Origin of the sequence: Belliella marina (assembly GCF_042682445.1) — a bacterium.
In the GTDB taxonomy this organism is placed as follows: Bacteria; Bacteroidota; Bacteroidia; order Cytophagales; family Cyclobacteriaceae; genus Belliella; species Belliella marina.
The window spans coordinates 1-57671 of sequence record NZ_JBHUHR010000006.1; the positions used below are offsets into that span (position 1 = coordinate 1).

44 protein-coding genes, 1 tRNA gene and 1 pseudogene (1 of these 46 running past the window's edge) are annotated in these 57671 nt (G+C 40.3%); 30 read left to right on the forward strand and 16 right to left on the reverse strand.

The features are described from left to right. The 14 genes and pseudogenes from ACFSKL_RS02760 to ACFSKL_RS02825 form a co-directional block, all read left to right on the forward strand. Positions 1-651: pseudogene (locus tag ACFSKL_RS02760) on the forward strand (hypothetical protein); the annotation flags it as partial. Positions 652-705: 54 nt separating this feature from the next. Beyond that, the gene (locus ACFSKL_RS02765) at positions 706-2016 is read left to right on the forward strand and encodes a hypothetical protein (RefSeq protein ID WP_376883332.1); all 1311 of its coding nucleotides are present in this window, start codon (positions 706-708) and stop codon (positions 2014-2016) included. A gap of 114 nt (positions 2017-2130) precedes the next feature. Beyond that, positions 2131-5844, forward strand: coding sequence for a hypothetical protein (locus tag ACFSKL_RS02770; protein ID WP_376883334.1), 3714 nt, complete (start codon positions 2131-2133; stop codon positions 5842-5844). Between the two features lie 18 nt (positions 5845-5862). After that, positions 5863-10044 carry a DUF6443 domain-containing protein gene (locus ACFSKL_RS02775; RefSeq protein WP_376883336.1) on the forward strand — a complete coding sequence of 1394 codons (4182 nt, stop codon included), beginning with the start codon at positions 5863-5865 and terminating at the stop codon, positions 10042-10044. Next, positions 10044-10541: a tetratricopeptide repeat protein gene (locus ACFSKL_RS02780; protein WP_376883338.1), complete on the forward strand. Its 498-nt coding sequence runs from the start codon at positions 10044-10046 to the stop codon at positions 10539-10541. Before ACFSKL_RS02775 ends, ACFSKL_RS02780 begins: the two co-directional genes overlap by 1 nt. A gap of 647 nt (positions 10542-11188) precedes the next feature. After that, the gene (locus ACFSKL_RS02785; protein WP_376883341.1) at positions 11189-11488 is read left to right on the forward strand and encodes a transposase; all 300 of its coding nucleotides are present in this window, start codon (positions 11189-11191) and stop codon (positions 11486-11488) included. Between the two features lie 87 nt (positions 11489-11575). Next, positions 11576-12310 carry a hypothetical protein gene (locus tag ACFSKL_RS02790; RefSeq protein ID WP_376883343.1) on the forward strand — a complete coding sequence of 245 codons (735 nt, stop codon included), beginning with the start codon at positions 11576-11578 and terminating at the stop codon, positions 12308-12310. 107 nt (positions 12311-12417) lie between these two features. Next, the gene (locus ACFSKL_RS02795; protein WP_376883345.1) at positions 12418-13263 is read left to right on the forward strand and encodes an RHS repeat domain-containing protein; all 846 of its coding nucleotides are present in this window, start codon (positions 12418-12420) and stop codon (positions 13261-13263) included. Further along, the gene (locus ACFSKL_RS02800) at positions 13260-13886 is read left to right on the forward strand and encodes a hypothetical protein (RefSeq protein ID WP_376883347.1); all 627 of its coding nucleotides are present in this window, start codon (positions 13260-13262) and stop codon (positions 13884-13886) included. The genes ACFSKL_RS02795 and ACFSKL_RS02800 overlap by 4 nt, the downstream gene beginning before the upstream one ends. Before the next feature lie 432 nt (positions 13887-14318). Next, positions 14319-14708 (forward strand): hypothetical protein, encoded by a 390-nt coding sequence (locus ACFSKL_RS02805; RefSeq protein WP_376883349.1) that lies wholly within the window; start codon positions 14319-14321, stop codon positions 14706-14708. A 136-nt stretch (positions 14709-14844) separates the two neighbouring features. Beyond that, positions 14845-16233 (forward strand): glycoside hydrolase family protein, encoded by a 1389-nt coding sequence (locus ACFSKL_RS02810; RefSeq protein ID WP_376883351.1) that lies wholly within the window; start codon positions 14845-14847, stop codon positions 16231-16233. Continuing rightward, positions 16223-16744, forward strand: coding sequence for a hypothetical protein (locus ACFSKL_RS02815; RefSeq protein WP_376883353.1), 522 nt, complete (start codon positions 16223-16225; stop codon positions 16742-16744). The genes ACFSKL_RS02810 and ACFSKL_RS02815 overlap by 11 nt, the downstream gene beginning before the upstream one ends. A 101-nt stretch (positions 16745-16845) precedes the next feature. Continuing rightward, positions 16846-17061, forward strand: coding sequence for a hypothetical protein (locus ACFSKL_RS02820; protein WP_376883355.1), 216 nt, complete (start codon positions 16846-16848; stop codon positions 17059-17061). 518 nt (positions 17062-17579) lie between these two features. Next, a complete protein-coding gene (locus tag ACFSKL_RS02825; protein WP_376883357.1) occupies positions 17580-18362 on the forward strand; it encodes an RHS repeat-associated core domain-containing protein in 783 nt (260 codons plus the stop codon). A gap of 342 nt (positions 18363-18704) precedes the next feature. Here the strand turns inward: ACFSKL_RS02825 and ACFSKL_RS02830 are convergent, their stop codons facing one another. The 5 genes from ACFSKL_RS02830 to sucC all read right to left on the reverse strand — a co-directional run bounded on the left by ACFSKL_RS02830 (position 18705) and on the right by sucC (position 22103). After that, positions 18705-18863, reverse strand: a complete 159-nt coding sequence (locus ACFSKL_RS02830; RefSeq protein ID WP_376883359.1) for a hypothetical protein — start codon at positions 18861-18863, stop codon at positions 18705-18707. Between the two features lie 118 nt (positions 18864-18981). Then, positions 18982-19122 carry an IS66 family insertion sequence element accessory protein TnpA gene (tnpA, locus tag ACFSKL_RS02835; protein WP_376883361.1) on the reverse strand — a complete coding sequence of 47 codons (141 nt, stop codon included), beginning with the start codon at positions 19120-19122 and terminating at the stop codon, positions 18982-18984. A gap of 62 nt (positions 19123-19184) precedes the next feature. Beyond that, complete coding sequence (locus ACFSKL_RS02840; RefSeq protein WP_376883363.1) at positions 19185-20405, reverse strand: site-specific integrase; 1221 nt, start codon at positions 20403-20405, stop codon at positions 19185-19187. 367 nt (positions 20406-20772) lie between these two features. Beyond that, positions 20773-20846, reverse strand: a tRNA-Arg gene (locus ACFSKL_RS02845). A gap of 45 nt (positions 20847-20891) precedes the next feature. Then, positions 20892-22103, reverse strand: a complete 1212-nt coding sequence (gene sucC, locus ACFSKL_RS02850) for an ADP-forming succinate--CoA ligase subunit beta (protein ID WP_376883365.1) — start codon at positions 22101-22103, stop codon at positions 20892-20894. Between the two features lie 138 nt (positions 22104-22241). On the opposite strand from sucC, the gene ACFSKL_RS02855 reads away from it, so the two are divergent. Continuing rightward, the gene (locus ACFSKL_RS02855; protein ID WP_376883367.1) at positions 22242-22898 is read left to right on the forward strand and encodes an ABC transporter ATP-binding protein; all 657 of its coding nucleotides are present in this window, start codon (positions 22242-22244) and stop codon (positions 22896-22898) included. Between the two features lie 199 nt (positions 22899-23097). Here the strand turns inward: ACFSKL_RS02855 and ACFSKL_RS02860 are convergent, their stop codons facing one another. After that, positions 23098-23550 carry a peroxiredoxin gene (locus ACFSKL_RS02860; RefSeq protein ID WP_376883455.1) on the reverse strand — a complete coding sequence of 151 codons (453 nt, stop codon included), beginning with the start codon at positions 23548-23550 and terminating at the stop codon, positions 23098-23100. 151 nt (positions 23551-23701) lie between these two features. Here ACFSKL_RS02860 and ACFSKL_RS02865 point away from each other — a divergent pair, with 151 nt between their 5' ends. After that, positions 23702-24508 carry a DMT family transporter gene (locus tag ACFSKL_RS02865; RefSeq protein ID WP_376883456.1) on the forward strand — a complete coding sequence of 269 codons (807 nt, stop codon included), beginning with the start codon at positions 23702-23704 and terminating at the stop codon, positions 24506-24508. Between the two features lie 87 nt (positions 24509-24595). Here ACFSKL_RS02865 and ACFSKL_RS02870 read toward each other — a convergent pair whose 3' ends face one another. After that, positions 24596-25363 carry a hypothetical protein gene (locus ACFSKL_RS02870; protein WP_376883369.1) on the reverse strand — a complete coding sequence of 256 codons (768 nt, stop codon included), beginning with the start codon at positions 25361-25363 and terminating at the stop codon, positions 24596-24598. Positions 25364-25768: 405 nt separating this feature from the next. Here ACFSKL_RS02870 and ACFSKL_RS02875 point away from each other — a divergent pair, with 405 nt between their 5' ends. The 4 genes from ACFSKL_RS02875 to ACFSKL_RS02890 all read left to right on the forward strand — a co-directional run bounded on the left by ACFSKL_RS02875 (position 25769) and on the right by ACFSKL_RS02890 (position 30181). Beyond that, positions 25769-27250 (forward strand): nicotinate phosphoribosyltransferase, encoded by a 1482-nt coding sequence (locus tag ACFSKL_RS02875; RefSeq protein WP_376883371.1) that lies wholly within the window; start codon positions 25769-25771, stop codon positions 27248-27250. Next, positions 27243-28154, forward strand: coding sequence for a ribose-phosphate diphosphokinase (prs, locus tag ACFSKL_RS02880; RefSeq protein ID WP_376883373.1), 912 nt, complete (start codon positions 27243-27245; stop codon positions 28152-28154). The genes ACFSKL_RS02875 and prs overlap by 8 nt, the downstream gene beginning before the upstream one ends. A gap of 515 nt (positions 28155-28669) precedes the next feature. After that, on the forward strand, positions 28670-29284 hold the full coding sequence (pncA, locus tag ACFSKL_RS02885; RefSeq protein ID WP_376883375.1) for a bifunctional nicotinamidase/pyrazinamidase: 615 nt from the start codon (positions 28670-28672) through the stop codon (positions 29282-29284). 135 nt (positions 29285-29419) lie between these two features. Continuing rightward, positions 29420-30181, forward strand: a complete 762-nt coding sequence (locus tag ACFSKL_RS02890; RefSeq protein WP_376883377.1) for a DUF2490 domain-containing protein — start codon at positions 29420-29422, stop codon at positions 30179-30181. A 361-nt stretch (positions 30182-30542) separates the two neighbouring features. On the opposite strand, the gene ACFSKL_RS02895 is transcribed toward ACFSKL_RS02890, so the two are convergent. From ACFSKL_RS02895 to kduI, 9 genes are all read right to left on the reverse strand, one after another. Continuing rightward, positions 30543-31034 carry a hypothetical protein gene (locus ACFSKL_RS02895; protein WP_376883379.1) on the reverse strand — a complete coding sequence of 164 codons (492 nt, stop codon included), beginning with the start codon at positions 31032-31034 and terminating at the stop codon, positions 30543-30545. 35 nt (positions 31035-31069) lie between these two features. Further along, entirely contained in the window at positions 31070-32707 is a 1638-nt protein-coding gene (locus tag ACFSKL_RS02900; protein ID WP_376883381.1) for a hypothetical protein, read from the reverse strand. Beyond that, a complete protein-coding gene (locus tag ACFSKL_RS02905) occupies positions 32694-33719 on the reverse strand; it encodes a caspase family protein (protein ID WP_376883383.1) in 1026 nt (341 codons plus the stop codon). Before ACFSKL_RS02905 ends, ACFSKL_RS02900 begins: the two co-directional genes overlap by 14 nt. Beyond that, a complete protein-coding gene (locus ACFSKL_RS02910; protein WP_376883385.1) occupies positions 33716-35149 on the reverse strand; it encodes an alpha/beta fold hydrolase in 1434 nt (477 codons plus the stop codon). Before ACFSKL_RS02910 ends, ACFSKL_RS02905 begins: the two co-directional genes overlap by 4 nt. Positions 35150-35704: 555 nt before the next feature. Then, positions 35705-37111: a tagaturonate reductase gene (locus tag ACFSKL_RS02915; protein WP_376883387.1), complete on the reverse strand. Its 1407-nt coding sequence runs from the start codon at positions 37109-37111 to the stop codon at positions 35705-35707. A gap of 16 nt (positions 37112-37127) precedes the next feature. Continuing rightward, positions 37128-38549 carry a glucuronate isomerase gene (gene uxaC / locus ACFSKL_RS02920; RefSeq protein ID WP_376883389.1) on the reverse strand — a complete coding sequence of 474 codons (1422 nt, stop codon included), beginning with the start codon at positions 38547-38549 and terminating at the stop codon, positions 37128-37130. 27 nt (positions 38550-38576) lie between these two features. After that, entirely contained in the window at positions 38577-39602 is a 1026-nt protein-coding gene (locus ACFSKL_RS02925) for a LacI family DNA-binding transcriptional regulator (protein ID WP_376883391.1), read from the reverse strand. Between the two features lie 5 nt (positions 39603-39607). Beyond that, complete coding sequence (locus tag ACFSKL_RS02930; RefSeq protein WP_376883393.1) at positions 39608-40390, reverse strand: gluconate 5-dehydrogenase; 783 nt, start codon at positions 40388-40390, stop codon at positions 39608-39610. Further along, positions 40387-41226 carry a 5-dehydro-4-deoxy-D-glucuronate isomerase gene (gene kduI / locus ACFSKL_RS02935; RefSeq protein ID WP_376883395.1) on the reverse strand — a complete coding sequence of 280 codons (840 nt, stop codon included), beginning with the start codon at positions 41224-41226 and terminating at the stop codon, positions 40387-40389. Before kduI ends, ACFSKL_RS02930 begins: the two co-directional genes overlap by 4 nt. Before the next feature lie 306 nt (positions 41227-41532). On the opposite strand from kduI, the gene ACFSKL_RS02940 reads away from it, so the two are divergent. The 10 genes from ACFSKL_RS02940 to ACFSKL_RS02985 all read left to right on the forward strand — a co-directional run. Continuing rightward, positions 41533-42786, forward strand: a complete 1254-nt coding sequence (locus ACFSKL_RS02940) for a DUF4861 domain-containing protein (RefSeq protein WP_376883397.1) — start codon at positions 41533-41535, stop codon at positions 42784-42786. Positions 42787-42888: 102 nt separating this feature from the next. Further along, a complete protein-coding gene (locus ACFSKL_RS02945) occupies positions 42889-44094 on the forward strand; it encodes a glycoside hydrolase family 88/105 protein (protein ID WP_376883399.1) in 1206 nt (401 codons plus the stop codon). Then, entirely contained in the window at positions 44091-45104 is a 1014-nt protein-coding gene (locus ACFSKL_RS02950) for a pectinesterase family protein (RefSeq protein WP_376883401.1), read from the forward strand. The genes ACFSKL_RS02945 and ACFSKL_RS02950 overlap by 4 nt, the downstream gene beginning before the upstream one ends. Before the next feature lie 7 nt (positions 45105-45111). After that, positions 45112-46752 (forward strand): glycoside hydrolase family 43 protein, encoded by a 1641-nt coding sequence (locus ACFSKL_RS02955; RefSeq protein WP_376883403.1) that lies wholly within the window; start codon positions 45112-45114, stop codon positions 46750-46752. 413 nt (positions 46753-47165) lie between these two features. Next, on the forward strand, positions 47166-48872 hold the full coding sequence (locus ACFSKL_RS02960) for a glycoside hydrolase family 28 protein (RefSeq protein WP_376883405.1): 1707 nt from the start codon (positions 47166-47168) through the stop codon (positions 48870-48872). 6 nt (positions 48873-48878) lie between these two features. After that, positions 48879-49637, forward strand: a complete 759-nt coding sequence (locus ACFSKL_RS02965) for a rhamnogalacturonan acetylesterase (protein WP_376883407.1) — start codon at positions 48879-48881, stop codon at positions 49635-49637. A gap of 21 nt (positions 49638-49658) precedes the next feature. Beyond that, on the forward strand, positions 49659-50456 hold the full coding sequence (locus ACFSKL_RS02970; protein WP_376883409.1) for a rhamnogalacturonan acetylesterase: 798 nt from the start codon (positions 49659-49661) through the stop codon (positions 50454-50456). Then, the gene (locus tag ACFSKL_RS02975; RefSeq protein ID WP_376883411.1) at positions 50453-52360 is read left to right on the forward strand and encodes a pectinesterase family protein; all 1908 of its coding nucleotides are present in this window, start codon (positions 50453-50455) and stop codon (positions 52358-52360) included. The genes ACFSKL_RS02970 and ACFSKL_RS02975 overlap by 4 nt, the downstream gene beginning before the upstream one ends. A gap of 717 nt (positions 52361-53077) precedes the next feature. Further along, entirely contained in the window at positions 53078-56296 is a 3219-nt protein-coding gene (locus ACFSKL_RS02980; RefSeq protein WP_376883413.1) for a SusC/RagA family TonB-linked outer membrane protein, read from the forward strand. Between the two features lie 19 nt (positions 56297-56315). Continuing rightward, positions 56316-57671 carry the 5' portion of a RagB/SusD family nutrient uptake outer membrane protein gene (locus ACFSKL_RS02985; protein ID WP_376883415.1) on the forward strand. The gene runs 402 nt beyond the window's last position, so the window shows 1356 of its 1758 coding nt (coding positions 1-1356); its start codon is at positions 56316-56318; its stop codon lies beyond the right edge, outside the window.

Consider the following 57671-nt stretch of genomic DNA (forward strand, 5'->3'; position numbering starts at 1 on the left):
GGGATTGGTACAACTTCTCCCAGTTCCAAGTTGGATGTGAAAGGAGGGATTTCAGTGGAAGGGGGAAATCCAATTGCCTCTGTCAATGGTTTCAGAAATTCTTTGCAATTTATTTCAACTGGTCATTCTGCCATTGTATTCAACCCCGGTGAAACCACTGAGTTGATGTTTGGCTTTCATACAAACGGGAATTTTTATTGGGGTACAGGACAGAATGCCGGAAACAGATATTCGATGCGTTTGGGCAAAAATGGTGATTTGCAAGTCTATGGCAATATGGGGATTGGAATTAGTCCAAGCCAAAATTATAAGTTTCAAGTCAACGGCACCATCCGTGCCAAGGAAGTAAAGCTGGAAGCCACCAACTGGCCGGATTATGTCTTTGAAAAAGACTATGAATTGATGCCATTGGAAGCCGTGGATTCCTTTATAGGGGAAAACGGTCACCTGCCTGGCTTGAAACCAGCCAAGGTGTACGAAAAAGAAGGTGTCAACATGATGGAGCTGAACCAGAAGCTTTTGGAGAAGGTGGAGGAGGTAACCCTTTACCTGATCCAACAACAGAAACTGATCGAATCACAATCGGTGCTTATCAGTAAGCAACAGCTGGAACTAGACCGCTTGACTGGAAAGTCCACCAAACCAGACTGAAAAACATAACATAAGCCATCGAACAAAATACAAACAATTGTAAACCAACAAGCATTGAAAAAGGCCATCCTCTTGATATCGTTTTTGATCAGCTGCCTCAGTGTCCAGGCCCAGCGCTTCGATGCGAAGCTGTTTGATGGGCGGATCAAGCAGCTGGGACAACAGGTGGACGAAAGGAAACAGGGATACAAAAAGATCAAGAAGGAAAATGCCGATTATATCAAACAGAGGAAAAAGCAATATCAGGCACTGAAAGACAGCGTGGATAGCTTGGACAGTCTGGACCATTCCATCCATGCCGATTCCCTGAAGCAACTGGCCAAATCACGGGAGGAATACTATATCTATACCGATTCCCTCTATAGCCTCAAGCAGATAGCTGGCATGGATAAGTCAAGGCTGGAGGCAGACAGACAAACCATATCAAGAGCCAGGGAAGAACTCGAAGGCAATGAATACCTATCGAGATACAGGGAGCTGAGAAGCCAGATAAGTGGTTACCGCCAAACCCTGAGGGTCTACAAAGACAGTCTCTCCAGCATCGATTCCCTAGACAGGGAAGAGAAAAAGTACCTGGTGGAACAGAGAAAGCAGGAGCTTTCCAGGGAGTTCCAACAGAAGATGGATTCCATCACGGGGGATATAGTAAACAGGAACAGCCCCGAGCTTCCGGGAGGCTTCCAAAACAAGGAACTGGAAAAATTCCAGAAAGCCCACCAAAACCTCAAGGTGGATGGGAATGGTTTGGTCCAGCTTTCCAAGGCGCAGAAGGTAGACCATTTTGCGGGAAGGCAACATGTACTTGAGGAAGCGCAGGAAAAAATAGCCCAACTGAAGAAAAAATACAGTGAGGTGCCTGATCCCGGTGACCTTTCGACGGCTACCAAAGCCAGCTCATTGGAGGGGAAGCGCTTGAAGGAAAGACTTGTGTTTGGCGGGACTTTCCAGCTGCATGTGGATAAGAGCACGAGCCTTGACCTGAATCCAGAAATTGGCTATAGGTTGAACAGGAAATTTGAATTGGGTTTTGGGGGGACTTACCGGCTAAGGGTGGCGACCAAAGACCTCCCTCAATCAGTTAAGGAGCCTACAATAATGGGCTTCAGGGGTTTTGCACGCCATAGGCTGGTCAAAAGCTTCTATGTGCATGGGGAGTATGAAGGGCTGAGGAGCAGTTTGACAGACGACAGGCAGACAGTGCAAGACTGGCATTACAGCCTGTTGGCGGGAATCCAAAGGCGCTTTAGGCTCAGGGGAAAGACCGAAGGCCAGGCCCTGATCCTATACAACTTCAACAGCCGCGAAAACCCCTTGTACAACAGCCCCTGGGTATTTCGGGTGGGGTTTTGGGTGAGTGGAAAATGAATAATCTTTAATTATAATTAAAGATTATTATTTAAAGGTTAATTAGAATTTGTTTCAAGTGATACTTTAAGGTGAAATCCTAAAAATTTTGAATATCAATAAAATTAGAAAAAAATGAAAAAATTTTTACCATTCATTCTGTTCTTCTCTATTGTGGTAAATGGTTACAGTCAAGGAGGTATAAGTCATTATATTCCAGTACCACCATCTCCTACATCTTCTCAACTAGGACTTTATGGCGATATTCCAGTAAGTAATTATACTGGTGTTCCTTCAATTTCAATACCTTTATATACCATAGAATCTGGTGTCATAAAATTACCAATAGAATTGAATTATCATCCATCTGGCATTAAAGTATCACAAGATGCTGGATGGGTTGGATTGGGGTGGTCTCTGTCAGGAGCAAATGGAGTAATTACAAGGCAAGTAAACGGGATAGATGATTTTGATTTATATCGAGGGTATATTAAGACTCCTGAAATCCCAAATGAATATTTACTTAAAGTCAATTTGACAAGGACAGTTGTTGATCCATTTATAGCTCCAAAAGACAAGTTTTCGTATGTTCCAAATTTTCCTGATGAATTTTCGAAATTAGAATTGGCTGAAAAAAATTTATACGATCTACAACCTGATGATTTTTACTTTAATTTTTTTGGATATTCAGGAAAGTTGATTTTTGAAAAGCAAGGAGGTACTAAGGTGGTAGGATTAGCTGTTGATCAAAATAACCTAAAATTTACTTTTGACTTAATTAGCAAAGAATGGGAAATAATAGATGCAAGTGGTTTGAAATATTATTTTAAAACAGCAGAAACATCAAGGTCTGTATCTAATGAAAACATTTCATATTCCATTAATGTAACACCAAATGGAACCCAAACACCAGACTTGGTAACAGCTTGGTATATAGATAAAGTAGTGGCTCCCAATGGGGATCAAATGATATTCCATTATCAAGAAACTGGGAGGTGGATAAAAAGTCCAGTATTTATTGGTGAAAGTTCCAATAGACCAAGCAGCTTATTTGTTAACACTGGACATGGTATAGCAGTAACAGATCATGACGGTTTTAGCACATATACCGCAACCCAAACTTTAGTAAATGAACCCTACCTCACAAAAATCGAATTCTCTGACGGTTATATAAATTTTAATTCTAACACAACAAGTAGATTAGATAGAGAAAGATGGTCAGTATCTAGTACCAGTATAAAAGTTCCTTACCTAGATAATTTTTCAGTATATTCCAAAGAAGGTGCGTTGTTTAAAAAGGTTAGCTTTTCTTATGACTATTTCCGTTCTGATAAAATAAATGCATCAGATAAGGCAGAGTTTTTAAGATTAAAACTAAATAGTGTAAAAGAATCTTATAATGAAGCCGGAGTATTAATCGATAAAACACCTTATATCTTTGGATATAATAGTACTGAACTACCAAAGAAAAATTCTTTCTCAATTGATCATTGGGGGTATTATAATGGCGCAAATAATCAAGCGATTAAAGGATATAAATTTTTAAACAGATCAAATGAGTCTGTTCAATATGTAGTGAATCAAGTGATTACTTCAAATAAAGCACGTTTTACACCTAAGTTTAATTATACTAACAATGGTTTGAATATTTATATGGTTGGGGCTGATAGAAATCCCCACCCACAAAACTCTCAAGCAGCTGTTTTAGAATCAATCAAATACCCTACAGGGGGAAGCACAAAGTTTATTTATGAATCGAATGATTATTACAATTATATTGATCCTATAGATAATGAAATTCCAATAAGCCATTTGGCTCATACTGGAACTCCAGAAAAATCATTTACTATATATAAAGACACCTTTGTTTTTTTAAGCTTTAATTTAGTGAATCACTACTACCAACATGATCCAAACAATTTGAATGTCATGAATAATATGACTGCTGTGTTAGAAAAATTAGATGGTTCAAGGATAATTAGATTTTTACCTTCAGATTTTCAAATGGATGGTATACCTGGAGGTAACAACAATGTAGACCAAATGGTTGCAGATGTTTGTGTATTATTACCAACTGGTACTTACAAAATAAAAGTTGACAATGGAGGGCAGTTTTTCCTGTCTTTAAGTTTAGAAGCAAAATATGATCAGCTGATTCAAACAACAAAAAAGATTGGTCCTGGTCTGAGGATTAAATCAATTGAAAACTTAGATTCAAATGGAACAGATATACTTCATAAAAAAGCGTACAGTTATACAGAAGGTAATTTATCATCAGGTAGGATGTTGACTCCTCTTCAAAACTTCCACAACGAAACAGATTTGATATCTAAAGCCTTGGCAGGATCATTTTATCAACCCTGTTGTTATTTGAACTCTATAAATAATGCCCAGTCTTTTCCTCCATTGAAGAATATCTTTAGTTCATCTTCAAGTTTAATTCCACTAGGAAGCTCAGCACAAGGTAGTGCAATTGGATATGGAGTTGTTTCTGAATCTTTTCAGAATAATCTTAATCAAGGTCTAGGGAAGACAGTGTTTTTTTATAAAAATATAGAAGATTCTAAACCATCAATTTTGATACCTGGTGTTCCTTATTCTAGGCAAACAGGAAATGGGCAATTGACAAAAATTCAGACTTTTAACAGTCAAAATAAAATGGTTAAAGAGAAAACTATTTTATACAAAAGAGACCAAAGCCAATCAAAATCATTAAAGGGGATTAGATTATTTAGAAGTTATAATGATTGGATTGATCCTAGTATTGGACGTTTTCCTTTTGCAGATTTACCTGTTTTTTTTAGTAGCTACTTTGTGCATTCAGATTGGTATCATCTAGAGTCAGAAATTATTAAAGATTATAATTCTGATGGTGTACTATTAATTTCTGACACAATAAATTATGAATATGCTAATCCTCAACATAAATTAGTTACCAAAATTCAAAAAAGAACAAGTACTGGTCAGAAATATTCTGTTAATAAATCATATGCCTCAGACCAACCTATGGGAACAGGAATGACTTCATTAGAATATGGTAAAATGGTAAATGATAACATTTTGAGTCCAATTATAGTGAGTGAAGAGTTTTTTAATGACAAGAAGGTAAAAGGTGAGATTTTTAAATATGGTATCAATGCTAACTCTGGACAAATAATACTCGAACAACAAAAAAGCCTTAATTTTCAAACGAATGGATACGAGGTGGATAATAGATTTTTAAGGTATAATGAAAAAGACTTGTTGACTGAATATCAGTCTAAAGTCGAAGGGGAAGTTCAATCTATAATTTGGGCTTATGATAACCCAAAGCCAATTGCTTTGATTGAAAATGCCACCTTAAGTCAATCTAGTTACACCTCGTTCGAAACCAATGAAAAAGGGAATTGGACCTACTCCGGTACCCCGGTGAGTTCTTCCATATCAAGGACGGGAAGGAAGTATTATAATCTGGGTACTGGAAATATAACCAAAACATCCATTGCTGCAAATAGCAGCAATCCATTTAAACTGACTTTTTGGGCGAGAAGGGCTTCTGGATCAGGATCATGGTCATTTATGGGGCAGACAGAAACACTGGATACCAATTGGAAGCTTGTAGAAAGGACAGTGACAGGATCGTCAATTACTATAGGAGGATCTGGTATCTATGTAGACGAGTTGAGGTTGCATCCAGCAGATTCCCGTATGACGACCTATACCTACGATCCCCTGATAGGAATTACCAGTATGACCGATTCAAACAGCATGACGATTTATTACAAATACGATGCCTTTGGCCGCCTTGAGTCCATCAGGGACAAAGACGGAAATGTTTTGGAGACTTACGAGTATAATTATTCCAACTAGAATTCAGCCAAAAGGACCATGAAAAATTCAACTTTAAAGACCATTATATTCACGGCGTTTTTTTTGGCCGTTTTTCTTTCGGTAGCCAATGGACAAAACTATGTCAAAAGATATATCGCCCTGATCCCTACCGCAAGCGAATCCACCTTGAAGACAGGAGGGAATACCACCTCGCAGAAACACTTCACCTACTACGATGGCCTTGGCCGTCCGATGCAGGAGGTACAGAAGCAGGCCTCCCCCTTGGGCCGGGATGTAATAGTTCCGATCGTGTATGACGGTTTTGGGAGACAGGCGAAATCCTTCCTGCCCTATACCAGAAACAACGGTATAGCGGCAGGAAATTACCGCCCGCAGGCAGAATCCGAACAGAATGCTTTTTATGACACCCATTTCGAAGATACTTCGGGGGATTTTGCCTTCAGCGAAAATGTGTTTGATGGCTCGCCCCTAAACAGGATCGTGGAGTCCTATTCCCCGGGACAGCCTTGGGCAAAAACAGCAATAGCTGCAAATAATAGACCCATAAAGGTGGATTACCTTGCCAATATTGCCGAAGACAAGGTGGCACTTTGGGAGGTCATTGCCGACAAGCCGGTAGCCTACCGCTTCTACAACCCTGGCACACTTTACAAAACAGCCACTACCGACGAGGATAAAAACATCATGGTCGAATTTAGGGATTTGCAGGATAGGGTGGTACTCAAAAAGGTTCAAGCGCCGGACAACGAGTGGGCAAACACCTATTATGTCTATGATGATTTTGGCAACCTGCGCTATGTGCTTCCCCCGGAGTCCGTCAAGAGCTATGACAGTTCGAACCTAGATGTGCCGGAAGGATACCACTTGGTAACACAGGATATCAACTACAATTCGATCCCAAGTGACAAACGAAATAAGGTAGCCTATATCCCAACAGCTACGGTAACGGTCAGTGCAGGCACCACACTTCCTGCAGGTGTTCACATCATGTCCCATGGAATCATGCCAACACAGGAGCATCTTAACAACTGGGCTTTCCAATACAAATATGATGGGAGGAATAGACTGGTCCAAAAGCAAGTGCCGGGAGCCAAGCCGGTGGTTTTGGTGTATGATAAGCTTGACAGGTTGGTATTGAGTCAGGACGGTAACCAATATCCCAACAAATGGAGTTTTACAAAATATGATGCATTAAACAGACCTATCATCACGGGGGAGAAGGTTATATCGGGTAATTTGACGGATATAAGGAATAGCGTACAAAACCAAACTGTTTTATGGGAGACCTATTTAGAAAATGGTATAGCCCAATACACAAACAATGCCTATCCAGCTTCTATCACGGAACAAGATATCCATACAATCACTTATTATGATGATTACAGGTTTACCACCAAGACCTTCAGTCTTCCCTCTGGGCAGTTCAATACCACGGGAGGCAAAATAATCCCTGCCGTTTTCACCTCCGTCAAGGGCCAGGTGACAGGAACCAAGGTAAAGGTCTTGGACGGTACCAACAAGTATGTGGAATCGGTCAACTTCTATGATGACCGCTACCGCCTGATCCAATCCAGGATCACCAACCACAAAAACGGCAACGATGTAGTGACGACCCAGTATGATTTTGCGGGCAGGGTAAGAAAAACCTACCTGCAGCACAACAATCCCGTCGCGGACATCAAAAACACCAGTATCGCCCAGGACTACAGCTATGACCATGCGGGTAGGCTGAAAACGGTTACCCACCGTATCAATGAGGAAACGGTAATAACCCTTTTGAGCAATACCTACAACGAACTTGGGGAATTGGTGAAAAAGGATCTGGCCAACGGCTATGAAGACATAGATTATGCCTACAACATGCGGGGCTGGCTGACCAAAATCAACGACCCATCCGATGCCACCCCGAAGTTGTTTGAAATGGAACTGAAGTACAACGATGCGCCAACGGCAAATAGAAGGTTCAATGGCAACATAAGTCGGGCGGAATGGAAGAATCCATACGAGTCGATGAAGAATACCTATGACTACTTCTACGACCAAATGAACAGGTTGACAAAGGCTACCTATAGCAATAATGCACCTGGGAATACCATGAACTTTAATGTTCCAGCCATAATATATGACCTGAATGGAAATATAAAGACCTTACAGCGCAGGGGCAACCACAACGACACCCCCAACCAGCTGATCGATGACCTGACCTACACCTACGCCAAAGGCAACCAGCTCAGCAAGGTGACCGATGCCTCCGGCATGGATTCGGGCTTTAAGGATGGGGCGAATGTATCCGATGAATATCTCTATGATAAGAACGGAAACATGACTGTGGATAAGAATAAAGGTATCACTGAGATCATTTACAATCCCCTCAACTTGCCAAGCAAGGTGACATTCAGCACCTCCAAGTACATAGAATACACCTATGATGCCGTTGGCAGCAAGCTGTCCCAGAAGACAGTAGATGGAGGTACGACCAAAGTGTCGGATTACCTGGGGGGCTTTGTTTATGAAGACAACGATCTGCAGTTTCTCCAGCATGATGAAGGCCGAGTTGTGGCCAAAAGGAATGATTCAGGTGTATTCCTAAACTACGAATACCAGTACCACCTGAAAGATCATCTGGGAAATGTAAGGGCTACTTTCAAAACACAGTCAGACGTTGATAATTATGTGGCTACATTGGAAAACAATAACGCCAGCTACGCAAGTGATTATTTTCTACGTTATGGTGAAGTGACGAGGATCAATGTCCCGATCTTCAACAAAACCCCTGGAACAGGAAATTCCTATTCCATCAGGCTCACTGGGGCTGGCAATGAAAAGTATGGCCTGGCAAAATCGTTGGCTGTTAAGCCTGGGGATAAGATAGATGCAGAGGTTTATGTGAAGTACTTGGATCCGGCTACCTCCGGAACGCCGGGTTCTGCATTTGCCCAGCTGATCAATGACTTGGCAAACAATACTGCAGGTGTAGTAATCGATGGGGCAACGGCAGGAACCAACCCGATGCCATTTGCCGGTCTGATGGGTTATGGAGGTGACAATTCCACAGGGCCGAAAGCATATCTCAATGTTCTGGTCTTCGACCAGAACTATCAGCTGCAGCAGAACCTATCTACCTTCAGGCCAGTGACCTCGGCTGCCAAAGAGACAGGTACGAATATTCCGCATCAACTCCTAAAAACTGATCAAATCACGATACAAAAGCCGGGATATGTGTATATTTACCTTTCCAACGAGAATGCTACTCCCGTTGAAGTGTTCTTTGACGACTTCAAGGTAACCCATACCAACACCCCGATAGTCCAGAAGGATGATTACTATCCATTTGGGATGATGTTTAATTCTTATTCGGTACCTAGTGGGGTGGGGCAAAAGTACCTCTATAACGGGTTTGAATTTCAAGAAAATTTAGGGTTAGGGCTTTATGATTACCAAGCTCGATATTATGATCCGGCTATTGGTCGCTTTATCAATGTGGATCCGGCAGCTGATCTTATGAGAAGGCACTCACCTTATAATTATGCTTTTGATAATCCGATCAGGTTTGTTGATCCGGATGGAATGATTCCACAGGATACAAATGATTGTAACGGAGATCCGGATTGTGAGAAAAAGCAACAGGAAGAACAACGAAAGCAATTTTACACTTGGTTTGAAGAACAGCGTAAAGCTGGAAATATTGTAACACTTTATGAAGCGAAAAATGATGCTACGTCTTATGAGCAGGACAATGTAAAGAGAGATCTTTTGTTTAAGGAGCTTAAAAAATCGAAAGAGGGAGGATCTAATTTTGGGAACTTTGTTTCAAAATTGGATAAACTAAATACAGTAGCAGAATTGGGGAGTGAAGTTTCTGGTAAATATAAAGTACCTGGTCAAATAGGGAATGCTTTAAATGCATTAAGTGTGTTTGATAAATTAGATAATGAAGATTATAGTGGGGTTGTTATGGATGCAGCAAAATGGGGATTAGGCACCTACTTTAAATGGGAAATGGTTGCAGGCGAAATTGGTTTCAATGTTATGACTAGTGATCATGTTATGGGACAGGCATATACAAACCTAATGAAGGAGCGAAATTACTATCTGAAGTTAGCAATGAACTCCCAAAAACGAGGTGATACTCAATCGTATAATAGACATATGTCTAGAGCAAATAATGCAGAAAAAGCGGCATTTAAAGCGGTACAAATAGTTAAACAGAGAAAATAATGAATGGCAGATTTCTTTTAATTATCCTCGGAGTTTTAGTGTTGGGATGCGAAGTAAAATATAAAGAGAGTAAACAAAGTTTAGAGAGTGAACCGTCAGAAGTCGCCTTTTCTAAAGAGGAACTTATTGAGAAGGCTAACTCTTTTTATAAAGAAGATGACTGCTTAAATTCAGTCAAGTATCTATCCAAACTGATAAAAATTGATTCAACGAATGGAGAATTTATTTTCAAAAGGGGTTATTGTTATGCTAGAATTGATAGTTTAAATGCATCTACATTAGATTACATTAAGGCAGCTGAATTGGAACATCGAGTTGCTGATGCTTATTATAATATAGGTTTGAATTATACAATGCAGTTTGATGATTCTATGGCCTTAAAGTACTTTTTTAAAGCTTTGGAAATCAATCCTAAGGATCAGGAAATATCTGATGAAATAAAAGCGGCCAAAGAAAGACTTAACCATGATGATGATATTAATGAAGTAACAAAATGAGTAGTGTTTATTATTATTTATTTATAGTATGGTATAATACATTTAAAAGTATAGAGCGAGGTTACATTAATCAAACAACAGCCTCAAGGGTATTTAATGTTGCGTTGGTTATATCACTGCTTGAACTATTGAATATAATGCTAATTTTTGGGAGATTAGAAAAAGGTTTAGTTTTAATAATAGGAATTATTTTAGTTGCTGTTAATTCCTTTTTTTTTTATAAAGGGTTCCGCTACAAGAAAATTATCGAATATCATTCTCCAAATGAGAAAAATAAACTTTTTGTAGCTCTGTATTCTATAGTCTCAGTTATCCTTTTTATTTTTTTTAGGGTGTTGTATTAGATTTAATGACCTCTAGCAGTTGCCAGCTGAAATCTCAAGCTAAGGAAATAGGAGAAAGCCTCCAACTGGCACAAGCGTCCACTTGTACCCAACTACTTAAGTAAGTATCTAGGAAATACAAATTTGGTTCTTCTGTTTTACATGTTCCACCGGTCATATCGGACTGTAGATTGATATAGAGTCTGAGACTGGGTTGTATAAAGAAGTTTTAAATAGGGTCTCCTGATAAAGGTTAAAAAGGTCATAAAATTCGGAAATAAGTAGATTTTTATTGATTTTAATGGTTTACAAGTGCAAGGTATTATGGCAAAGACTACCAAAAGGCGTGCACCACGCAGTGACTACAGCAGTCCTAATCAACTTACATTAATAGGATTTGAGACTCCTTTTTACAACCAGTTAGATTCAAATAACCGCTGGGTTGTTCTCAGCAAGCAGATTCTTTGGGATGAACTTGTTGGACTTTTCCAAAAGCACAACCCTGTCAAACAGAATGGAAGGCCTTCACTGAACCCCCGTATATTGATTGGGGCAGTGATCATCAAGCATATTCTCAATCTTGATGACCAAGGTTTCGGATTATCTGGGGGGCTTTGTATATGAAGACAATAAGCTACAGTTTCTTCAACACAAAGAAGAGGGCAAGCCGTCAAGAAACAGTCCGTTGGACTGTTTTAGGCTTGAGCCAGGTTGCGGGTTGGAATAGCCAAGAAGAATGAATCGGGAGGACTCCAAAACTATGAGTACCAGTACCACCTGAAAGATCATCTGGGCAATGTAAGGACTACTTTCAAAACACAATCAGACGTTGATAATTATGTGGCCACATTGGAAAATAATAATAGCAGCTACGCAAGTGATTATTTTCTACGTTATGGTGAAGTCACAAGGATCAATGCACCGATCTTCAACAGAACCACCGCAACAGGAAGTTCTTATTCCATTAGGCTGACGGGGGCTGGCAATGAAAAGTATGGCCTTGCCAAGTCGCTTGAAGTAAAGCCTGGGGACAAGATAGATGCTGAGGTGTATGTAAAATACCTTGATCCGAACACCTCTGGAACGCCGGGAACACCTTTTGCACAGCTGATCAGTAATTTGGCAAACAATACTGCAGGTGTAGTAATCGATGGGGCAACGGCAGGCTCAGATCCAATGCAACTTGCTGGTTTGCTGAATTATGGATCAGGCAATTCCACAGGGCCGAAGGCTTACCTGAATGTTCTTGTCTTCGACCAGAACTATCAGCTGCAGCAGAACCTGTCTACCTTCAGGCCAGTGACCTCGGCAGCCAAAGAGACAGGTACGAATATTCCCCATCAACTCCTAAAAACTGATCAAATCACGATAGAAAAACCGGGATATGTGTATATTTATACGCCGCGGCGCACAAGCTCTTTCCAACGAGAATGCTACTCCCGTTGAAGTGTTCTTTGATGACTTCAAGGTTACCCATACCAATACCCCGATAGTTCAGAAGTACCTAACGCACATCCTGGCTCAAAGACTCCCGTCTTTGCCCTCCATTTGGGATGATGTTTAATTCGTACTCGGCTCCTAGTGGGGTGGGGCAGAAGTACCTCTATCAGGGCAAAGAGTTCCATGAAGATCATGGGCTGAACATTTTCGATTTCCATGCAAGAGGATCTGATCCTGTTTTAGGAAGAACTTGGCAGATGGATCCACATATGGAGAGTTATTTCTCGTTATCTCCATACAGTTGGACAGGAAATAACCCTGTGTTGAATATTGATCCTGATGGTAAAGATTGGTTTGTAAGTACTCAAAATGGAGTATTAGTAAACATTAAAGGGCAAAATGAATTTAGTTTTAGTAACTTGAAAAAGGAGTATGGTCAGGAGATAGCTGTTTTTATTTATAAACTTAGTGGAGGCGCTTCGAATGACAGTTGGGAAAACTTCGGTGCAGACGATATGTTTGATTCGAAAGACAATGAAATCAGCAAAAATCTTGGCGGACTCACTATTATGAATGAAGGGGCAAGTTCGCAATTTATGATGGATAATGGATACCATAAAGCTTTAGAACAAAATGTTAGCGAATTAGATTTTACAATGACTGAACTCGAGGCAAATGGAAGAAGGGTTGATTCCGGCGGAAGAAAGGAAATCTTAAGTAGCAAGATTACTTATAAAAGGTTAGATGAATTTGGGGTTTTTAATAATGAAACAGAAAGATACAATTTCCCCATGCTATCATTGCGAAGAAGTAATTATGTTCAAGTTATTGATCCGTACGATAGAAGCAAATCTGGTAGCTCTATTTTCGATAAATCTAAGCCAGATTTTGAAAGTCTAGGTTTAAATTTTTATCAGGATTTTGTGGTTCCTTGGATGTTGAAAAGTTATAAAAAATGAAAATTTTGAATATCATAATTATCTTATTTTTCTTGTCAGGTTGTACAAGGGAAAAAGAAGTTAAATTTGAAGAAGGGTTAAATTACTTTGATGATACATTTATTGACCACTTTCCAGTTAAAATAAAACATATAGGATCTGTCCAAGCTGTTTCACAAAATATTTCTAATGCACATCCACATGTTTGGCTCAAGTATTATCCTGGTAAAATAAGATTGGACAGCATAGAGAGTTCTGCGGAACTGAGAGCAATTGGGAAGTATTCCTCAGATGATACCTGTTTGATTGTAATCGACAAGCATTTGACTTCAAAGAACTGGTATAAAATTGACAAAAAAATCAGAAACCCTAAACTGATTGAGTATGGGGATCTTGATTGTCATAAAGGAAAATTCCCAGTACCTAATTTCTATGGTGAATGGTGGGCGGAAACTGAAAAGACGTTGACAAAATTGGAAGGATATACTATGTATGTATTAGAAGCAAAAAAGGGGATTCATATGGATCCGAAAAAACTGCCAAATGGGTTGTATACACCATTGGGTTGGGAGCATGGCATAAGTAAAGGGATTGCAATAAATAAGAAAACAGGTGCGGTCATTTATTGGGCGGATATATGGTAAGTGACAAAAGAATGAAAGTTTTCTGGTTACTATCATTTAGGATTTTTTCTTAGAAAAAGTCAAAGTGTCATCAAAGAAAGATCTAGAGTTACTCAAATTAAATAAAAGGGTGACTGCTCTCCAAAAAGTAACCACAACGACACCCCCAACCAGCTGATTGATGACCTGACCTACACCTACGCCAAAGGCAACCAGCTCAGCAAGGTAACCGATGCCTCCGGTAAGGATTCTGGCTTTAAGGATGGGGCGAATGTATCCGATGAGTATCTCTATGATAACAATGAGGACCGAGCCTGCCTGCCGTTTCAGGTAGGCGTTAAAAAAGCTTTGATAAAGCTTTTAGCGAGGGGCCAGGTTGCAGGGTGGGGGTAGCTTTTTAGAAACAAGGGTATCACTGAGATCATTTACAATCCCCTCAACCTGCCAAGCAAGGTGACATTCAGCGCATCCAAATACATAGAGTATACCTATGATGCTGCTGGCAGCAAGCTGTCCCAGAAGACAGTAGATGGAGGTACGACCAAAGTTTCGGATTACCTGGGGGGCTTTGTATATGAAGACAATAAGCTACAGTTTCTTCAACATGAAGAAGAGGGCAAGCCGTCAAGAAACAGTCCGTTGGACTGTTTTAGACTTGAGCCAGCTTGTGGATTAGAATATCCAAGAGAAATGAATCGGGAGAGTTCCAAAACTTCGAATACCAGTACTATATTTCCAATCTATCTCTGGTTTTATTTCCTCAAACTGTTTTTCATGCTTGCGGGCAGGACGACGGAGATCCGGGCCTGCCTCCCTTTTCGGGAGGTCGGCAGTGGCCAATAGCGTGGATAGGATATCTCCGTCTTGATTTTTTGGTTACTTTTTGTGTCAAGACAAAAAGTAAGAGGAATTGATCAAGATAATCTTCACCATTTCACTAACTATCCAAAGACGCTCTATTAAGTTTTTTTAGTCGGAAATGATCATTTACGCACAATCCAACAATCGCAAGGACAAAATATATGTAAAATACCTTGATCCGAACACCTCCGGAACACCGGGAACACCTTTTGCACAGCTGATCAGTAATTTGGCAAACAATACTGCAGGTGTAGTAATTGATGGGGTAACAGCAGGCTCAGACCCAATGCAGTTTGCAGGCCTGCTGGGCTATGGTTCAGGCAATTCTACCGGACCGAAAGCCTACCTGACTGTCCTAGTCTTCGACCAGAACTATCAGCTTCAGCAGAACCTGTCTACCTTCAGGCAGGTGACCTCGGCAGCCAAAGAGACAGGTACGAATATTCCACATCAACTCCTAAAAACTAATCAAATCACGATAGAAAAACCGGGATATGTGTATATTTATCTTTCCAACGAGAATGCTACTCCCGTTGAAGTGTTCTTTGACGACTTCAAGGTAACCCATACCAATACCCCGATAGTTCAGAAGGACGACTACTATCCATTTGGGATGACGTTTAATTCTTATGCTAGACCTTCAAGCATTTCTCAAAATTGGAAATTTCAGGGTCAAGAACACATTGATGACTTTGGGTTAAACTGGGATTCGTTTAAGTGGAGAAATCATCAGCCGGATCTTGGGAGATTTTTTAATGTGGATCCGTTGGCAGATAAATATTCTTATCAATCACCTTATAATTTCTCTGAAAATCAGGTTGTTGCTCACAGAGAACTTGAGGGGTTAGAAAAGATTCATTTTCAGTATGTATTTAATGAAAGTCAAATTTCAATAAAGAAATCTTCCATAAATGGCCCTTTAGGGAATGGGGTATTAGTTTCATCTAATCATGGAGGAAATGTCTCATATTATTATGGGGAAAACATTCAAGGATCACTGACAGCATTTAAAAAAGCGTATGAAGGACATAATATAGACAGTGAGGGGAATCACATAGGATATAATGATCACTTAGGTAATCCTACAATTGGGTATGGCCATTTGATCAAGGAGGGAGAAAGCTTCAAGGTAGGGAGTAAAATATCAGAAGAAGAGGCTCAAGGCTTATTTGAGTCTGATTCAAAGTGGATAATTGAAAAAGCGAATTCGTATCTTTCTGGTTATGAGTTAAATGAAAATCAAAAGTATGCACTTTATGATGCATCTTTCAATATGGGTCCAGGTAAACTAAAACAATATACGGTTGACAATTCCAAGTATAGTCATGGAAATTTCTTTTTAAAATTTATGGCAGGTGGTGACGGTTTAAAGAAAAGGAGATATGCTGAGAATATTTTATATAACGAAGGAATAAGTGTTCATTTAGATGTTTTGAGAGGGAAGTCAATGCAAAAAATTGTTAGTTATTTAAATTCATTAATTAATAACGAAGAAGATGAAAAGTAATTTGTTCTATATTTTATTTTGTATTCTATTTATTGGTTGTTCTAAGGAATTGAATAGATCATTTAAGCTTGATTCAGTAAAAACCACTTTAATTGAGTTAGGTAGTATGGAAAAAACATATAATATTAAAAATATTGAAGAGGTTTATAGTTCGTCACGAATTGACCTTTCTCCTTCTTGTGATAACTATATTTTATTGAAAGGAAAAAATGGAATTGATAGCATTAGTTTAGTTTCAACAAAAAATGTTTTAGGAGAAATAGTTGAAGGACTGGAGTTTCAATATTTTCCCACAGACAATCTTAGTGATTGCTATGATTCAAATGGGTTTAATTGTAGATTGAGTAAGGATTTGATAAATATAATTGGGATCAAGGATATTAGTTGCGTGAAATTACAGATTGGTAAATCGGTTTCGATGGACAATAATTATATTATTCTTTATGAGAAAAACTTTATTTATCTAATATCTGAAAATGAAATGGCTGTGTTAACTTATAAATTGAAATAATTATAAATTATTCTGATGAAAGTAAAATTGATAATTTTGGAATATAATCTATAAGATGGATATCCTCCATAGGCGGACAATTATGGAGACTTTCCTAATCAATGAAACAGGTAAAAATGTTTAGACTGTCTTCCTCCTTTAGATTTGATGATTTCAGTATCATGAATACTGCCTCGCCAATCGTTAAGGAAATGTACAATAGCCTGTCCCGTATTCTAAGATTAAAACCTGGGGACAACAAAATAGATGCTGAGGTGTATGAAAATACCTTGATCCGAACACCTCTGGAATACCGGGAACACCTTTTGCACAGTTAATCAGTAATTTGGCAAACAACGTATCCTCCGTGGTGATAGATGGGGCAACGGCAGGAACCAACCCGATGCCATTTGCAGGTCTGATAGGCTACGGTGGTGACAATTCCACAGGGCCGAAAGCATATCTCAATGTTCTGGTCTTCGACCAGAACTATCAGCTGCAGCAGAACCTGTCTACCTTCAGGCCAGTGACCTCGGCAGCCAAAGAGACAGGCACCAGCCACACACCCTGGCCCAAAGACTCCCGTCTTCGTCCTCACATCAACTCCTAAAAACTAATCAAATCACGATACAAAAGCCGGGATATGTGTATATTTATACGCTGCGGCGCACAAGCTATCTCCAATGAGAATGCTACTCCCGTTGAAGTGTTCTCCCGAAACGAGTCTGCTTGTAGGGGGGCAAGTTTGGGACAGGTTGTGATGATTTCAAGGTAACCCATACCAATACCCCAATAGTCCAGAAGTACCTACCGCACATCCTGGCTCAAAGACTCCCGTCTTTGCCCTCCATTTGGGATGACGTTTAATTCATACTCGGCACCGAGTGGGGTTGGGCAAAAATTCAAGTTTAACGGAAAAGAAAGGGAAGAGCTGACAGGCTGGGATGATTTCGGGGCGAGGATGTATATGAGTGATTTGGGGAGATGGGGAGTTGTGGATCCATTGGCAGGCGATCGGGAATGGGTTTCACCATATAATTTTGTGCAGAATAATCCATTGTCAAGGATAGATCCAGATGGAAGACTAGATTGGGCGGCCAATAGGGAGGGACAAGTGTATTGGGATGAAAATGCAACTTCTCAGGCAACCACAAAGGCTGATGAAACTTATCTGGGTAAATCCGGGACAGGGATAGACGAACAGACTGGAAATATGTTGGTGTACAATTCTGATGGGTTAATAGATCAGGGAATGATGAGTTTGAGAGAAGTGACAGCGACTCAATCCGATCATGAGAGGACAATGAGTAGCCTTGCTATACAGAACATGCAGGCAAACAGTGAGCGGATTAAAAGAGAAGCATTACCTTTTGCTCGGCACATGGTAAGAAGTTCAATTGATGCGGCAGGATATACCGGTGCAGGTATAACAGCGGTTGGAACAGTGGTAACTCCTTTCGCCCCTTATATTGGCGTAGGATTGTTGGCTGTTGGGGGTACGGTGTCTACAGCATCAGGATTTGCTAGTGCAGGTATGAATGCGTTAGAAGGGAATTTTGGTTCTGCGGCAATTGATGTCGGGATGGTTGGGGTAGGGAGTGCAGGGTCATCAGGACTTAAGGTTCTCAAAAATAGGTAGTTTATAAACACTACGGATGAGACACGATTAAGGTCTATTTATAATAGTTCGATGGATATTCTTGGGATTGGGATAGTTCCTGCAGTTAAAAAGCGATGATGATTTTTATAGGATTATTAATTTTCATTTTGGGTGTATATCTATACTTTCGGATCATCAGGAGAGATAAGGTGGGTATTCATAAGTTTAATTCTGAATATAAGATTGGAAGAAACCTGTTTATCTATTCGTTAATGACCGTTGGATTTATAATGTTCATAAGGGAGCTGATTATATGGTTGACATCCTAAAAGTTAGAGCTAGTTATTAAAAGAAAAGCCCGGTTTTGCCGGGCTTTTGCATTTACAGCGCCGCTACATTTTTCTGGAAGAAGTATTTGAATTTTTTGTTGGTGAGCATCTTGTCGATAAGCTTGAAGATGGTCTGTTTGTCCTTGCCCTCTGGCTGCTGGATAAGCCTGAGCTGTTCTACGGCACTCTTGTCCTCGATAATGAATTCCAAAGGAATATCCCCGTCATGTGCGAGTATCTGGTCGGGTCATGTTGAAGAACTGTATCGCCCTGTAGAATTTATCCACGGTGATTGCCTTGGTTCTTTTAAGAAAAGGAGAGTCATCCTGTTATCCTTCAAACTTCCTGCACCAATAATAAAAGGATACTCTTGAAATACCTGTTTCTGATGCAAATGCAGCTTTGCTTAATCCTGATCCCTGCCACTTGGTGAACAGCTTGTAATATTCGTCATTACTAATCTTTTTCATGACACAAGATTACAACCCAAACAGTAATCAGAAAATATGGGGTTCATCGGACGGATACATTGTTAAGACTCTTCCAAAACCTTTTTTAATGCCTGCATATCTTGGCTGATTTTCAAATCTACAATTTTCGCATAATGTTGGGTTTGTTTTAGAGATTTGTGTCCTAGCATTTTTGAAACAGTTTCTAATGGCACTCCATTGCTTAAGGTTACTGTTGTGGCAAATGTATGCCTTGCAATATGAAAAGTCAAAGGCTTTTCGATACCGCAGATATCGGCAATCTCTTTTAAGTATGCATTCATCTTTTGGTTACTCAATACAGGAAGAACATTCCCACTAGCTGAACATTCCGGATGATCCTTATATTTATCTACAATCTCCAGCGCTTTTGGTAACAGTGGTAGCCGAGTCGGTGATTGAGTTTTTTGTCTTTGCGTAAATATCCATTTCTCACCGTCAATACCATTAATGATCTGTTGTCTTTTCAGGTTTTTCACATCTATGTAGGCTAGACCTGTATAGCAAGAAAAAAGAAATATATCTCTAACATTATCTAGCCTGAATATTGAAAACTCTTTCGATTTTATTAAATCCAATTCCTCTTTAGTGAGAATTTCTCTTATCACTTCCTTGCTTGCTAAATTAAAATCAATAAAGGGATCCCGAAGTATCCAACCCTTTTTTACACAGAGTAAAACTATTTTTTTGAAATAGATTAAATATTTAACAGTGGTATTATGGCTACAGTTTTTCACACTTTTAAACCAATAAGAAAAGTCAGCCAAAAATTCATAATCTAACTTTCTGATTTCAATATCTGGTTTTCCAAATTTCCATTGGATAAATGAACGTGTGTGCCTAAATGCTGTCATGTATCTTTTGAAAGTTCCGTGTGCGAATTCTTTACCAACAAGGCTTTCCATCCTTTCATTGTGTTCCTGAAACAATTCCAAAATCATCTTTCGATCGTCTGTAATACCGAGCAATACATTCTTTAAATTTATTGCAGAGATGTCCTTTTCTGTATCCATAAGGTGTTTTTTTGCTTGCAATACTTTAAATTGATATGAATCTAGAAATGTATTTAGGACCCTATCATCTTCGGTTTTTCCAGTTGCACGACCCAATCGGCTATTCCATTTACTAGGGACCCATGTTCTTTTAGTCGATAACTCTACTGAACTTTTATCCACTGTTATCCTGATATAGATATAATGACTTTTAGCTTTTTTTGACTTGGAGATTTTCAAAAAGAAGAACATCCCGAAACTTGACTCTAACATGGCTTTTGCAATTAAGAATTAAACATACTAAAACAGGGTTCAAAACACAAGATGTTCGATCTTAGAACATGCTTATAATCAGGTTTTTATCTATGTTTCGTTGCGTCTTTTTTTCAAAATAAAATGACTCCACGGATGACGCTTTTTAAATAGAGGGATTTTTGAAAAATTTGGTTGTTTTAGCACCAAAAATCAAAAAGCCCACCTCGTCAACCAAGGGGGCTTTTGAAAGACCAAATATTAAATAATTGATAAAAAAAGTGCCTCTATTGCTTAATTTGACACTTTTTAGATTTTTCTTACTTTCTTAAATCTCAGGAAATCGAATTGGGAAAATCAATTTTTAAAGATTTAATGGCAACTTTAGTGCGCTCGGAAGGATTCGAACCCTCAACCCTCAGAGCCGAAATCTGATATTCTATCCAGTTGAACTACGAGCGCGGAGATAAGGACTGGAGATTGCTCCAGTCCTCAATATTATGATTATTAAGAGATAGCCTCTTTTACTTTTTCAGCAGCTTCTTTCAAAGTGATGGCAGAAGAAACTTTCAATCCTGATTCATCGATGATTTTCGCACCTTCTTCAGCATTCGTTCCCTGCAGCCTTACGATGATAGGAACTTGGATATCACCGATAGACTTGTAAGCTTCTACCACACCATTTGCTATTCTGTCACATCTTACGATACCACCAAAGACATTGATAAGGATAGCTTTTACGTTTGGATCTTTCAAGATGATTCTGAAGCCAGCTTCCACTGTAGTAGCATTGGCCCCGCCTCCAACGTCTAGGAAGTTGGCAGGTTCACCACCAGAAAGCTTGATCATATCCATAGTCGCCATCGCAAGACCTGCGCCATTGACCATGCAGCCTACGTTTCCATCAAGTTTTACATAGTTCAAGCCTGACTCGGCAGCTTCTACTTCCAAAGGATCTTCTTCGGCGATGTCTCTTAGACTTGCCAAATCCTTTTGCCTGTAAAGTGCATTGTCGTCCAAATTGACTTTGGCATCTACAGCCAGAATTTGATCATCTGAAGTCTTCAATACTGGGTTGATTTCAAGTTGAGAAGAGTCAGTTCCTTCATAAGCTGCATAAAGAGCTGTGATAAATTTCACCATTTCTTTGAATGCATTTCCCTCAAGACCCAATTTGAAAGCTACCTTTCTTGCTTGGAAACCTTGCAAACCAACTTTGGGATCAATCCATTCTTTGATGATTTTTTCCGGGGTTTTTTCAGCTACTTCCTCGATGTCCATTCCACCTTCTGTAGAGGCCATGATGACATTGCAACCTTTAGCCCTGTCCAAAAGGATGGATAGATAGTATTCTTTTGGTTCTGAAGCACCTGGATAATAAACATCCTGAGCAACTAGTACCTTGTTTACTTTTTTGCCTTCAGGACCTGTTTGGATTGTTACCAAGGTACCCCCAAGGATGTTTTTGGCTTTTTCAGCTACATCTTCTAATTTTTTGGCAAGAACCACACCGTTAGAATCTGTTTCTTGAACTTTGCCTTTTCCACGTCCACCGGCATGGATTTGTGCTTTGATCACATACCATGAAGTGCCTGTCTCTGCATTGAGTTTTTTGGCCGCTTCAAGTGCTCCTTCAGGGGTATCGGCTACGATGCCTTCCTGAATTTTTACACCATAACTTTTTAAAACTTCTTTTGCTTGATATTCGTGTATATTCATCCTTGTGAAATTTTTGCACGAAGTTAAGTCCTTCGTGTCGATTTTTCAAGTTAAAAACGGTCTCATTTGGTAAATAATTAGCAATTTTGAAGGATTACTTCTTATTGGTTATAATTTTGGATGCAATAAATCTTTACAATGCTGGTAGCAAAAGGAATTGAAAAATACTATGGCGATCTACATGTCCTTAAGGGCGTGGATGTTACGATTGGTCATGGGGAGGTAGTCTCAATAGTAGGCCCTTCAGGTGCTGGAAAAAGCACCCTGTTACATATTTTGGGAACTTTAGACGAATCTGACAAAGGTGAGGTCAAAGTTGGCGAAACCAATATCACAAAACTCAAAGGTGATAAACTTGCCACCTATAGAAACAATGAAATTGGGTTTATTTTTCAGTTTCACAATCTGCTGCCTGAATTTACAGGTGAAGAAAATATCATCATTCCCGGTTTGATAGCAGGAAGGTCTGAGAAGGAACTTAAAATCCGCGCCAAGGAACTGGCAGGTATATTGGGAGTGGCTGGCAGACTTCAACACAAACCCTCCGAACTTTCAGGTGGCGAGCAACAGAGGATTGCTGTGGCCAGGGCTTTGATCAATGATCCAAAGATCATCTTTGCCGACGAACCCAGTGGAAACTTAGACTCCAAAAGTGCCCAGGACTTACATGAACTGTTTTTTAGGTTGCGAGATGAATTTGGTCAATCATTCGTCATTGTAACCCATAACCAGGAATTGGCGGAAATGGCGGACAGAATGTTGACCATGCAAGATGGAAAGATCGTTTCCTTATAAAGACTCGTCTTACCCAACGTGCAACATTGCGGATACTCATTTTGTATAGATGCTATTTTACCAATATACGCATTGAATCTAAATTCAGGCTTACAATAAGCTTGTATCCCAATATCTAGTCTCAATCAATATCCGTTTGTTATAAAAATAGTTTTGTTTGGCTCGGATTACTGTCAACGTTCCCTAGATGGATTCAATGTCATTTACTATTCAATGCAGCCAACATCTCATCTACGTGCTTTTTTGACTCAAACATGTCAGAAAAAACACCTTGCACAATATGATTGCTGTCAAGTAAATAGGTGATTCTTTTTGGCATCCTTACCAAAGGGATCAGTGCATCATATGCTTTGCAAACTTGACCAGTGCCATCACTCAAGAGTTCAAAGGGTAGGTTGAATTCCTTTTGGAACTTCAAGTGTGTTTCGATGGAATCCCGACTGATTCCATATACAGGGATATCCAAATCCCTAAATGCCGCAAACTGATCCCTAAAATCACACGCCTCTGCCGTGCATACCCTGGTGAAGTCTTTGGGATAAAAATAGATGATGCACGATTTTCCTGCTGCATCTTTATTCAAAGTGAAATGATTTCCAGAAGTGGAAGGTAGCGTGAAATTGGGTGCTTGTTGACCTTTTTTGAGTGACATGGTATCAGGTTGGATTTCTAGTGTACTAACCATTAATTCCAAAAAAAGTTTCACTACGCCAAATATGGAACTAATCTGCAAAGTTTGGGATTGATAAGGAAATCCAAATTTTAACACCCCCGAAGTTTTGAGTAAGAAAAGTGTCCAACACATGCTTTTGGCAGGGTTTCTTTTTTCGCTGATGAATGTAGCAGTGAAATTGATACCGCACATCCCTGCGATAGAGATTATACTTTTTCGATCAGTCATGAGCTTTTTTATGACCTATTTTGCGTTGAAAAGAAGCAACATACCTTTGTTTGGAAACAACAGATCGCTTTTGGTCATCAGGGGGATTGCGGGTTCTATAGGTCTGATGACATTCTTCTACAACCTTCAGACTATTCCGTTGGCAAGTGCAGTGACGATCAATTATCTGGCACCGATTTTCACGACTATTTTGGGTATTTTTATTGTAAAGGAAAAAGTAGCAAAGAGAAAATATCTCTATTTCGGCATTTCATTTTTGGGGGTAATCATCATTGAAGGCTTTGATCCAAGGATTTCCACTTTTGACTTGGGAGTTGGTTTGGTAGCCTCTTTGGCAATGGGAGTGGCATACAATGTGATCAGAAAGCTGAAGAATTCCGAGCATCCTTTGGTGATCATGTTTTATTTCCCGTTGATCACTACACCGGTGGCTGCGGTTGTATCATACTTTTTCTGGGTCATGCCTACTGGTTGGGATTGGTTGGTTTTGGCGATTGTGGGAGTCTTGACACAAGCCGCACAATATTTTATGACTTTGGCCTATCAAAACGCCAATCTTTCGAAGGTGGCGAGTTTAAGTTATGTAGGGATTATTTATGCTCTGAGTTTTGGCTTTTTGATTTTTGATGAAACATATAGCCTGATCACCTACATGGGTATGGTATTGGTTTTGGCAGGGGTCTTGTTGAACGTGACTTCAAAAAAATGATCCCCAAGTAATAGGGGATCGTTTTTTTGAAATGGGCAAACAAAATCTGCTTTTCGGTTTTATCATGGTTCTATGTGGGGAGTATTTTTATTTTTTTGGATTCCCATGCCCATTCTCATGGATTCTCACTTTGATTTTGATATCAGTCAGTTCTACAATCCTGGCTTTGATTTTCTCATAAATAGTAGCATTTGAATCTGGGTTGATCAACATGATGCCATCCGTGATTTCGGCATTTTCAAACTCTTCTGCTGTGATGTCATTGAACCATTTCATCGCATAAAGTTCCACTAGGATGGTCGCTTTTTCCAATTGGTCAAACTCCAATGCTTCATTTTTGTCTTTGGCTTCAAACTTCCCATCGAAATTGAACAATTCACCATATAGTTCGTACTTGATGGGAACAACTTCGCCTAGGGAAGTCTCAAATTCCCCTGTCAATGAAGCTGCAACATCATCAGTCGCTTCTACTATATCCAGATCAAACATCAGCTGCCTATAGGAAGCTCGTGGCATTCTAATATTGACATCATGCCCATTTTCATCATTGGTGTATATGATTTTCTTAGGCTCATCTGGATAGTCAAACACAAAATTCCGGTCAAGGCTTGAGCCAATCGGCATTTTCCCAAGTACTCTCACTTCTAATCTTTTTACATTCATGACAGCTTCCTGGATAGTAAGCCTATTGAGTGTTCGGGCATTGCTGTGGTTTTCATCTTCTTCCGTCAAGGCGAAAGCAACATCCACTTCCACGGTGCTGGGCACCACATCTTGCATGTCAACCTCGCAGGAGGCCATCAGCAAGAATGCGCCTCCGAGGATTAAATCATAAACTACTGAATTCTTTTTCATAACTGTGTTGGTTTAATTGTAAGAAAAGATTTTGATTTGTTTGCTTACCTCGGCGTTTTACAAAAAACCTACCTAAAAAATCAAAAAAGTAGGTTTTGGGACGGCATAACAGATTTCTGTTTACATAGTCTTGTATTTCGGTAGTTCTTACTTGGGTAAGGATAAGAAATTTTGATTTTCAGCTATTTTTCAGGGAATGGTATTGTTAAGATTAAAATTTCAGTTTATAATTTCAATTGTGCTGGTTTTCCATTGTATGTTTTAGGAGCAGGATTGTGCTATTTGCAGGCAAAATCCAAATATAGAATCCAAGTCCGTTCTGTTTTTTACATGCTGCTTTTAAAAATCCAATAAATGGGCATTTAATTTCATTTTCCACTAAATTTGAGATCAAATAGATAACTTATGAAGATCACCAAAGACCTGTACCAAGGTTCACTTGCGCTTTTGACGGATTTTTATCAATTGACTATGGCCTATGCTTATTGGAAGTCGGGAAAGGCTGAACAAGAAGCAGTATTCAATCTTTTTTTTAGGAAAAATCCTTTTCAAAGTGGTTTTACAATTGCCGCAGGCCTGGAATATGTCATAGACTTTTGCAGGAATTTCAACTTCAACGAAAGTGATTTGGCCTATTTGGCTGATATGAAAAATACTGACGGTACCGTCGTCTTCGAGTCCAACTTCATAGAGTATCTGAAAGAGATGCGTTTTACCTGTGATTTGGAAGCGGTGGAAGAAGGAACAGTGATTTTCCCCCATACTCCAATCATCAAAGTCAAAGGACCATTGATCCAATGTCAGTTGTTGGAGACAGCTTTGTTGAATATCATCAATTTCCAAACCTTGATTGCTACAAAGGCAGCGAGGGTAGTTTTGGCAGCCAAAGGGGATTCAGTGTTGGAATTCGGGTTGCGAAGGGCACAGGGGATTGATGGGGCATTGGCGGCGAGTAGGGCTTCTTTTATAGGAGGCTGCTCTGCCACGAGCAATGTGATGGCAGGGAAGTTATTTGGAATACCGGTATCGGGCACACATGCACATAGTTGGATCATGTCTTTTGATTCGGAGTTGGAGGCATTTTATGCCTATGCAGATGCGTTTCCTGAGAAATGTGTTTTTTTGGTAGATACCTATGATACTGTCAATGGTATCAAGAATGCCATCGAAGTGGGCAAAGCATTGCGTGAAAAAGGCAAAGAGATGATAGGGGTTAGGATCGATTCGGGTGACTTGGCATACTTTAGCAATGTAGCCAGACAAATGCTGGATGAAGCAGGGTTTCCGGATGCAAAAGTAGTAGCAAGCAATGATCTTGACGAGCATATCATTACATCCCTTAAAAGCCAGGAAGCTTCTATTGATGTGTGGGGGGTAGGGACCAAATTGGTGACTGCCTATGACCAGCCTGCATTGGGGGCAGTTTACAAATTGGCTGCAATCAGGGATGAGAATGGTAACTGGGATCCCAAAGTCAAAGTGTCCCAACAATCTATCAAAATCAATATTCCCGGTAACCATGATATCATCCGCTTCTTGAAAAATGGAAAGGCAGTGGCAGATATGATTTATCTGAAAGAAGATACTTCTGGAAAAAATATTTTCACCATTATTGACCCCATAGATCCTACCAAGAGGAAAAAGGTAAATTCGGATAGTATGGAACAACTGAACCTATTGAAACCGATTTTCAATAAAGGGAAGAAAATATACGATTCTCCGTCAATTGACCTGATCAAGGAAAATACCCAAAAGAATCTCCAGTATTTTGATAAAACCCACAAAAGATTGATTAATCCACATATATACCCAGTTGGCTTGGAGGAAAAACTGTATCAACTACGTACCGATTTGGTATTCAAAATGAAAAATTACGAGCATGAATAAAAAGATAATCTTTTCCATCCAATCATATTGTTATTTGAGAGATCGGGTCCTCAGCATTGGAGATTTTGACAAAGGTGAAATTGAAGTAAAGCAGTTCCCCGACGGTGAGAGGTATCAGAGGATATTGACAGATGTCTATGAGAGGGACGTCGTTTTGATCGGGGGGACTATTTCAGATGCCGATACACTGGAGATATATGATTTGGCTTATGCCTTGATCAAGTATGGAGCAAAATCGATCTATATGGTTTTCCCATATTTTGGGTATTCGACGATGGAAAGAGCCGTCAAAAAAGGGGAGGTGGTCACGGCGAAATCCAGGGCAGTGATGTTTTCTTCCTTGCCAAGAACCAGTCAAGGCAATCATTTTATGTTTTTTGACTTACATTCGGAAGGGATACCACATTATTTTGAGGGGCAAGTTTTGATCAACCATGTGTATTGCAAATCCATCATCACCAGCGTAGCCAGGGAATTGGCTTCGGAAGATTTTGTAATGGCCTGTACAGATGCAGGAAGGGCCAAATGGGTTGAGTCATTGGCCAATGATATGGGTGTAAATGCTGCTTTCGTATTCAAAAGACGCTTGTCTGGCGACCAAACGGAGGTGACAAGCATCTCCGCTGATGTAGAAGGGAAGGATGTGGTGATCTATGATGACATGATCCGAACTGGAGGCTCGCTGATCAGTGCCGCAAAAGCTTATAAATCAGCCGGGGCAAATAGGATTTTCACCATTACCACCCATGGGCTTTTTACCAACGATGCCTTGCAAAAGATCCAAGAATCGGGTGTGATAGAAAAAGTGATTGCAACAGATACACATGTCAATTGCAATACATTGGATTCAGGTATTTTGAGGGTGGAGACGGTGGCGGATTTGATTGTGGAAGAGTTGAAGTAAAAAGCAAGAGAGACAAGAAACGAGATTTAAGAAGCGAGAAGCAAGAGGCGATGTAATCAACCACGAAGTGCCTGTTCTACCTAATGCATAACAAAGACGAATAAAAACCACGAAGTGGTTAAATCTTGATTAACCCTCGGTGAAACCGGGGGCTAAGGAAAAAACAAAATATCTACCTAACGACCCTGAAGGGTGTCGAATATGATTGATAAAAGAAATAAAGTGAGAAGCGAGAGATAGGGCAAGAGCCAAGAAAACAACAAAGATAAAACCACAAAAAGCCTGTCCCGATACCGATAGCTATTGGTAACGGGAGTTAAACCTTAATCAACCACGTATGTAATTCGGGGGATAAAGATGATGATAGAGTAGACAACCCGAAGTGGGTTGAACATTTTCAATTTTTAGTAGAAAGTGTCAACTTATTTCGCGACTTGATAAAGAAGTGTTTTCAACAAATTAAGTACAAAATCAGGATCCGCCGAAGCGGGCAAGATTTATAAAGAAACCAAATTATGAAAGCGTTAATAATTGTAGACGTCCAGAATGATTTTATGCCGGGTGGGGCTTTGGCAGTGAAGGAAGGTGATCAAATCGTTCCGATTATCAACCAAGTTCAAGATAAGTTTGACTTTGTAGTTGCTACCCAAGATTGGCATCCTGCTGACCATGGGAGTTTTGCAGCTAACCATGAAGGAAAGGAAATCGGTGAATTTATTGTACTGAATGGGGTGGAACAAATTTTATGGCCAATCCACTGTGTTCAAGGGTCGTCAGGAGCAGCGTTTCACAAAGATTTGATTAGAGACAAATGGAAGGCTGTTTTCCAAAAAGGAATGAATCCATTGGTTGATTCATATTCCGGATTTTTTGACAATAACAAACTAGGGGATACAGGGATGAGCAAGTTTCTGAAAGACAACGGGGTAGATGAGATTTATATCTGTGGATTGACTGCGGATTATTGTGTCAAGTTCACAATTTTGGATGGAGTTTTGGAAGGTTTCAAGGCCCATTTGATATTGGATGCGACCCGTGCTGTAAATATTAACGAAGGTGATTTTGCCAAGGCAGTCATAGAAATGGAGAATGCAGGGGCGATAATTGGACATTCAAGTGATATTGAATGACAATGGAAATTTAAAATAAAGGAGGTTTAGGTTTGAAGATGTTTTTCTTGGGGTAATGATAGTACTTTTTAACTCGAAATTTTCTGTTCAACTATTTGGAAGACTTACCGTATATCAAACCTAAACCCACATAACATGAAGCAATTTCTTGTAATATTTCCATTACTTTTAACATTGGTTTTTTCCCAGGCAGAAGCACAAGGTCCCCGAAGCCATGATTATAATTCAATTGGGTGGCTTGCGACATTCCTCACATATAATTTGGATGAAAAATGGAGTGTACATGGGGAGTTTCAATGGAGAAGATCAGAATTGGTGAAAGAAGCCCAGCAAAATCTCTATCGGGCAGGAATCAATTTCAAACCCCATAAACAGGCATTGTTGAGGGTTGGGTTAGCCTATGCCGATACTTACCCATATGGAAAGGTGCCTATCCAGAGTACAGCCAGGCTATTTCCGGAATACAGAACATACCAAATGGCACAAATCAACAATCCGATTGGGAATGTTGGCTTGACCCACAGGTTTATCTTGGAACAAAGGTGGGTAGGGAGATATACCAACACTACCTTGGCCAAAGTTGATGACTATGTGTTTATGAACAGAGTCCGGTACATGGTTAGGATGCAAATACCACTCAGCTCTTTGTTTTTGGAAAACAACGCACCTTATATTGCTGCCTATGATGAAGTGATGATAGGTTTTGGGAAAAATATCAATCAGAATGTGTTCGATCAAAACAGGATTGGATTGCTTGGAGGAGTGAAGTTAAGTGAGAGAGTTAGGGTAGAAGGAGGCTATCTGAATCAGATATTGCAATTTGGCAGAATGGTTGAGGATAAAGAGCTTTTTCAACATAACAATGGATTGATTATCAATACTTATATCAATTTATAATCAAACTCAGGTTTAAATGGGGGAATCTTCCTCATCTGTTTCCCTACGTCTTTATAGACTAAAATAGTCAATCCGAAATGGAGGTTATTGTTTTTTTAATAACCAACAACCTAATATTGGGATAATCAATAAGCCAAAGATGGAACCCATCCCATTGGGGCGTAGCCCTGATTTCTTTATATTTAGATATACCTTCCGTTAAAGCCAGACTGGAGAGCTGGGTTTCTAAAAATCACAATGGTAATCAATTTTATACGGAGATATAAGGGCTACGCCCCTGATCAATTTGTCAGGTGTTTGGCTAAATGGTCTTCGGTTGGGCTGATATAACCGCAAGACGGCAAAAAGAACTTATATGTGACTAAAGTATTTGAGAAATTTTTATTTTGTTGCCTCTGAATTCAGATATTTCACCTTCTTTCAAACCCCAAAGTGCCGTGATCAAAGGAGATTCTTTTGAAACCAACTGATAGTCTATTCCATCAAGGTTTACTTTTCCCATAGCGACAGAAACCCATATTTTACCCATCGGTACTTCGATCAAAGCCCCTTCTTCGACAGTATTTATTTGTTTTACAGGCACGGCATTGATTTGGTTCAGCATGACTTTGGTGGAAGACAGCCTCTTTTGCAAAATGTCCCGATTCTGGTTTAGCATTTCCTGATGGGTTTCATATTTGTCACCTGCAGAACTCTTCTCCTCTATCTCAGAAGACTGCTGTAGATTGGTCAATTGTTGTTGGATGTCTTGAATCTGATCCCTCAAGATTTCTTGAGAGCGTGCAAGAAGTGCTGGTTTAATTTGATCAGTAGCGTTTATCATGGCGCAAAAGTAGTCAAATTTCTTGTTCATTGGATTAACCAAATAAAATAGTAATCCAAGCAGGATTATTCTTTGCTCCATTGCTGCAAAATACGCTTGATGGATGTTGCTGGAAGTGCCAGTTCAGTGGAAAGCATGTCGATGTTTGTCTCTTTTCCAGATTTCAGATGATCGCTCACGGCAACTTTCACCCAACTGGTCTGGGTGCTTTCATCATGGATTTTTTTGATGAAATCTTTACTCAGTACTTTTTTGAGGTCAGTTTGGAAATTGTCGATCAAAGATTGGTCAATGGCGTTGTCTGGGATATCTCCACTTCCCATGATCATATTTTTTATATAACTTGGAGTAGGGGTTGATTCCATAGAAAAGGAGTCATTTCCAAAATCTGAAATTTTTATACTTTGCTCTGTGGTTTTTTTTACGGGTGTAAAAGAAGTAAAAGGGGAATCGTACAACAGATTTTCTGAAATCAGGTCATTGATGCTATTGGCTTGTATCAACTTCCCATCGCTTAGTGATTCTTTGATTAGGATTTCGTAGCCAATCCTGAATAGAGGCGGATCGATGATCGGAGCCTTTTTTAGGTAAAGATTATCAATGTTTTTGCTGTATAGGATTTCGAGAATCCGGAAATCTGAACTTTCTACATTGAAATTGAAGTAAGCATTCAAATTCAACAACAGTAAATAGACGATCTCGTTTGCATCCTTTTGTTTGCCTAAGAAATAGAGGTATAGGCTAAGGATTGTCAAAATTGGGGAATCATATACTTTGTTGTTGATGTCATTGAGAATGTTTAGATCGATCGAATATTCCCTGTTTTGGAGTTTATCCAGGAGTGTATCGACCAGAATATTTGCACTGTCATCAGGTTCGAATCTCCTGTTTTTGGCTAAGAATATGCGCATACTTCCAAATAGAGGAGTTTTACCCAAGGTTAGAAAAACCTGTGTATGCAAATTTTCATAAACTGAAAGTACACATTGCCTTACTTCTGTCCCTTCATAAAGCAGGTAATAAGTGCCTGCCGGTAGCGTTACATTTATAGCAAAAGAACCATAGTTGTCATTGTAGGTTCCATCGATGCCAAACCCCTTCAAGAAATTGGATTTATCATCCTTGTTCCCATAGATATTCGGATCACTAAATTCTGCAATCACCTTATTTTCTGAATTTAAAAGCTTAAAATTCTCAATAAATAGATTGGGCCAATGCTTCTTGAGCATGTGATACTGATCTACTGAAGGAAATCTCAGAAAGATAAATAATGAACCAGTTGTATGGTATTCATTAGGCTCTACGTGCAATTCGGTAGTGTCGCCCGTGCTGAGGGTATACGCATCACCGGTATAATATTCATGGGAAGTCTTATATTCTATTGTATTGTTATACCCCAAGAGGGCAGAAGAATAGTGTAGGGGAAGAGGGATGACGTTTGGGTTGCTATAATTATCTCTGCTGATATTATAGTACTTGTTTCCGTCCAATTGAATATAAGTGTCATTGAATACATGGTTGATTTCAACCCTTAGAATGTAAATACCTTCAGGACAATCATAAACCCAGCTGTAGTCTGATGTTTGGCTGGTAGGCATGATTCTTTTGTTTGAGTTGAATAGGGTAATAGTCAACGTATCCCCAATCCTCAAATCCGAATGAATGCTCAAAGCATACCTTAGTTGACTTTCAAATCCTAACATCTACTTCCTCGTTTTTGGGTTGAATATCTAGAAATTTAGCATCCCCAGTACTTGGGTTTTTGACGATATACATCCCTTTTGTGAGGTTTAGGGAAAAGGTAGTCTCGTTCTGGGTATCAAATTCATGCACTTGCCGTAGTTTTCCATCCAAAAGTGTATAAAAGAAATTCATCTTGTTGGAGAAGATGAAGTTTACCTTGACCGTTTTCTCCTTACATGAAAACAAAGTATGGGCGGAATGGATATTACTATTGATTTCTGGGATTTGTTTGTATCCATGTTCCAATGCGATTTTTGGAGTCTCTATCCATAAGTAATCTTCCAACATCCCAACACTGATTTTACCATTTTCGGCTGCACCACCATTGAGTGCATTCAATAAGGCGGTGGTAAAAGCCCCTCTCATTTCTGATTCATCTTGATTTTTCGTTTCTATTTCGTATGACTCATCTTGATATTGTGTAGCATATGCAATGAATATTTTGGTCTTCTTTGCTTTATCGGAAGGCATCAAGGGAGAGAAAGTGGGTGATTTGGGCTTGATATTTATTTTGGTGTTTCTACAGCAATCTGCAAAGAATAGAATCTCTTCAAAATAGCCGTATTTACTGATGTCCTCTTTGTAGTTCTCTGATGAAATAGCGGAATGACGTCTCATTTCAGACCAATTGGCCAGGCAAAGCGCAATGTCTTTGATACTGTCCAATGTCCCCAGCCCATGTCCTGCAAAGTAAAAATAGAATCTCCTTGCCGAACCGTTTTTGTTCTTTATTGCAGCTTCTATTTCCAAAAATGCGTCGTCTATTTGATCCTGTAAAGGTAAGAGTGGTTGTTCCGAAGAGAGGATTTTCTTGATGTTCTCTTGGGGCATATCACCCCCTTCTTTGTCAAGAAGCCATTTCTCCATCATGTTTGTGTCATTTATGGCACCTCTGAGTTTTCTCAGTCCGGCGTTTTGGGGAGGGGTATAGTCATTGATCCCTATGAGCAAGGCATAATCTCCTTCATTCATGGCTGATTGAGTATAAATTTGAGGCTTTCCAAGGTATTTTCATCTTCATCAAATCCACCGTGCGTGGTAGAACTGCTCCGCTGTCCTTCAAGTTCATGCTCACCAGTGATGGAGTAGACCAGCCTCCTGTTGCTTTGGCCATAGAGAAAGCGGTTGGTCGCAACAGCTTCGGCGATCGTATCATAGGGTCTGATTCCTGAAATATGGCGTTCCATTCCCAGTACAAGTGCATCACTGTCATTCCCTTCATTCTCCAACACACCTGATATCAGATACAATAGCGAACGGGTGTAGACATAGGGGAGGAGCAAGTCCTTTTTCTCAATCGAATCATACATGGTGTAGATCAACAGTTTTGAGAAGAAGTTTGGCTTTTGGACAATTTCACTGTGGAACAATTCCACCCTGCAAGCTGGGGCAAGAAAAACGATGCTTTTAAACTTCAAATCAGGAAATGATTGTGTGGAGGTTTTGAGAAGGTTGCAGGTAACTATAGAGCCTGCACTATGTCCAACAAGGTTGATTGATAAATCTGGCTGGGCATTTTTTAATTTCACCAGTTTTTCCAAAACATACCTTCCAACATGCTGGTCAGTTCCATGTAAACCTTCATTGGGGTACCACATTTGGTCAGACTTGATTTTCATACTGTTCCAAATGGATGATCCGATCTCGGCAAGATAAATTTCCCTCATCAGCTCCTCTATGATAGTTGGATAAAAACCATGATCTCTCCGTGCCACAAATCTTTTGATTACCCTAAAGGCAATTTTTGCGAGGTATCGCACCAATATGGCTGTACTGATAAAGCCTCTTGAGTTTTTATCTTCCTCAAGGGCTATTTGGTTTTCCTGCAATAATCCGGGGATTTCATAATCTGATTCCACCTCAAACCGGAGTTCCAACTCAAGTTCTTCCGGAGTTTGTGGGATTTTGAATTCAGCATCGGCACCTCGGCTGTTTGTGCCAAAATCAAAAACCTCAAAATCCTCAAATGGGGTTTCTGAAGTCAGTTCTTTTTCAAGCATTTCTTCACTGAGACTTTTGCCCGAACCACGGCTATCTGAAAGGCTGATACCAAGTTTCTTTGTGAGGTTTTTGGTAAGGATTTTTATCAGTTTTTTGAATAACCGTGTCTTGGAGACTGTCTGGATATTATCCCTCAAGGTTTCGAAAAGACCTGTTTCCCAAACCAGACAAAGCACTCCATGATTGGCTGAATTTAAGTTTGCATGGATGTTTTCAGCGGTTTTTATTCCACTTTTTTCATTTACCAATCCTCCGTGAAAGTATAGGGTTAAATTTTTCAATTTCCTGGATTCATAGTCCTCAAAAACTTTGTCGACTTCAATCTGTGTTGAGTGATGTTTTCCTCTAGGTTTGAATGTCCCGTTTGGCCCTACATGGATAATGTATTTTCTATCTTCCATATAAATTGTTTTTGTAAAAACTAAAGTGTATATAGATATGACAAATAAGATCACATCGCAGATTGAAACTGCGCTGTGTGTATCACTAAACCCTTACCTGTTCTAATTGATAATCAAAAAAATATAAACTGTAACCAGCTGAAAAATACCTGAAACGCACATACTAAGATTGCAATTTTTCAAATGTGGTCTTGAATCCAATATTGAAATTCATGTATATAGGCTTCTTTGCCAGGAGCCTTGATAAATATCTTCAGCAAAGGACTTGTCCAGTCTTCTGACTGAATTCCGATGACTTTTGACCATTATCCGCAACATTTAGGCGTATAATCTCCCTATTGGCAAAGTAACGGATAGCTATATTGAATACCTATTTGGTAGATATGCTCTATAAACCACGTAAAAGTTACCTGTAAATATCTGGTAATCAAAATTTAAATTGAAAAATTTAATTGGATGAGTACTTTGGTTTTAGAACCTGCTTTTTAGCAAAAAAAACAGAAGATTCAAAGAACCTTCTGTTTCACATAAATAACCCAAATAAATTACTATTTCTTAGTTGGCTGCGATTTTTTCCTCAATTGAAGAAATGATTGCATCGGCAAGTCCGGCTTGTCCGTTCAGATCTTCACCCCAAAAATCAACTCTTGACAAGGTGTTTTTTACAATTGTTTCAATTTCGGATTTACTCCATTGCTCTGTAAAGAAAGCCATGATTGCCGGATCGTCTTGGACAGGTATTTTTTCTCCATTTGATTCACCTTGGTAGAATTGGATCAATGATGCAAATGATTTGATTAAGTTCTTAGGCCATGTTCCTTTTCTAGATTTGTATTCCAGGATACTTGGCAATACTCTGACTTTGAATTTTGAAATGGAATTCAAGGCAATTGAGCTCAATTCATGTTTGATAAATGGATTTCTAAATCTATCCAAAACATCAGAGGCAAATTGGGCCAACTCATCCTCAGAAAGATCCAAAGTCGGAATGATTTCATTGTATATGGTATCCTTGATAAATTGGCCAATCACAGGATCTTCCACAGACTCCCTGACAGTCCTTAATCCAGCCAGATAGGCTACCGGTACCAAAGCGGTATGTGCACCGTTGAGGATTCTTACTTTTCTTGTCCTATAAGGTGATTGGTCTTTGACGAATTTGACTTGCAATCCCGCTTTTGGTCCCGGGAATATCTCTTCCAAATCCTCAGGGCCTTCGATCACCCACAAGTGGAACGGCTCGGCCATAACCACGAGGTTATCTTCAAAACCAAGGTCTTGTTGAATTTCTTTGATGGTGTCTTTTGGAAAGCCTGGTACGATACGGTCAACCAATGTATTGCAGAAAGTACAGTTTTTCTCAATCCACGCTACAAACTCAGCCGAAAGGCTCCAAAGCTTGGCATAATTCAGTATTGCTGCCTTCAACTGCTCCCCATTCTTATCAATCAGCTCACATGGGATCAGGACAAGGCCTTTGTCTGCTGCGCCATCAAAATGACTGAATCTTGTGTATAGCAATGCAGTAAGTTTTCCCGGAAAAGTATTCGAGATCTTTTCAAGTCCATGATCATTTCCGTCAAAAGCAATCCCAGCTTCTGTAGTGTTGGAAATGATAAATTTCAAATCAGGATTTTTTCCCAAATCCAAGTATCCCTGATAATCTTCAAATGGATTGTTGACACCTTGCACACAGGTGATCAGTTTGGTTTGGTCTATTGATTTCCCATTTTGTATGCCCTGAAGCTTGACATGGAATAGGCCGTCCTGGTCATTGAGCATTTTCCCAAGTCCTTGGGCCAAAGGTTGAATGATCTGCACATCTCCATTGAAATTGGCTTTTTCATTCATTTCCTCCACCATCCAGTTTACGAAACCTCTCAAGAAATTCCCCTCACCAAACTGAAGGATTTTGACAGGTCTTTTTTGGATAGCTATATTAGTTCTATTTATTGATTTCATCTTATTGGGTATTGTTTTAGAAATTGAAATATTCCTTGGCATTGTGGTAAGATATGTCAGAGACAATTTTGCCCAGCCAAGCTGTATCGGCAGGCAATTCCCCATTTTCCACATCCTGGCCAATGAGGTTACACAAAATCCTTCTGAAATACTCATGTCTTGGGAATGACAGGAAGCTTCTGGAATCTGTCAACATACCTACAAAACAGCTCAACAATCCCATATTTGACAAGGCATTGATTTGTTTTTCCATTCCGTCTTTTTGATCCAAAAACCACCATCCAGACCCGAACTGTACTTTGCCTTTTACAGAGCCGTCATTGAAGTTGCCAATCATTGTTGCCATCACTTCATTGTCGGAAGGGTTCAAGTTATAAAGTATCGTCTTTGACAATTGGTCAGTACTGTCCAAGAGATTGAGGAAGCTGGCCAAAGCTCTTGCTTGGGAGAAATCCCCGATGGAATCAAATCCTGTATCAGGTCCCAGGTTCGCAAGCATCCTCTTGTTGGTATTTCGCAAAGCACCCAAGTGGAACTGCTGAGTCCAGCCATTGGCATGGTACATTTTACACAATTCATACAAGGTATGGAACTTGAAATATTGGATTTCTTCCAGTGATAGCTCAGAACCATCCACCACTTTCAGGTATATAGCATGGATGTCTAAAGTCCCCAGTTCAAAGTAATACAATTGCTCCAAACCGTGGTCAGAGAGACTGCCACCGTTTGCAGCAAAATATTTTATCCTATTTTCCAAGGCAGCAAGTAGGTCATCATAGTTTTTGATTTCCAGTTTTGATGCAGCGGCAAGGTCTTCAATATAGCCTTTGTATTGTGCTGGATTTTCTACAGCATATACTTTGTCAGGTCTGAAAGCAGGGAAAAGTTTGGTGTCAGGACTACTTGATGCAGCTATTTTGTGAAATTCCAAACTGTCAATAGGATCATCGGTAGAGCATACCAATTCTACATTCATTTTTTTCAACAAACCTTGTGTATGGAAGTCTGGGCTTTGGAGAAGGCCTGTGGTTTCTTTGTATATGGAAACACCTGTGTCAGCAGAAAGTAGCTCATTGATCCCGAAATAGCGCTGAAGTTCCAAATGAGTCCAATGATACAGTGGGTTTCTAAGCGTATATGGAACAGTCTCTGCCCATTTTTGGAATTTCTCTTGATCTGTGGCATTACCTGTAATGAACTTCTCGTCCACTCCAAGTGTCCTCATCGCCCTCCACTTATAGTGATCACCTGCAAGCCACACTTCTGAAATAGTGTTGAATTTCCTATTGGTCGCAATATCATGGGGAGATAGGTGACAGTGATAGTCTATTATCGGTAGCTTGGCGGCATAATCATGATATAGGATTTTAGCAAAATCGCTTTTTAGAAGAAAGTCTTCGGAAAGAAACTTGCTTTGTTTTTCAGTTGCTGAAATCATTTTGATTGATTGGTTATGTATAGGTTTTTATTTATTTTTTTTGGTTGATTCCCGAATGATGAGTTCAGGTTTAAGGACTGTCTTTTGGTTGTTGCCTTTTTTTCCATCCAATTTCAACAAGTCAAAGAAAGTCTCTGCCGTCACACGGCCCATAGGTATACTTTTTTGGTCAACGGTGGTGATTGGTGGTGCTGTGAAGGAAGTGAAAGGTTCGTTTCCAAAACCTGCAAGCTTTACCTGCTCAGGCACGGATATTTTATGCTCCCGAAGGACTTGCATTGCACCCATGACTGCGTAATCGGAGGATGAAAATACAGCATCGAATTTGATTCCCTTTTTCAACAGGTTCTCCATGGATATCCGTCCATCTTCCAATTGCATATTGCTCTCTTCGATCAATTCAGGATCAAAAGGAATGTCGAAATCTTTCAAGGCGTCTTCATAGCCCCGAAGTCTCTCCTTGTAGATATTGATTTTTTTTGGTGATGTGAAATGTGCTATTCTTTTACATCCTTCTTCTATTAGATGTTTGGTCATATCATAGGCACCCTGATAATCATCGATGACTACTTGGCTTACATCCAGTTGGTTTGTGATCCTATCAAACAGTACCAAGGGGATACCCTTGTCCAAAACCTTCTGGAAATGGTCGAAATTCTCTGTGTTTTTCCCAATGGACGCAATGATTCCATCCACTCGGGCATTCAAGAGCGCTTCGATATTCTGTATTTCCTTTTCGGAATCTTCATAAGATTGGGAGATGATTACTTTATAATCCAGTTCGTTGGCGATATCTTCTATCCCCCTGACTACTGAAGAGAAAAAGTTTCTGTTGGCTGTGGGGACCAATACCCCGATCAATTTGCTTTTTCCGCTTCTTAGGGCAGAGGCGATATGGTTGGGCTGATAGTTCAGCTGCTTCGCCATTTTCAATACTAGCTTTTTGGTGTTTTCCGAAATCCTTGGATTATCATTCAGAGCCCTCGATACCGTAGAAGCAGTGATATTCAGTTTTTCAGCAATATCATGTATTGTTGCCTTGCCTTTTTTCATATGTGTTACTCTTTTGGCTTGCCGATGGTCGCAAGGATACCTCCATCTACATAAAGAATTTGACCATTGACGAAGTCGCTGGCTTTGCTGGAAAGGAAAACAATCGCTCCAGCCAAATCATCTGGATCTCCCCATTTTCCCGCAGGGGTCCTGCCTACTATCCAATCATTGAAAGGATGTCCGTCAACACGGATCGGGGCAGTTTGTTCGGTTGCGAAATATCCCGGACCGATTCCATTGACTTGGATATTGTATTTTGCCCACTCTGTTGCCAGGTTTTTTGTGAGCATTTTCAATCCACCTTTTGCGGCAGCATAGGCACTTACTGTGTCCCTGCCCAATTCACTCATCATAGAGCAGATGTTGATGATTTTGCCCGCACCCCGTTTTACCATGGATCTCCCGACTGCTTGGGAGAGTATAAAAGGGGATACAAGATCCAAATCTATCACTTTTCTGAAATCAGCAGGATCCATCTCCAAAGCTGGTACCCGCATGATCATTCCGGCATTATTGACCAAAATGTCAATGGGACCGACTTCAGCTTCTATCTTTTGTATATTTTCCTCAACTTTTTTGGCATCAGTCACATCAAAAAGATAGCCATGGGCAGTGATTCCTTCTTTCTTGTATTCAGCAATTGCCACGTCCATTTTGGAAGGGGTATGGCCATTGATTACCAAGGCAGCGCCATGATGCGCCAGTGCCTTGGCCATAGCCATTCCCAATCCATGAGTTGCTCCGGTGACTAATGCAACTTTCCCGTCCAAGTTGAATAGGTTTTTCATTTTAATGCTGTAGGTGCAACGATGTCCATATCGCCGTAATCCAAATTCTCACCAGCCATACCCCAAATAAATGTATAGTTGGAAGTCCCCGCACCACTATGGATAGACCATGGGGGAGATATCACCGCCTCGTGGTTTTTCATCCAAATATGTCTCGTCTCATCCGGCTGTCCCATATAATGGCAAACGGCCTGATCTGCTTCTAGATCGAAATAAAAATAAGCTTCCATTCTCCTGTCATGTGTATGGGAAGGCATCGTGTTCCATACGGATCCGGGCTTCAGTTCTGTCATTCCCATCTGCAATTGACAAGTAGGGACAACTGAATTCACCAACAACTTATATATCGTCCTGTGGTTGGAGTTCTCTAGTGATCCGAGTGTTACTACCTCTGCATCATCTTTTCCGACTTTTTTGGTTGGATAGGCATGATGTGCTGGTGCTGAATTGAAATACAGGAAAGTATCCCCTGATTTGGAAGGGTGGAAAACCACCTCCTTGACACCTTGACCTATATATAGCGCTTCTTTATTTGCCAACTCATAGGTTGTTCCATCTACATCTATGGATGTCGAAGGGCCTACATTGATGATCCCGATTTCTCTTCTCTCCAAAAAATATTCAGATTTCAACTGATCGATTGTTTCCAGTCCTATTGGTTTGGTAACAGGGTGGATTCCACCTATTATCAGTCTGTCATTTAATGTGTAAACTCCGTTGATTTGGTCTTTGACGAATAGACTTTCTATCAAGAAATGGTCTCTCAATTTGGAAGTGTCATATTGTTTGACGTCGCCTGGATGGTTTGAGTATCTTGTTTCTATAAAAGTATGCATAATATTATTTAGTGTAATCGTTTGCGCAATATACTATATATAAATTCAAAATATCAAATTTTTCAAACAAAATTTTTGGAAGTTCTGTTTTCCCTTATTTCCAAATAATATTTTATTAATACATTAAAAATCACACTGTAAGGTGTATTTTAAAAAATAACTGGTGTATTTTTTTTTATTTTGGATAAACCTTTATAAATATGCAATCGATTGCTCAAATTACAATTTATTGCATGGCTATTGTGCAAATACTGTGCAATAAAAGTTTTCTATAGAAAGAATTCATAAACTTTAAAATACGTATCAGTGAAAAACAAATACCTCTTTACGTGCCTTTTGGGAGTCTTCGCTTTTTCTTTTTTTTCTTGTAGTGGAAACAAAGAGGAAGTGGTTTTAAAGAATTTTGACATCTCCATCAACAACCCTTTGGATGTGGATAGAATGGATGCTTTTGTTTTGCTGACCGAAGAAGAGCTATTTGAAAAACATCCGGATTTCAATCCAGAGGGGTTTATTGTATACCAGAAGAATGTAGAAATCCCATCCCAGTATAATTCGGAAGGATTGGACAGAGGGCTTGCTTTTGTTCTTCCTTTTATTGCTGCGAAAGAAACTTTGACATTGACGATTTCCTATGACAAAGACGCTCCAATAGATAGGGAATACCCAAAGAGGACACAGGCAGAACTTTCCCATAAATTCGACGGGAAATTTGAAGATAGAAAATATATAGGAGGGGAATTCAGAAATGTGGATGAACTCCATGTGCCGGCAGAACATACCGACCATTCGTGGTACATCAGGTATGAAGGTCCGGGTTGGGAGTCTGATAAAGTAGGGTATAGGTTCTATTTGGATTGGAGAAACGGCGTGGATGTTTTTGGTAAAAAAGTAACCGAAAATGTACTCCAAAATGTAGGTCAGGATGGTTTTGATTCATACCACGAGATGAGTGGTTGGGGAATGGATGTGCTGAAAGTAGCCAAATCCTTAGGGGTTGGTTCCATTGCTACCTTTGAGAATGGCTTGGCTAGGAGGGTGGACGTGACCGATAGTCTTTATGCAGGAATTACAAACAATGGGGTGGTTTACTCATCGATATTGACCAAGTATCATGGTTGGGATATTGAAAGTGGAAAGACAGACCTGAGCTCAAACTTGAGCATCCATGCCGGGACAAGGTTGACCAAACAGGTTTTGAACAGTTCTGCTCCAATAGAAAATTTCGCAACAGGATTGATCAAGGATAAAAAAGCAGAGTTGATTACTGGTGGGGAAGATCAGGTATATGGTTACTTGGCGACTTATGGAAAACAAAGCCTGAATGATGATAATTTGGGTATTGTGGTTTTCTTCAAGAATGATCAAAAAATAGAAATTACAGAAGATCCCTTTTCGCATGTTGTTGTTTTGAAACCGGAAGGCAATGCCCTTACTTATTACTTTGCTGCTGCTTGGGAACTGGAACCGGATGGGATTACAGAAATAGATGATTTCAAAGCTTACTTGGATAAAACAGTAAAAGAACTTTCGAATCCATTGAAAGTATCGATGAAATAAAAAAATGCAATTAATAAAGACAATTAGTGCTCATAGATAATGGGGTTTGGAAGAGGGGATTCCCTCTTCTGAACTTCTGAAAAACAAACAACACAACCCAAAATGAAAACCATTAGCAAATTTTTTCTCCCTCTGGCAATTCTGATAAGTGTAGGATGCAAGGAGAAATCAAGTGATGTCGTAGAGGCAACCTCTAAAGATGTCGTTTATTCCACATGGATGGCTGATTCCGAAATCAAAAGAAACCCGGAAGGATGGACACTTGATTTCAACCCAAAACCCAAATGGGAATACACCCATGGATTGGTGATGATGTCCATGGATAGACTGTGGAAGCAGACCGGGGATGATAAATACTATGATTACATCCGCACATTTGTCGATTTTATGATCGATGAAAATGGCGTGATCAAAACCTATAAAAAGAGTGATTACAACATTGATAGGGTCAATGGGGGGAAGTTTTTGATTGATCTTTATGAAGCGACCGGAGAAGGGAAATTCAAGATTGCCATTGAGGAATTGAGGGATCAGATGCGGGAGCATCCGAGAAACTCTGAAAATGGATTTTGGCACAAAAAAGTCTACCCCCACCAAATGTGGCTGGATGGGATCTACATGGGATCCCCATTTTTGGCGCAATATGCAGCTGTTTTTGATGAACCGGAATTGTTTGATGATGTCGTCAACCAACTTTTGGTGATAGACAAATATGCCTACAGCCAAGAGACTGGCTTGTTCCATCATGCTTATGATGAAAGCAAATCTGAAAAATGGGCCAATCCCGAAACAGGTCTTTCCACAAATTATTGGGGGAGAAGTATAGGTTGGTTTGCAATGGCATTGGTAGATGTACTGGATTATCTGCCCCAAAACCATCCCCAAAGAGCTGAGGTTATCTCCATTGCACAGAAGCTGGCCAAGGGAATCATTAAGTATCAGCATGAATCAGGCACTTGGTATCAGGTGGTAGACCAAGGAGATCGTGAGGGCAATTATCTAGAGGCATCAGCATCGAGTATGTTTGCATATTTTCTGCTCAAAGGGGCTGAGAAAGGCTATTTGAGTCAGGAATCCAAAGAAGCAGGGATCAAAGCATACCAAGGGATTTTGGATGAATTTATCCGGGAAGATGAAGATGGGGGGATATCGATTACACAAGTATGCGGTGTGGCTGGTCTTGGAGGCAACCCGTATAGAGATGGTTCCTATGAATATTATGTCAATGAAATCATAAGAGACAATGACCCAAAGGGTGTTGGCCCTTTTATATTGGCATCTTTGGTTTATGAAAACATGGACAAATGAGAAATCTATTGATCATCTTGTGGATTGGTATCAGTTGTCAATTTTCATTTGCCCAAAAGGTAGATTTTGTAGTCTCCCATGATGGTTCAGGAGATTTTGCAACTGTTCAGGAAGCGATCATGGCTGTACCTGATTTCAGGAATGTCCCAACCTATATTTTCATCAAAAAAGGCACATACAAGGAGAAAATCATCCTCCCGACTTCTAAACGGAAGGTCGTTTTGATTGGGGAAGATGTGGATCAGACCATATTGACTTTTGATGATTTTGCTTCCAAACAGAATCAGTTTGGAGAGGAAATGGGCACTACAGGGTCAAGCAGTTTCTTTGTTTTTGGGGACGATTTTGCTGCCAAAAATCTAACATTTGAAAATTCCTCTGGACCAGTTGGTCAAGCTGTAGCCATTAGGGTGACAGGCGACCGCGCCTATTTTGAAAACTGTAAATTCTTGGGATATCAAGACACCCTTTATACCCAAGGAGAACATAGCAGGCAATACTACAAAGATTGCTACATCGAAGGAACAACGGATTTTATATTCGGATGGTCGACAGCAGTATTCGAAGACTGTGAAATCTATTCCAAATCAGGTGGCCAATACATTACCGCTGCTTCGACCTTAGCATCTTCTGCATATGGCTTGGTATTTATCAATTGTAAGCTGACTGGTGATGCCCCCGATGGAAAAGTATATCTGGGAAGGCCATGGAGAAACGATGCAAAGACGGTGTTTGTCAATACCGAAATGGGGAAACACATCCATCCCGAAGGTTGGCACAATTGGAGTAAGCCCGAAGCCGAAGAGACTGCATTTTATGCTGAATACGCTTCTTTCGGACCTGGTGCCAATCAGAAAGCACGAGTAGCTTGGTCAAAACAACTCAGCAAAGAAGATCTTGGGGATTTTACTGTTGACAAAGTCCTTTCAGGGACTGATGGTTGGATTCCGGGAAATAATTTAGACAATGAAGCTTGGCTATCCAATAGCCAATCACCCAAAATAAACTGATATAAAAATGATCAATAAAAACTTAATAAAAGTCGTGTCTATATTCCTTTTGGAAATTTGCTTTGCCCATGGAGCAATAAGTCAAGTTTCTGAAGTATGGCAAGCAGACCAGGGAGATGGGACTTATCTCAACCCGATTTTGCATGCGGATTATTCTGATCCAGATGTAGTGAGGGTAGGTGGGGATTTTTATATGACAGCATCAAGTTTCAATGCAGTTCCGGGACTTCCGATCCTACATTCCAAAGATTTGGCCAATTGGAAATTGATCGGCCATGCATTGCAGAGCTTACCGCCAGAAGATCATTTCTCCAAGCCACAGCATGGAAATGGTGTGTGGGCTCCTGCGATTCGGTATCATGAAGGTGAATATTACATTTATTGGGGTGATCCTGATTTTGGGATATTTGTGGTAAAGACAAAGGATCCTTCAGGACCTTGGGAAGCCCCGATTTTGGTGGAAGCTGGAAAAGGCCTGATTGACCCTTGCCCACTTTGGGACGAGGATGGCAAAGCATACCTTTCCCATGCTTATGCAGGTAGCAGGGCAGGAATCAAAAGTATCTTGGTCGTAAAACCGATGAATTGGGAAGGTACAAAAACGCTGGGGAGTGGAAAACTGGTATTTGATGGCCATGAATCACACCCAACTGTTGAGGGGACGAAATTTTATAAGAGAAACGGATTCTATTACATTTTTGCCCCGGCAGGAGGAGTTTCTACAGGTTGGCAATTGATTTTAAAATCAAAAAGTCCTTATGGTCCTTACGAAGAACATATCGCCTTGGCACAGGGGAATACTGAAATCAATGGTCCACACCAAGGAGCTTGGGTGGATCTTGAAAATGGCGATGACTGGTTTATCCATTTCCAAGACAAAGATGCCTATGGACGGATAGCCCATTTGCAGCCGATGGTCTGGAATGGTGATTGGCCAACAATCGGCGAGGACATAGAAGGTCAGGGTACAGGCCAGCCGGTAATGCGTCATAAAAAACCAAATATTGGAAAAGAATATGCAGTAGCTACACCATTGGATTCAGATGAATTTGATGGAGACGATATTGGCTTGCAGTGGCAATGGCATGCCAATCCCAAAGCGACTTGGGCATTTCCAAATCCTTCCAAAAGCCAATTGAGATTGTTTACAGATAGGATTCCCGATGATGCAAAGAACCTCTGGGGAGTTCCAAATCTGCTTCTGCAGAAATTCCCTGCCGAGGAATTTGTGACCACTACTTCCCTCACATTTACCCCAAACGAAAAGCTTATCGAAGAAAAGGTGGGCTTGGTTGTCATGGGGATGAGTTATGGCTACATAGGACTTGAAAGCCAAAAAGACGGGATCTATCTTCATTATGTGAAATGCATCGATGCAGAAAATGGAAAGCCTGAAGAAAAGAAAGTCATCAAAAAGCTGGATGGTAATCAGGTTCAACTGAGGGTTATTGTTGGTAAGGATGCTGTATGTGAGTTTAGCTATAGTGAGGATGGTTCTAAATTCACAAAGATCAATGATACATTCAAAGCAACCCCAGGAAAATGGATCGGTGCAAAAGTTGGACTATTTGCCCTAAGAAATTCCCAAATCAATGACTCAGGCTATGTCGATATCGATTGGTTTAGGTTTGGGAAAAGAGTCGATTAGATGAATAGTTGATTAAGTTATTGGTTGATTTGGTTATCGGGAATGCCCAATCTAAAATCACAAATCTAAAATTATTCCCCACTAACCTTAAAATCCGCCGCAGCGGACAAGCTCTTGCAACTTTCAAACCTTCAAACCTTGTCGATTGGTTTAGGTTTGGGAAATGATACGGTCAACTGGCGACGGTCAACAGAGGCTCTATCGAGAGCTAAAGTGGTTAATAGTCGAATAGATGATTAGTTATTCAGTAATTGGTTAACTGGATATTGTCAAAACAAAATGACCTAGCTAACCAACAACCTTAAAACCTTAAAACCTTGCAACCTTCTAACCTTCAAACTTTCAAACCTTACAATCTCTTACCCCAAGCTGAAATTTTCAATTTAAAATCTTCAATCTAAAATACAAAACCCATGAATAAATTAACCCTCTATCTCTTTATCGCTGCAATAGCCACTTTTGGTTGCAATGGTACTGCCCAGAATGATGCCAGGGAATTATCTGTTTCCCAAAATGACGAGAGTACAATCTATGATGGTGTTGAATTTGATATGCCGAAAGTCAAATCGACTTCGTTTCCAGCACTTACAGTGAGCATCCTTGACCATGGAGCTGTTTCGGATGGCGTTACCAAAAACACAGAAGCCTTTGCAAAAGCAATTACAGAAGTATCTGAAAAAGGAGGGGGGAAAGTCTTGGTGCCGAGAGGTATTTGGTTGACTGGACCTATCCAATTCAAAAGTAATGTAAACCTTCATTTGGAGGCAGGGGCATTGATCCAGTTCAGCAAGGATTTTGACGATTATCCATTGTTGGAGACAAGTTTCGAGGGGTTGAACACTGTAAGATGTATTTCACCGATCTATGCAGATGGAGTTGAAAATATAGCAATTACTGGTTCTGGGACTTTGGATGGAAATGGGGATGCATGGAGACCTGTGAAAAAGAGTAAAATGACAGGGGCACAATGGAAAAGCCTCTTGGCTACCGGTGGATTGCTGAATGATAAAGGAGACATGTGGTTTCCATCAGAATCTTCGATCAAAGGATATCAGGCAAGTAGCAATTTCAATGTTCCTGACATGATCGACCCAAATGAGTTGGAGTCTGTCAAGGATTTTTTGAGGCCTGTGATGGTCAGTATCAAAAACAGCAAGAGGATTTTATTGGATGGACCTACTTTCCAGAATTCTCCGGCATGGAATATTCACCCATTGATGAGTGAGGATCTTATCATCAGAAATTTGAGTGTTAGAAACCCATGGTATTCCCAAAATGGTGATGGATTGGATCTGGAGTCTTGTAAAAATGTGTTGATTTACAACAACGTATTTGATGTTGGGGATGATGCCATCTGTTTCAAGTCAGGAAAAGACCAAGACGGTAGAGATCGAGGGATGGCTACTGAAAATGTTGTGGTCAAAAACAATATTGTGTACCATGGACATGGAGGTTTTGTGATCGGAAGTGAAATGTCAGGTGGTGTGAAAAATGTCCACATCTCAAACTGCACGTTTATGGGGACAGATGTTGGGTTGAGGTTCAAAAGTACCAGAGGTAGAGGTGGAGTCGTTGAGAATATTTATATCTCAAACATAGACATGATCAATATCCCCACAGATGTGATCAACTTCAACCTTTTCTATGGAGGAAACTCCCCGGTATTGGAAGCTGATCAAAGTGCTGCTGATGAGGCAAGGGATGAAGCTGCTGTGCCTGTTTCTGAAACCACCCCGTCTTTCAGGAATATTTTCATGAAAAACATCAAAGCTACCAATAGTGGCACTGCTGCCAATTTCCAAGGTTTGCCTGAGATGAATCTTCAGAATGTAAGCTTGGAAAATTCCTTGTTGGAGGCCAAAAACGGGATCATTGCCGTAGATACAGACGGATTGGTTTTGAAAAATGTCAAGGTGATTCCTACATCGGGAGCAGCATTGACTTTGTATAATAGCAAAAATGTGGATGTATCGGAATTTTCATTTGGTGAAAACGGTGAAAAACCAGTTAGGGTGTTGGGTTCGCTATCAGAAAATATCAAGCTAAGCAAAAAGGATTTTTCTGATCCTGAAAAATCCATCGAAATTGCGACCAAACCTGAAGTAGTTACCATAAAATAAGAACTTATGTTGTATTACAAATCCTTGATTTCTATTGTTTTTGCCTTGTTTTTTACATTTGGAGGAGAAGAGTTGAGGCAAGATGATATCACCATCTTTCTCATTGGGGATTCCACGGTAGCCGACAAACCATATGCCGGTAGCAACCCGGAAAAAGGCTGGGGGCAGGTATTTCCACTATACCTCAAAGAAGGGGTTAAAGTTGAGAACCATGCCGTAAATGGTCGGAGTACCAAGAGTTTTCGTGACGAAGGGAGGTGGGATGTTGTATTTGATAGAATCAAAACTGGGGATTATGTATTGATTGAGTTTGGGCACAATGACCAAAAAATCAAATCGCCTGATAGGTATGCAGAGGCAGATACCGATTATAGGAATAATTTGATCAGGTATGTGAAAGAGACAAGAGAGAAGGGGGCATTTCCCATTCTTGCCACACCTATTTCAAGAAGAAGTTTTGATGAAGCAGGTGTGTTGGAAGACACCCATGGAAGGTATTCAGAAGTGGTCAGGGAGGTTTCAGAGGAATTGGATGTTCCCCTTTTTGATTTGCACAGCAAGTCGATTGCCCTTTTGGAGCAGTTTGGGGTAGAAAAGTCAAAAGAACTTTTCCTTCATTACCGTCCCGGAGATTATGAGAGGTTTCCCAAGGGAGTAGCAGACGACACCCATCTTTCCCCAACAGGTGCCTTCAAAATCTGTGATTTGGTGGTGGAAGAGGTAAAAGAAAAATTGCCTGAATTGGCAGTATTCCTAAAAGATTGATTGCCATAAAACCCATTTTCTATGACAAATAAATCAATATATTTCATTTGTGGTATCACCATTCTTGTTCTTTCCATTTTGTCATTCCGACAGAAAGAAGAAAAGGTAAAAATCTATTTGATAGGTGATTCCACCATGGCTGATTATGCCAACTACGGAGATGATTATATCAAAACCCGCTACCCTGTGACTGGATGGGGGCAGGTTTTTCAGGGCTTTTTCGACCAAGCTGGACAAACCATCCTACCTGGAAGTACAGTTGCAACCACTGTTGAAATAGATGACAGAGCAAGGGGAGGGAGAAGTACAAGGACGTTTTTTGAAGAAGGTAGGTGGCGTTCTGTTTATGAAAATATTCAGGAAGGGGACTGGGTGATGATGCAGTTTGGACATAATGATGCTGCAACTGAAAAAACAGAAAGATATGTTACAATCGAGGGGTACAAAGAATTCTTGCGTTTGTTTATTTCCCAAACCAGAGAAAAAGGAGGGAACCCCGTGGTTCTTACTCCGGTCAATCGAAATTACCCTTGGAAGGATGGACAATTGCAAAACTGTCATGGTGAATATTATCAAGCTGCATTAGAAGTAGCCAAGGAAACAGAAACTTACCTGATAGACTTGACAATGCTTTCCATTGAGGAATTTACTGGGAAAGGTCAAGAATATGTTACTTCCAATTACTTCATGAATTTTGGGCCAGGTTTGTATGAGGCCTATCCAGAAGGCAGCAAAGACAATACACATTTCCAGCCTGAAGGTGCCAAGGCAGTTGCGGCATTGGTTTTTGAGGCATTTCGTAAAATCGATAAAAAATGATCCTCAAAATAGAGTCCTCTTTGAGATTTTTGGTTGTTGTGATGCTGTTGCTTTCAACAGCCGAATTGAATGCCCAAATTGTCAATTTCTATCCTCAGGATGGCAAAGTCAGGGATTTGAAAGGCAAGGTTCAGGAGGATATCGTAGTTGCCAAAGATGGAACCGGAGACTTTATATTCATTCAGGATGCTTTGGATGCCATCAGGGTATACTTGCCAAAACCAATCACAGTCCATATCAAGGAAGGGGTTTACAAAGAGAAGTTGTTGATTCCGGGAACCATTACCAATGTGACTTTCAAAGGTGATGGTCCTGACAAAACCATCATTACTTTTGATGACCATACTGGGAAAAACAAATTGCAGACCTTTGATACCTACACTTTGATGGTGTTGGGTAATAGCCTAACCTTCAAAAACCTTTCGATTGAAAATTCGGCAGGAAATGTTGGTCAAGCGGTAGCACTCCATGCAGAAGGGGATAGGCTGGTTTTTGAAAACTGCCATTTCAGGGGCAATCAAGATACCATGTTTGCCTCTGGGGAAAATTCAAGGCAGTATTTCAGGGGTTGTTATATCGAAGGGACTACTGATTTTATATTCGGTTCTGCTACAGCATATTTTGAAGGATGTCAAATACACTCCAAATCCAATTCTTATATCACAGCTGCCTCAACTCCCGAATGGGTAAAGTACGGTTATGTTTTCAATGGTTGCCAACTGACAGCTGATGAAGGCGTAAGCAAGGTTTATTTGGGAAGGCCTTGGAGGGATCATGCCAAGACGGTTTTTATCAACTGTGAAATGGGAAGCCACACCAGGGGAGAAGGCTGGAGTAATTGGGGAAGGGAAATTGAGAAAACCGTATTTTATGCAGAATACAATAATTCTGGTCCCGGATCTAATACTGCAGATAGGGTTTCCTGGTCAAAAAAATTGGATGCCCATGCTGCCCAAAAGTATTCCTTGGATGAAGTTTTTAAAGGGTACAATAGTCAAAACGATTTGTTTGGAAAACCCTGGTTTGGTGTCGTGAAAGACAGTTCATATACCTTGGGAAGTGCCACATTGAAAATGAAGAAGATGGTACCTGAAGCCAAACCAGTCCTGAAACAACAATCAAGCAATGTCAAAGAATCCCAAGTGTATTATAAATCATTGCCCTACAGGGATCTGGAAGCAAGTGTGTTGTGGGTAGAAAAGGGGTGGGAAAAGCAAGCAGGAATAGTCATGGTGCATGGAGGTGGTTGGCAATCCGGTTCATTGGAGCTGATGTTGCCTATGGCGCAGGAACTTGCCAAAATGGGATATGTTACAATGCCCATAGAATACAGGCTTTCTAGGGAGGCTATATTCCCGGCAGCTATTTTGGATATCAAAGATGCAATCGCTTGGTTAAGAAGCAATGCGGAATCATACAATCTGAACCCAGCGGAAATATACGTCTTGGGATGTTCCGCTGGAGCGCAATTGGCTACCTTGGTTGGAGTAACGGATGGGAAAGAAGAATTTTTTTCAGGACTTGGAAAAATTGCGGAAAGTGATGTCAATGGGATCATCAATATTGATGGGATTGTAGCCTTCGACCATCCCGAATCAGAGGAAGGTGCTGTTGCTGCAAAATGGTTGGGAGGGAGTCTTGAAGAAAATAATGCCAATTGGCAAAATGCTTCAGCTCTAACACATGCGGGAGCTGACAGTCCCCCGATCTTATTTGTCAATGGAAACCAAGATAGATTCCATGCGGGAAGAGATGATTTGAGGTCGGTTTTGGAAAAACACAATATATATTCTGAAATTGTCAAAATTGAAGATGCTCCACATACTTTTTGGCTTTTTGATCCCTGGTTTGACCAAGTTGTCAACAGTATCGACAAGTTTATCTTGAAGATTAAGCTGCCTTAAAAAGGGAAGTCATATCGAATGCGAGGAGTGTGTTCTGTAGAATTGCGGAAAGATATCTCACTTTGTTCGATATGACTTCCCTAATAAAATAAGCTAGTAAGTATAAATAAAGCGTCAACCATTTTCAAGACGTGACCATTGGGAAACTTTTTTTAACATGAAATTATCGGAAACACCAAGGTCTGTGTCTTCGAAACACTAAGGTTTGTGTTTTCGAAACCCAAGGTTTGTGTTTTCGAAACCCAAGGTTTGTGTCCTCACAGACCTTGGGACCTCCCCAGACCAAAGGAAACCCTCCCAATAAATCGAAGCCCCCTCATTTCGATACTATTTAAGTGTAAACGATTGCGCAATCTGTTCGATATGTAGACATCCCAAATAAGAACTAGTGAGATGAAATTACAGAATAAAAGTATTTAATAAGCTCAATATCTACAATTTAACGTTGTTTTGAAATTTTTTATTTAAAAATTCTTGTGGGTAAAATAAATAATTCTTAATATGCAATCGATTGCGCAAATGACTGCTATTTCTGGTCGTTTAAAGCTTTCGATAGTCAAACAATTTAACCCTAAATACATATGAAATTCTGCCATTGCCAGCCCTACTCCATACTAAGTGGATAGGCTACCTCCCAGCACATATTTTTTGACGGAGGAAAATCAACTTTACAGTCAAAATAAATTAAGTATAACAATAACCCTTTATCTTATTGAAATGAACATTACTTGTAAAACACCGGGTATTATCCGGTCACTGTTCTTAGCTATTTGCATTTCGCTTTTTGCGATGGGTGCTGTATTGGCTCAAGGATCTGTAGTAAGGGGAACGGTTACTGCCGAAAATGGAGAACCAATCCCAGGTGCTTCTGTACTTATAAAAGGTACAGGAGTAGGAGTCGCCGCTGATATTGATGGGAATTTCACTTTGGAAGTTCCATCAAATGCAACTTTGCTTGTGTCATTTATCGGCATGGTTACAAAAGAAATCCTAGTAGGAAACCAAAGTGTAATCAACGTAACCCTAAGTGAGGATATTTCTACCCTTGATGAATATGTCGTGGTAGGTTATGCATCCATCGAAAGAAGGGATCTGACCAGTTCGGTTTCCTCAGTGAATGCAAAGCAATTGGCAGATATCCCTATCAATTCCGCTGCCGAAGCATTGGCAGGTCGTCTTGCAGGTGTGCAAGTGACAGGCAGTGAGGGTTCACCAAATGCTGAAGTCCAAATCAGGGTAAGAGGTGGTGGTTCTATCACCCAAGACAACTCTCCCCTGTATGTGGTGGATGGAGTACAGGTTGAAAATGCACTTTCTATCCTTTCTCCACAGGATATCGAATCCATTGATGTTTTGAAAGATGCCTCCGCTACCGCAATCTATGGCGCTAGGGGAGCCAACGGTGTTGTAATCATCACAACCAAAGGAGGAACGGAAATGAAAACTACCGTTAGCTATAACGGCTTGGGTGGTGTGAAGCAATTGGCAAACAAACTGGATGTAATGAACCCTTATGACTTTGTCAGTTACCAATACGAAAGATCTAGGGGCTCAGAGCAAGAAAGAAACAATTTCCTGAATACCTATGGAAACTATGGCGATATCGAAAATTACAGACGCGTGCCATTCGTAGATTGGCAAGAGGAGATTTTTGGTAGAAATGCCATCATGCAGACCCACAATGTCAGTATTTCTGGTGGTACAGCAGCGACCAAGTTCAACATCAGTGTGACTTCGAACACAGAGGAAGGCGTGATGCTGGTATCTGATTTTGACAGAAAGTTGCTCAATTTCAAATTTGACCACAAAGTAAACGAAAGGTTATCCGTAGGCTTCAATGTAAGGCACAACAGCACGACTGTAAACGGCGCAGGTACGGCATCGGAAGGTTCTTCTTCTACCAATAGGTTGAGACATGCTGTGAAATACAGACCTGTTTTGATGGACGGTGCTGATGTGACAGCTTACGATCCCGATTATGCTGATCAGACGAATGCCAATTCTTTGGCTTTGATCAATCCGATTTTGCTCACTGATGCTGAATATAGACAGAGAAAGCAAAGTGTCACCAACTTCAATGGAAGTGTGAATTATAAGTTTAATAACCACCTTTCATTCAGATCGACCCTAGGGATTGATTACAATGATGTGACTGATTATGCATTCAATGATACAATCACCGGTCCGGCAAGGCAGGTTGGTGCTGGTCAGCCGATAGCATCCATCAGAACCAATGCCAGAAGAATACTGAACAATTCAAACGTATTCACTTTCAGTACTGCAAAAATGAAAACTGCATTTACGGAAAAGAATAAAATTGATGTGTTGCTTGGCCATGAGATTTTCGAAGAGCAATTTAGGATTGACTACAACGAAACAAGATTTTTCCCGATTGGTATCACAGCAGAAAGGGCATTGGGTAATCTTTCCTTAGGGCAGCCTCAGATCCCTACTTCAAATTTTCAAGAATCCAGGTTGTTGTCATTCTTCGGTAGGGTGAATTATGCCTATGGAGATAGGTTCCTTTTTGCTGCCACAATGAGGGCTGATGGTTCCTCAAAGTTCGCCAAAGGAAATAAATGGGGTTATTTTCCATCCGTTTCCGGAGCTTGGAGAATCTCGGATGAAGGATTTATGGATGGGGTCAGAAATACAGTTTCTGACTTGAAGTTAAGGGCTTCCTATGGTGAATCAGGTAACAACAGAATTGATAACTACCTTTATTTAACCCAATTTGGTCCAAATGCATTCTATGGTTTCAACAACGCTTTGGAAGTAGGTTTCTCTCCGGTTGCTTTGGCGAATGAAAACTTGATTTGGGAAACTACCATTGCGAAAAACATCGGTTTGGATGCAGGTTTTTGGGGAGGCAGAGTGCAGTTCTCAATTGATGCTTACATCAATACCACCAGAGATCTTTTGGTAGAAGTACCTGTTCCATCTACTTCTGGATATACTGTTCAGCTACAGAATGTGGGAGAGACATCAAACAGAGGGGTTGAAGTACAATTGTCTGGAGCGATCATCAACAAGAAGGATTTCAACTGGACGGCGAGTTTCAATATTTCACATAATATAAATAGGGTAGAAAGTTTGGGAGACCAGACCCAATTCCTAGTACCATCAGGTTGGGCAGGTGGAAATGTGCCATTTGACTATGCAATCCAAGTAGGTAAGCCAGTAGGTACTATGTGGGGCTTGGAGACGGATGGTTTCTACCAAATCAGTGATTTTGACTACAATGATGGGGTATACACCTTGAGGGATGGTGTGCCAAACAACCAAGGCATCACTTCGGTAGTCCCAAGACCAGGGACTTTGAAATTCAAGGATCTGAATGGCGATGGGATCGTTGATGACAATGATAGGACTGCCATCGGTAATGCAACGCCGAAGTTCTTTGGAGGTTTGAACCAGCAATTTTCATGGAAAAACTTCGACGCAAGTATCTTCATGAACTTTGTATTGGGCAATGACATCCTGAATGCAAACAAACTGGAATTCTCTTCAGGGTATACACCGAATTCGAACCTCTTGGCGATCATGAATGACAGGTTTACAAATGTAAACGGTGCTGGCCAAGTAGTGACAGACCCTACTGAGTTGGCAGCTTTGAATGCCAATGCGACGATTTGGTCTCCATTGACTTCGGCAAGTTCATTCTACATGCATTCATGGGCGATAGAAGATGGTTCTTTTTTGAGAATCAACAACATTACTTTAGGCTATACTTTGCCGACAAGTATGCTTCAGGCATTCAAAATCCAAAGGTTTAGAGTATATGCTACCGGAAACAATTTGGGGATATTCACCAAATACACTGGATATGATCCAGAGGTGAATACCAGAAGAAGGACACCAATGACTCCAGGGGTTGATTACTCAGCCTATCCTAGAGCCAGAACATTCATCGCAGGTGTAAACATTACTTTCTAATAGCCAAAAGAAAATTATCATGAAAAGAATATATCAAATAACATTGGCTTTGGTTTTCTCAATGGGAGTGTTGACCTCATGTGAAGATTATTTGGAAATACCTCCGGTATCTTCCTTTGGGCCAGATTACGTATTTAGCAATGTAACCAATGCTACCAAGGCTGTAGCTGGAGTATATGCCGCATTGGGCGGAGATCATGGGTATGGTATCAGGTTGAGCATGTACTATCCTTTGGATGATGATATCATGATGGGACAAGGTGGAAACCCATTCCCTGATAATGAAAGAAGGGATATCGCCCACTACAATGTACAGCCTAGCAATACCCAAATCAGGATACCTTTCAATCAATTGTATACAGGTGTGGAAAGAGCCAATATCTGTATCGTGGAGATCCCAAGGATGGCCATGTACGAAAATGGTACGGAGTTCGAAAAAAGAGAATTAAGAAGATTGCATGGAGAGGTTTTGACCTTGAGGGCACAGTTTTATACTGAATTGATCAGGAATTGGGGGGATATCCCTGCCCAGTTTGAGCCATCCAGCACACAAGCGGACCTTTTCAAAGAAAGAACGGATAGAGATGTGATCTATGATCGGCTTCTTGCAGATTTGGCACAAGCGGCTGAATTGCTTCCTTGGGCTACAGCAAGTTCATCCAGTGAAAGAATTACCCAAGGTGTTGCCAGAGGCTTAAGGGCTAGGATAGCACTTTACAGAGGTGGATACTCTTTGCGTCTTGATAGGACTATGAAAAGAGGAGCCAACCATATGACCTTTTACCAAATTGCAAGGGATGAAACGGCAGCTATTATTGCCAGTGGATCCCATGGCTTGAACCCTTCCTTTGAAGATTTGTTCAGAGGATCGATTTTGGCAAAAAGAAGAGAACCCAATGGAGAAATCATGTGGGATATCGCAATGACAGGTGGAGGCAGCTCCTTCGGAGATAGTAAGCTTGGGTATTACAATGGTCCAAGATGGAACAATTTGGGTAATGGGGCATTGACTGTCTTGCCTACTTTCTTTTATTCATTCAATGAAAATGACCAAAGAAGGGATGTAACTGCAGCACCATACAATATCAATCAGGATTTTACCATTGTTGCCAGGACATTGCAGACTATGGTAGATGGGAAGTTTAGGAGAGATTGGATTACCAATCCAGTATCAATAAATTCTACTGCACAATATTTTGGATTGAATTGGCCGGTAATCAGGTATGCAGATGTTTTGTTGATGTTTGCAGAAGCTGAGAATGAAATCAACAATGGACCGACTCCTGCTGCTATTGAAGCATTCGAGCAAGTGAGATTGCGGGCTTTTGGAGGGAATGCAGCATTGATCGGGTCTACACCTACAAGCTATCAGGGA

Bases quoted from the DNA above. Each gene is read 5' to 3' on its own strand.
- ACFSKL_RS02955 (WP_376883403.1), top strand. From the start codon at position 45,112: ATGATCAATAAAAACTTAATAAAAGTCGTGTCTATATTCCTTTTGGAA.
- prs (WP_376883373.1), top strand. From the start codon at position 27,243: ATGAATAAAAAGATAATCTTTTCCATCCAATCATATTGTTATTTGAGA.
- ACFSKL_RS02950 (WP_376883401.1), top strand. From the start codon at position 44,091: ATGAGAAATCTATTGATCATCTTGTGGATTGGTATCAGTTGTCAATTT.
- kduI (WP_376883395.1), bottom strand. From the start codon at position 41,226: ATGCATACTTTTATAGAAACAAGATACTCAAACCATCCAGGCGACGTC.
- ACFSKL_RS02785 (WP_376883341.1), top strand. From the start codon at position 11,189: ATGGCAAAGACTACCAAAAGGCGTGCACCACGCAGTGACTACAGCAGT.
- ACFSKL_RS02890 (WP_376883377.1), top strand. From the start codon at position 29,420: ATGAAGCAATTTCTTGTAATATTTCCATTACTTTTAACATTGGTTTTT.
- ACFSKL_RS02895 (WP_376883379.1), bottom strand. From the start codon at position 31,034: ATGAACAAGAAATTTGACTACTTTTGCGCCATGATAAACGCTACTGAT.
- ACFSKL_RS02870 (WP_376883369.1), bottom strand. From the start codon at position 25,363: ATGAAAAAGAATTCAGTAGTTTATGATTTAATCCTCGGAGGCGCATTC.
- ACFSKL_RS02795 (WP_376883345.1), top strand. From the start codon at position 12,418: ATGATGTTTAATTCGTACTCGGCTCCTAGTGGGGTGGGGCAGAAGTAC.
- ACFSKL_RS02825 (WP_376883357.1), top strand. From the start codon at position 17,580: ATGACGTTTAATTCATACTCGGCACCGAGTGGGGTTGGGCAAAAATTC.
- ACFSKL_RS02865 (WP_376883456.1), top strand. From the start codon at position 23,702: ATGCTTTTGGCAGGGTTTCTTTTTTCGCTGATGAATGTAGCAGTGAAA.
- ACFSKL_RS02980 (WP_376883413.1), top strand. From the start codon at position 53,078: ATGAACATTACTTGTAAAACACCGGGTATTATCCGGTCACTGTTCTTA.
- ACFSKL_RS02925 (WP_376883391.1), bottom strand. From the start codon at position 39,602: ATGAAAAAAGGCAAGGCAACAATACATGATATTGCTGAAAAACTGAAT.
- ACFSKL_RS02910 (WP_376883385.1), bottom strand. From the start codon at position 35,149: ATGGAAGATAGAAAATACATTATCCATGTAGGGCCAAACGGGACATTC.
- ACFSKL_RS02960 (WP_376883405.1), top strand. From the start codon at position 47,166: ATGAATAAATTAACCCTCTATCTCTTTATCGCTGCAATAGCCACTTTT.
- ACFSKL_RS02810 (WP_376883351.1), top strand. From the start codon at position 14,845: ATGATCATTTACGCACAATCCAACAATCGCAAGGACAAAATATATGTA.
- ACFSKL_RS02815 (WP_376883353.1), top strand. From the start codon at position 16,223: ATGAAAAGTAATTTGTTCTATATTTTATTTTGTATTCTATTTATTGGT.
- ACFSKL_RS02875 (WP_376883371.1), top strand. From the start codon at position 25,769: ATGAAGATCACCAAAGACCTGTACCAAGGTTCACTTGCGCTTTTGACG.
- ACFSKL_RS02900 (WP_376883381.1), bottom strand. From the start codon at position 32,707: ATGTTAGGATTTGAAAGTCAACTAAGGTATGCTTTGAGCATTCATTCG.
- ACFSKL_RS02800 (WP_376883347.1), top strand. From the start codon at position 13,260: ATGAAAATTTTGAATATCATAATTATCTTATTTTTCTTGTCAGGTTGT.
- ACFSKL_RS02970 (WP_376883409.1), top strand. From the start codon at position 49,659: ATGACAAATAAATCAATATATTTCATTTGTGGTATCACCATTCTTGTT.
- ACFSKL_RS02860 (WP_376883455.1), bottom strand. From the start codon at position 23,550: ATGTCACTCAAAAAAGGTCAACAAGCACCCAATTTCACGCTACCTTCC.
- tnpA (WP_376883361.1), bottom strand. From the start codon at position 19,122: ATGAAAAAGATTAGTAATGACGAATATTACAAGCTGTTCACCAAGTGG.
- ACFSKL_RS02780 (WP_376883338.1), top strand. From the start codon at position 10,044: ATGAATGGCAGATTTCTTTTAATTATCCTCGGAGTTTTAGTGTTGGGA.
- ACFSKL_RS02915 (WP_376883387.1), bottom strand. From the start codon at position 37,111: ATGAAATCAATAAATAGAACTAATATAGCTATCCAAAAAAGACCTGTC.
- ACFSKL_RS02930 (WP_376883393.1), bottom strand. From the start codon at position 40,390: ATGAAAAACCTATTCAACTTGGACGGGAAAGTTGCATTAGTCACCGGA.
- ACFSKL_RS02820 (WP_376883355.1), top strand. From the start codon at position 16,846: ATGAAACAGGTAAAAATGTTTAGACTGTCTTCCTCCTTTAGATTTGAT.
- ACFSKL_RS02855 (WP_376883367.1), top strand. From the start codon at position 22,242: ATGCTGGTAGCAAAAGGAATTGAAAAATACTATGGCGATCTACATGTC.
- ACFSKL_RS02975 (WP_376883411.1), top strand. From the start codon at position 50,453: ATGATCCTCAAAATAGAGTCCTCTTTGAGATTTTTGGTTGTTGTGATG.
- ACFSKL_RS02840 (WP_376883363.1), bottom strand. From the start codon at position 20,405: ATGTTAGAGTCAAGTTTCGGGATGTTCTTCTTTTTGAAAATCTCCAAG.
- ACFSKL_RS02775 (WP_376883336.1), top strand. From the start codon at position 5,863: ATGAAAAATTCAACTTTAAAGACCATTATATTCACGGCGTTTTTTTTG.
- pncA (WP_376883375.1), top strand. From the start codon at position 28,670: ATGAAAGCGTTAATAATTGTAGACGTCCAGAATGATTTTATGCCGGGT.
- ACFSKL_RS02945 (WP_376883399.1), top strand. From the start codon at position 42,889: ATGAAAACCATTAGCAAATTTTTTCTCCCTCTGGCAATTCTGATAAGT.
- ACFSKL_RS02965 (WP_376883407.1), top strand. From the start codon at position 48,879: ATGTTGTATTACAAATCCTTGATTTCTATTGTTTTTGCCTTGTTTTTT.
- ACFSKL_RS02905 (WP_376883383.1), bottom strand. From the start codon at position 33,719: ATGAATGAAGGAGATTATGCCTTGCTCATAGGGATCAATGACTATACC.
- ACFSKL_RS02770 (WP_376883334.1), top strand. From the start codon at position 2,131: ATGAAAAAATTTTTACCATTCATTCTGTTCTTCTCTATTGTGGTAAAT.
- sucC (WP_376883365.1), bottom strand. From the start codon at position 22,103: ATGAATATACACGAATATCAAGCAAAAGAAGTTTTAAAAAGTTATGGT.
- uxaC (WP_376883389.1), bottom strand. From the start codon at position 38,549: ATGATTTCAGCAACTGAAAAACAAAGCAAGTTTCTTTCCGAAGACTTT.